The sequence below is a fragment of the Eubacterium album genome (assembly GCF_025336545.1).
GTDB lineage: Bacteria > Bacillota > Clostridia > Lachnospirales > Lachnospiraceae > Eubacterium_U > Eubacterium_U album.
Genome location: NZ_JAODBU010000006.1, coordinates 1 through 57,671, shown reverse-complemented (window position 1 = coordinate 57,671; position 57,671 = coordinate 1). Strand labels below are relative to the sequence as shown.

Annotated in this window: 52 protein-coding genes and 3 tRNA genes (1 of these 55 running past the window's edge); 25 read left to right on the top strand and 30 right to left on the bottom strand. The window is 30.3% G+C overall.

The genetic code is table 11. From position 1 onward, the window contains the following. Nucleotides 1-1,179, bottom strand: the 5' portion of a protein-coding gene (locus N5B56_RS06230; RefSeq protein WP_158574533.1) for a glycosyltransferase family 2 protein. Its footprint begins 66 nt before the window's first position; the window shows 1,179 of its 1,245 coding nt (coding positions 1-1,179); it begins with the start codon at nt 1,177-1,179; its stop codon lies beyond the left edge, outside the window. Nucleotides 1,180-1,422: 243 nt separating this feature from the next. Here N5B56_RS06230 and N5B56_RS06225 point away from each other — a divergent pair, with 243 nt between their 5' ends. Further along, nucleotides 1,423-2,532 (top strand): CapA family protein, encoded by a 1,110-nt coding sequence (locus N5B56_RS06225; RefSeq protein ID WP_260978589.1) that lies wholly within the window; start codon nt 1,423-1,425, stop codon nt 2,530-2,532. Here N5B56_RS06225 and N5B56_RS06220 read toward each other — a convergent pair. After that, on the bottom strand, nt 2,529-3,377 hold the full coding sequence (locus tag N5B56_RS06220) for an ATP-grasp domain-containing protein (protein ID WP_022088761.1): 849 nt from the start codon (nt 3,375-3,377) through the stop codon (nt 2,529-2,531). The genes N5B56_RS06225 and N5B56_RS06220 overlap by 4 nt on opposite strands. 28 nt (nt 3,378-3,405) lie before the next feature. Further along, the gene (locus N5B56_RS06215; protein ID WP_260978588.1) at nt 3,406-4,284 is read right to left on the bottom strand and encodes an ATP-grasp domain-containing protein; all 879 of its coding nucleotides are present in this window, start codon (nt 4,282-4,284) and stop codon (nt 3,406-3,408) included. Nucleotides 4,285-4,663: 379 nt separating this feature from the next. On the opposite strand from N5B56_RS06215, the gene N5B56_RS06210 reads away from it, so the two are divergent. Beyond that, nucleotides 4,664-5,392: a hypothetical protein gene (locus N5B56_RS06210; protein WP_260978587.1), complete on the top strand. Its 729-nt coding sequence runs from the start codon at nt 4,664-4,666 to the stop codon at nt 5,390-5,392. A 70-nt stretch (nt 5,393-5,462) separates the two neighbouring features. Here N5B56_RS06210 and N5B56_RS06205 read toward each other — a convergent pair whose 3' ends face one another. From N5B56_RS06205 to N5B56_RS06155, 11 genes are all read right to left on the bottom strand, one after another. Next, nucleotides 5,463-5,900, bottom strand: a complete 438-nt coding sequence (locus N5B56_RS06205; protein ID WP_260978586.1) for a GtrA family protein — start codon at nt 5,898-5,900, stop codon at nt 5,463-5,465. After that, the gene (locus N5B56_RS06200; RefSeq protein WP_260978585.1) at nt 5,875-6,828 is read right to left on the bottom strand and encodes a glycosyltransferase family 2 protein; all 954 of its coding nucleotides are present in this window, start codon (nt 6,826-6,828) and stop codon (nt 5,875-5,877) included. The genes N5B56_RS06205 and N5B56_RS06200 overlap by 26 nt, the downstream gene beginning before the upstream one ends. Next, nucleotides 6,815-7,747: an NAD-dependent epimerase/dehydratase family protein gene (locus N5B56_RS06195; protein ID WP_260978584.1), complete on the bottom strand. Its 933-nt coding sequence runs from the start codon at nt 7,745-7,747 to the stop codon at nt 6,815-6,817. Before N5B56_RS06195 ends, N5B56_RS06200 begins: the two co-directional genes overlap by 14 nt. A 15-nt stretch (nt 7,748-7,762) precedes the next feature. Beyond that, the gene (rfbH, locus tag N5B56_RS06190; RefSeq protein WP_260978583.1) at nt 7,763-9,097 is read right to left on the bottom strand and encodes a lipopolysaccharide biosynthesis protein RfbH; all 1,335 of its coding nucleotides are present in this window, start codon (nt 9,095-9,097) and stop codon (nt 7,763-7,765) included. 5 nt (nt 9,098-9,102) lie between these two features. After that, entirely contained in the window at nt 9,103-10,911 is a 1,809-nt protein-coding gene (locus N5B56_RS06185; protein WP_260978582.1) for a thiamine pyrophosphate-binding protein, read from the bottom strand. A 4-nt stretch (nt 10,912-10,915) separates the two neighbouring features. Continuing rightward, on the bottom strand, nt 10,916-11,947 hold the full coding sequence (locus N5B56_RS06180) for a beta/alpha barrel domain-containing protein (RefSeq protein ID WP_260978581.1): 1,032 nt from the start codon (nt 11,945-11,947) through the stop codon (nt 10,916-10,918). After that, nucleotides 11,937-13,007: a CDP-glucose 4,6-dehydratase gene (gene rfbG, locus N5B56_RS06175; RefSeq protein WP_260978580.1), complete on the bottom strand. Its 1,071-nt coding sequence runs from the start codon at nt 13,005-13,007 to the stop codon at nt 11,937-11,939. The genes N5B56_RS06180 and rfbG overlap by 11 nt, the downstream gene beginning before the upstream one ends. A gap of 3 nt (nt 13,008-13,010) precedes the next feature. Then, nucleotides 13,011-13,790 carry a glucose-1-phosphate cytidylyltransferase gene (gene rfbF / locus N5B56_RS06170; protein ID WP_260978579.1) on the bottom strand — a complete coding sequence of 260 codons (780 nt, stop codon included), beginning with the start codon at nt 13,788-13,790 and terminating at the stop codon, nt 13,011-13,013. A 13-nt stretch (nt 13,791-13,803) separates the two neighbouring features. Beyond that, nucleotides 13,804-15,219, bottom strand: coding sequence for a hypothetical protein (locus N5B56_RS06165; RefSeq protein ID WP_260978578.1), 1,416 nt, complete (start codon nt 15,217-15,219; stop codon nt 13,804-13,806). Between the two features lie 145 nt (nt 15,220-15,364). Next, nucleotides 15,365-15,964, bottom strand: a complete 600-nt coding sequence (gene thrH / locus N5B56_RS06160) for a bifunctional phosphoserine phosphatase/homoserine phosphotransferase ThrH (RefSeq protein WP_118565787.1) — start codon at nt 15,962-15,964, stop codon at nt 15,365-15,367. Nucleotides 15,965-16,833: 869 nt separating this feature from the next. Beyond that, nucleotides 16,834-16,906, bottom strand: a tRNA-Lys gene (locus tag N5B56_RS06155). A 157-nt stretch (nt 16,907-17,063) separates the two neighbouring features. On the opposite strand from N5B56_RS06155, the gene N5B56_RS06150 reads away from it, so the two are divergent. After that, on the top strand, nt 17,064-18,311 hold the full coding sequence (locus tag N5B56_RS06150) for an AI-2E family transporter (protein ID WP_022088765.1): 1,248 nt from the start codon (nt 17,064-17,066) through the stop codon (nt 18,309-18,311). Between the two features lie 127 nt (nt 18,312-18,438). On the opposite strand, the gene trmB is transcribed toward N5B56_RS06150, so the two are convergent. Beyond that, nucleotides 18,439-19,077, bottom strand: coding sequence for a tRNA (guanosine(46)-N7)-methyltransferase TrmB (trmB, locus tag N5B56_RS06145; protein WP_117910542.1), 639 nt, complete (start codon nt 19,075-19,077; stop codon nt 18,439-18,441). 192 nt (nt 19,078-19,269) lie between these two features. Here trmB and N5B56_RS06140 point away from each other — a divergent pair, with 192 nt between their 5' ends. The 11 genes from N5B56_RS06140 (at nt 19,270) to N5B56_RS06090 (ending at nt 30,315) form a co-directional block, all read left to right on the top strand. Then, nucleotides 19,270-19,593 carry a hypothetical protein gene (locus tag N5B56_RS06140; RefSeq protein WP_022088767.1) on the top strand — a complete coding sequence of 108 codons (324 nt, stop codon included), beginning with the start codon at nt 19,270-19,272 and terminating at the stop codon, nt 19,591-19,593. 4 nt (nt 19,594-19,597) lie between these two features. Next, nucleotides 19,598-20,650 carry a V0D/AC39 family V-type ATPase subunit gene (locus N5B56_RS06135; RefSeq protein WP_022088768.1) on the top strand — a complete coding sequence of 351 codons (1,053 nt, stop codon included), beginning with the start codon at nt 19,598-19,600 and terminating at the stop codon, nt 20,648-20,650. Further along, nucleotides 20,650-22,584 (top strand): V-type ATP synthase subunit I, encoded by a 1,935-nt coding sequence (locus N5B56_RS06130; protein WP_260978577.1) that lies wholly within the window; start codon nt 20,650-20,652, stop codon nt 22,582-22,584. The genes N5B56_RS06135 and N5B56_RS06130 overlap by 1 nt, the downstream gene beginning before the upstream one ends. 12 nt (nt 22,585-22,596) lie before the next feature. Next, the gene (locus N5B56_RS06125) at nt 22,597-23,022 is read left to right on the top strand and encodes an ATP synthase subunit C (RefSeq protein WP_022088770.1); all 426 of its coding nucleotides are present in this window, start codon (nt 22,597-22,599) and stop codon (nt 23,020-23,022) included. A 42-nt stretch (nt 23,023-23,064) separates the two neighbouring features. Beyond that, nucleotides 23,065-23,373, top strand: coding sequence for a V-type ATP synthase subunit F (locus N5B56_RS06120; protein ID WP_022088771.1), 309 nt, complete (start codon nt 23,065-23,067; stop codon nt 23,371-23,373). A 16-nt stretch (nt 23,374-23,389) separates the two neighbouring features. Further along, nucleotides 23,390-23,962 carry a V-type ATP synthase subunit E gene (locus tag N5B56_RS06115; RefSeq protein ID WP_022088772.1) on the top strand — a complete coding sequence of 191 codons (573 nt, stop codon included), beginning with the start codon at nt 23,390-23,392 and terminating at the stop codon, nt 23,960-23,962. Between the two features lie 11 nt (nt 23,963-23,973). Next, a complete protein-coding gene (locus N5B56_RS06110) occupies nt 23,974-25,740 on the top strand; it encodes a V-type ATP synthase subunit A (RefSeq protein WP_022088773.1) in 1,767 nt (588 codons plus the stop codon). Nucleotides 25,741-25,752: 12 nt separating this feature from the next. Further along, nucleotides 25,753-27,168, top strand: coding sequence for a V-type ATP synthase subunit B (locus N5B56_RS06105; protein WP_260978576.1), 1,416 nt, complete (start codon nt 25,753-25,755; stop codon nt 27,166-27,168). Nucleotides 27,169-27,191: 23 nt separating this feature from the next. Continuing rightward, nucleotides 27,192-27,812, top strand: a complete 621-nt coding sequence (locus tag N5B56_RS06100; protein WP_022088775.1) for a V-type ATP synthase subunit D — start codon at nt 27,192-27,194, stop codon at nt 27,810-27,812. A gap of 287 nt (nt 27,813-28,099) precedes the next feature. Beyond that, the gene (locus tag N5B56_RS06095; protein ID WP_022088776.1) at nt 28,100-29,548 is read left to right on the top strand and encodes a D-alanyl-D-alanine carboxypeptidase family protein; all 1,449 of its coding nucleotides are present in this window, start codon (nt 28,100-28,102) and stop codon (nt 29,546-29,548) included. Nucleotides 29,549-29,577: 29 nt separating this feature from the next. Further along, nucleotides 29,578-30,315 carry a tyrosine-type recombinase/integrase gene (locus tag N5B56_RS06090; RefSeq protein ID WP_022088777.1) on the top strand — a complete coding sequence of 246 codons (738 nt, stop codon included), beginning with the start codon at nt 29,578-29,580 and terminating at the stop codon, nt 30,313-30,315. Between the two features lie 48 nt (nt 30,316-30,363). Here the strand turns inward: N5B56_RS06090 and N5B56_RS06085 are convergent, their stop codons facing one another. The 3 genes from N5B56_RS06085 to serS all read right to left on the bottom strand — a co-directional run bounded on the left by N5B56_RS06085 (nt 30,364) and on the right by serS (nt 33,231). Continuing rightward, nucleotides 30,364-31,383, bottom strand: coding sequence for a 3'-5' exonuclease (locus N5B56_RS06085; RefSeq protein ID WP_243003075.1), 1,020 nt, complete (start codon nt 31,381-31,383; stop codon nt 30,364-30,366). Nucleotides 31,384-31,825: 442 nt separating this feature from the next. Next, nucleotides 31,826-31,899 (bottom strand) — tRNA-Arg (locus N5B56_RS06080). A gap of 45 nt (nt 31,900-31,944) precedes the next feature. Then, a complete protein-coding gene (gene serS, locus N5B56_RS06075; protein ID WP_022088779.1) occupies nt 31,945-33,231 on the bottom strand; it encodes a serine--tRNA ligase in 1,287 nt (428 codons plus the stop codon). A 336-nt stretch (nt 33,232-33,567) separates the two neighbouring features. On the opposite strand from serS, the gene N5B56_RS06070 reads away from it, so the two are divergent. Then, entirely contained in the window at nt 33,568-34,305 is a 738-nt protein-coding gene (locus N5B56_RS06070; RefSeq protein ID WP_260978575.1) for a phosphotransferase, read from the top strand. A 329-nt stretch (nt 34,306-34,634) separates the two neighbouring features. Here the strand turns inward: N5B56_RS06070 and N5B56_RS06065 are convergent, their stop codons facing one another. The 12 genes from N5B56_RS06065 to rpmH form a co-directional block, all read right to left on the bottom strand. Continuing rightward, nucleotides 34,635-35,123, bottom strand: coding sequence for a DUF4446 family protein (locus tag N5B56_RS06065; RefSeq protein WP_022088781.1), 489 nt, complete (start codon nt 35,121-35,123; stop codon nt 34,635-34,637). A 76-nt stretch (nt 35,124-35,199) separates the two neighbouring features. After that, the gene (locus N5B56_RS06060) at nt 35,200-36,141 is read right to left on the bottom strand and encodes a ParB/RepB/Spo0J family partition protein (protein WP_022088782.1); all 942 of its coding nucleotides are present in this window, start codon (nt 36,139-36,141) and stop codon (nt 35,200-35,202) included. Between the two features lie 231 nt (nt 36,142-36,372). Beyond that, nucleotides 36,373-37,143: a ParA family protein gene (locus N5B56_RS06055; protein WP_022088783.1), complete on the bottom strand. Its 771-nt coding sequence runs from the start codon at nt 37,141-37,143 to the stop codon at nt 36,373-36,375. Nucleotides 37,144-38,046: 903 nt separating this feature from the next. Continuing rightward, on the bottom strand, nt 38,047-38,376 hold the full coding sequence (locus N5B56_RS06050) for a hypothetical protein (RefSeq protein WP_022089461.1): 330 nt from the start codon (nt 38,374-38,376) through the stop codon (nt 38,047-38,049). An 80-nt stretch (nt 38,377-38,456) separates the two neighbouring features. Further along, a complete protein-coding gene (rsmG, locus tag N5B56_RS06045; RefSeq protein ID WP_260978574.1) occupies nt 38,457-39,176 on the bottom strand; it encodes a 16S rRNA (guanine(527)-N(7))-methyltransferase RsmG in 720 nt (239 codons plus the stop codon). Nucleotides 39,177-39,189: 13 nt separating this feature from the next. Then, on the bottom strand, nt 39,190-41,070 hold the full coding sequence (gene mnmG / locus N5B56_RS06040) for a tRNA uridine-5-carboxymethylaminomethyl(34) synthesis enzyme MnmG (protein WP_117910208.1): 1,881 nt from the start codon (nt 41,068-41,070) through the stop codon (nt 39,190-39,192). A gap of 29 nt (nt 41,071-41,099) precedes the next feature. Next, the gene (gene mnmE, locus N5B56_RS06035) at nt 41,100-42,479 is read right to left on the bottom strand and encodes a tRNA uridine-5-carboxymethylaminomethyl(34) synthesis GTPase MnmE (protein ID WP_260978573.1); all 1,380 of its coding nucleotides are present in this window, start codon (nt 42,477-42,479) and stop codon (nt 41,100-41,102) included. A 169-nt stretch (nt 42,480-42,648) separates the two neighbouring features. After that, entirely contained in the window at nt 42,649-43,272 is a 624-nt protein-coding gene (gene jag, locus N5B56_RS06030; RefSeq protein WP_117910210.1) for an RNA-binding cell elongation regulator Jag/EloR, read from the bottom strand. Between the two features lie 11 nt (nt 43,273-43,283). Continuing rightward, nucleotides 43,284-44,540: a YidC/Oxa1 family membrane protein insertase gene (locus N5B56_RS06025; protein ID WP_022089466.1), complete on the bottom strand. Its 1,257-nt coding sequence runs from the start codon at nt 44,538-44,540 to the stop codon at nt 43,284-43,286. Nucleotides 44,541-44,550: 10 nt separating this feature from the next. Further along, the gene (gene yidD, locus N5B56_RS06020) at nt 44,551-44,787 is read right to left on the bottom strand and encodes a membrane protein insertion efficiency factor YidD (RefSeq protein WP_022089467.1); all 237 of its coding nucleotides are present in this window, start codon (nt 44,785-44,787) and stop codon (nt 44,551-44,553) included. An 88-nt stretch (nt 44,788-44,875) separates the two neighbouring features. After that, nucleotides 44,876-45,223 (bottom strand): ribonuclease P protein component, encoded by a 348-nt coding sequence (gene rnpA, locus N5B56_RS06015; protein ID WP_022089468.1) that lies wholly within the window; start codon nt 45,221-45,223, stop codon nt 44,876-44,878. 49 nt (nt 45,224-45,272) lie between these two features. Then, nucleotides 45,273-45,416, bottom strand: a complete 144-nt coding sequence (rpmH, locus tag N5B56_RS06010; RefSeq protein ID WP_022089469.1) for a 50S ribosomal protein L34 — start codon at nt 45,414-45,416, stop codon at nt 45,273-45,275. 516 nt (nt 45,417-45,932) lie between these two features. On the opposite strand from rpmH, the gene dnaA reads away from it, so the two are divergent. From dnaA to N5B56_RS05960, 10 genes are all read left to right on the top strand, one after another. After that, nucleotides 45,933-47,315, top strand: a complete 1,383-nt coding sequence (gene dnaA, locus N5B56_RS06005; protein WP_022089470.1) for a chromosomal replication initiator protein DnaA — start codon at nt 45,933-45,935, stop codon at nt 47,313-47,315. Between the two features lie 324 nt (nt 47,316-47,639). Continuing rightward, a complete protein-coding gene (gene dnaN, locus N5B56_RS06000) occupies nt 47,640-48,752 on the top strand; it encodes a DNA polymerase III subunit beta (protein WP_022089471.1) in 1,113 nt (370 codons plus the stop codon). A gap of 17 nt (nt 48,753-48,769) precedes the next feature. Then, a complete protein-coding gene (locus tag N5B56_RS05995; RefSeq protein ID WP_022089472.1) occupies nt 48,770-48,976 on the top strand; it encodes an RNA-binding S4 domain-containing protein in 207 nt (68 codons plus the stop codon). After that, nucleotides 48,976-50,064: a DNA replication/repair protein RecF gene (gene recF, locus N5B56_RS05990; protein WP_118565927.1), complete on the top strand. Its 1,089-nt coding sequence runs from the start codon at nt 48,976-48,978 to the stop codon at nt 50,062-50,064. The genes N5B56_RS05995 and recF overlap by 1 nt, the downstream gene beginning before the upstream one ends. Before the next feature lie 16 nt (nt 50,065-50,080). Beyond that, nucleotides 50,081-52,015, top strand: coding sequence for a DNA topoisomerase (ATP-hydrolyzing) subunit B (gene gyrB / locus N5B56_RS05985; protein ID WP_118565926.1), 1,935 nt, complete (start codon nt 50,081-50,083; stop codon nt 52,013-52,015). A 16-nt stretch (nt 52,016-52,031) separates the two neighbouring features. Beyond that, nucleotides 52,032-54,581 carry a DNA gyrase subunit A gene (gene gyrA / locus N5B56_RS05980; protein ID WP_260978572.1) on the top strand — a complete coding sequence of 850 codons (2,550 nt, stop codon included), beginning with the start codon at nt 52,032-52,034 and terminating at the stop codon, nt 54,579-54,581. A gap of 154 nt (nt 54,582-54,735) precedes the next feature. Continuing rightward, a complete protein-coding gene (locus tag N5B56_RS05975) occupies nt 54,736-55,578 on the top strand; it encodes a fumarate hydratase (RefSeq protein ID WP_118565924.1) in 843 nt (280 codons plus the stop codon). A gap of 117 nt (nt 55,579-55,695) precedes the next feature. After that, nucleotides 55,696-56,253 (top strand): Fe-S-containing hydro-lyase, encoded by a 558-nt coding sequence (locus N5B56_RS05970; RefSeq protein ID WP_117910217.1) that lies wholly within the window; start codon nt 55,696-55,698, stop codon nt 56,251-56,253. Beyond that, nucleotides 56,240-56,965 (top strand): lysophospholipid acyltransferase family protein, encoded by a 726-nt coding sequence (locus N5B56_RS05965; protein ID WP_022089478.1) that lies wholly within the window; start codon nt 56,240-56,242, stop codon nt 56,963-56,965. Before N5B56_RS05970 ends, N5B56_RS05965 begins: the two co-directional genes overlap by 14 nt. A gap of 89 nt (nt 56,966-57,054) precedes the next feature. After that, nucleotides 57,055-57,142, top strand: a tRNA-Ser gene (locus N5B56_RS05960). The last annotated feature ends 529 nt before the right edge of the window (nt 57,143-57,671 follow it).

The window sequence follows — 57,671 nt, the reverse complement described above, 5'->3', positions numbered from 1 at the left end:
AAAACTCGTACTATTTTCAATTTCTGCAATTCTAGCTTTGAGTCTTGAAACCTGAGCTTTCAAATTTTCTTTTGCAATCTTTAATTTTTCATTCTTTTCCCTTAGTCTGTCATTTTTATCTTTAAGTCTGTCATTTTTCAATCTTAGCTGATATCTTGAATTCTTTAATTTTCTAACTTCATTTATTGCCCCCTGATACTCGCACACCATAAATTCTATTGCTGTACTTTCCTTCATTCTCTGATATCTGTTATAATCTTTTTCATTATAATAAAACTCTTTATCTTCAGGATAATTCCATTCCTTAAACACTTCATTTTTATACTTATTGTAAAGTACTTCATATGATTCAAATTTAGTCTGAACACTTAAAAAATAAAAGCATGCACGCATTGCCTTGTTAAGAAAACTCTGTCTTACTTTATCAAATCCTGCTTCATCTTTAATTCTATCATAAGTTTTTTTATAAGCCTCATATACACATAATGGGGTCTTAGAATTTCCACCAATAAGGCTTGTTGATAAATTAATTCTATACTGAATTACACTTTCATTAATATAGGTAAATGTGTTTGCATAAAAAAATGCTGTCATTACAAAATAATTGTCATTTGCCCTTTGTATCTGCTGAAATTCAAGATTATTATCAATAATTAATTCCCTTTTATACATTTTATTCCAAGGAACATTTGTTGAAAAATTAAATAATACATCTTCAACATCCTTCTTTAAAAATGGAGTTTTTTCAGGAATCATATCATATTTAATGTATACATTATTCTTCAAAATCTTGCTGGTTTCATTATCATAGTAATCAGCCGGGCAAATACATATATCCGCATCGTCTTCTACTATTTTGTCATACATTTTTTCCAACGCTTCCGGAAGAAAAATATCATCTGCATCCCAAAATACTAAATATTTTCCTGATGATTCTCTGAATCCGTAATTTCTTGCAGCACCTGCAAAACTGTTTTGCTGATGCAATACTTTAACTCTATCATCTGTCTTACTTATCTCTTCAAGAATCTCTCTTGTTTTGTCAGTAGAACCATCATCTACAAATATTATTTCTATATCTTTAAGAGATTGTCCTAAAATATATTCTGCAGTCTGTCTAATAAAGGCTTCTGAATTATACACCGGCACAATTACCGATACTTTAACTTCTTTTTCCATTTCGTTATCCCTCCGTTTGAAATGATTTTTATCATTCGTGATTATAGCACACAGGCTATCTTTTGTCATTAAAACGAATATTTCTTAAGGAAATGTTAAGTTGTAAAATAATATGTATTCGTTTATATTTAACGTGTAAACATAAAATTTAAAATAAAATATAATACTATCGTTTTCATTTGTTCAAAATCAAAAGATTTTAATATGTTATATTTTATTTTACACTATAAATACGGAGGATTTATGAATAAAAAGCAATTTATTTTAGGTTGTGCACTTTCAATATTAATTATTGTTGCAGTAATATCTGGCACTGTAAAATTACTGGAACCTAAGCATACAGAACCTGCTTATAGCACTGATGTTTCCAATGAACCTTCTAATAATTTAGCCGAATCTACTACTGAAGAGCCAACAACAACCAATACTTTTACAATTGATTTAAGTTTTATTGGAGATTGTCTTTGCGCAACAGATGAAAATACATATTATGCAAATTGTTTTAATGACGTTGCTGATGAAAAGAAGCCTAAATATTTTCTTTCTAAAGTCAGTAACATTTTCCTTAATGACGATTTTACAATGGCTGATTGCGAAAATGTTTATTCAGATAGCAAGAATTTAAAAGTACGTGATAAGGGACAATATGCTGACCCCGGAATGAGAGCTTTTTGGTTTAAATCTGCTGCAAAAAATGCCGCAATTCTTTCTGCCGGCGGAATTGACGGTGTTTCGATTTCAAATAATCACATTAATGACTATGGCGAGCAGGGACATTCTGATACTAAGGCCGCACTTTATGCAGCCAATGTAAAATGGGGCGAAGAAGGCTCTAATATTTATTTTTCAAAAAATGGATTTAATATTGCAATTCTTTGTGTATCTATGTACAACTCTTACGCTGTAGATTCAATTAAAGAACTGCTTACAGAAGCATCAGAAAATTCTGATTACCAGATTATATATTTTCACGGAGGAGAAGAAGCTATACATGTACCTGAATCATGGAAAAAACAGGCCTGCCACGATTTAATCAATGCCGGAGCTGATTTGATAATGGGCGACCATCCTCACGTGTTGCAGCCAATGGAAAAATATAAAGGAGTTACAATTATTTACTCTCTTGGTAATTTTATTTTCGGTGGTAACAGACATCCTGAAAACAGGACAATTATTTACACACATAAGCTTACAATAACCGATGGAGTTTTATCTAATCAGTCCGGTAAAATTATTCCCTGTTATGTATACACAGGCGACACAAATAACTGGCAGCCTGACATTATAACTAATAAGGCACAAAAGAAAAAAGTTATTAAATTTATGAAAGGAAAAGCTGATTTGCCATATTAATTTTTGGCAATGCATGACTTCTTTAATTCTTTCATCATATATTCAACCTGCATTTTTACGATATCTATATCAGATATGCTATATAACATTCTGGCGCCGGCTGCATCTTCTATTTCATTAAATGCAGCCTGCCCATTGTTAAATATAAAATCTATTGCAGCAAAATCCATTGGTAACATTTGTGTAATTGTGTCTACATATTTTCTTTCAGTCTCATTTAAATCATATAAAGAAACATTTCCGCCCAGGCTATAATTACTTTTAAAGCTTTTTTCTGAGGTTCTTAAAACTGCTGCCACCACTTTATTCCCTATTATATATACTCTTACATCTTTTCCTAAATCTGTACAGCATTGTTGTTTTACAAATTTATCATTTTCAATTTTTTTAATTGCAATCTCTTCATCGTCATTTGAATTAATCATAAATACCTGACTTCCACCATGACCACTACAACTTTTTAACACATAAGGATATGAAATCAAATTGTTATTAACATTTACACCACTTATTAACATTAGTTTTTCATATTCCGTTGGCATAAATGGTACTTTTCCCTTTAGGAATTTATATGTTAAGCCTTTATTGTTTGCAATTCTTGTTACTTCAGACGAATTGAATACCCTGATTCCGATTTTTTCATACTCTTTTGAAATTATATAATCCCTGCTTCTGTTTATTACAAAATCAGGTTTTCCTAACTCCATTTTATGTTCTTTATAAATTTTATCTGTCAGTACTAGTTTTATATCTACACCAAAATCTGCAAAGGCTTCTTTATGCATTTCAACATACATTTTATTTTTCTGTGCATCGTTTTTTTCATAAATCATGTAACCTGTCATAATTAACAACTCCAAACCAGACTTTGTATTATAATTTGCACTTATCTATAACATATTCAATAATTGTATCAGCAACATTTATGCCTGTGCAATCACATATATTCTTAAAGTGTGCATTGGAATTCACTTCGCAAAAAATCGGTTCATCATTTTCTCCAAACATCAAATCAACTCCTGCAAAATCTAATCCCAGTGCCCTGCACACGTTTAATGCCATATCCTGTTGTTTTTGTGTTGGATTATACTGTTCCATTTTTCCACCATTGGTTATATTCGCTCTAAAATCATCCTCGTTTAAACGCTTCATTGTCGCGACTACTTTATTTCCAACTACATTTAATCTCAAATCCTTACCTACTGAACTTTTTACAAATTCCTGCATTATGAATTCATTTCCATCTATTTTTTTTATTGTATCTATGGCTTCCTGATGATTGTTAACTTTATACACCTGTGCTCCAAACGAGCCTTTATTTGCTTTTATTATGAACGGAAATCCTAGGCTTCCTTCAACCTGCATTAAAAATGCATAATCTGAATGTTCTTTTTCAAATGTCATTGGTGACATGAATGTTTTTGGCATCTTTATCTCTTCATTTTTTAAAGCAATAAATGTTAATGCTTTATCGTCGCAAACCTCAATTGCCCTTGCATTATTGAATACTTTTAATCCTGTTTTTTCCAATAATCTTGCTAATTTGTAATCCTTATCCCAAAATATTACAAAATCCGGCTTGTTATTCCAATCTACTTTCCCACTTTCTATTCCAAGAATTGATAGCAACCTGTCATTAGTCATTATTTTCAATTCACAATTCTGTTTTTTTGCTGCAATTACAAGCCATTGGTATATTTCATTAAATTTATCACTATTTAAATATCCGTTAACTACAAGCCATCCCTTCATTTTGTCCACCACCTCTTAATTATAATTTTGTACTATTATATCTTTTTTCTTATAAACGTAAAGAACGGTTAGGGCCCCCTTGCCTTAACCGTTCCGGACTGAAAAATATGTTAGTATACTTATGAACCCTAGGAGTGGTTCTATTTTACGATTCTTCGTAAAATCAAGTATTAGGTACTACGTGTTAAATTATATCAAATTTCTAAAATATATAAAGTATATTTTCAATGTTTTTATTGATATTTATTAATATTTTTCTTTTATTAAGCGATTTTATGTATATTTTTGTAAATAATCATATGAGATATTAATTTTCTATTGTGATTTTTTAATTTATTTACTATTATTAAAATAGATTTTTTTACTTAAGGAGGGTTTTATGTCCGATAATAATAACAACGATAATAAATATTCAGATGTTTCATCTGACAATATTTCAACAAACAATTCTAACAATAACACTTCTTCTAACAAGCATATTGCTGAAATTATTACTATTGCACTTTTAGCTATAGTTTTAATTTTCTTTGTTGTTCAATGTTCCCGAAATAAAAACGAGTCATCATCAACTTCAGGAACAATCGCTGCAAGTTCAAGTTACTCCGGCACTACTGTTCCACCTGTTGTTGTTCAGAATGAAAGCGGTGACCAGACAGAAATTGCGGATTCAGAAATTAATTTTAGAAACATTAGTTTTGCATCATCCATGGATGAAATCAAAGCATTAGAGAGTAAGTCCGATGATACTTTAGATAATCCAGATGATTCATCATCAGTTGATGGATATACTTATCTTACATATTCATTTAATGGTAAAAATGACCCTACAGCATTCGGAACTGTAGCTAATGTTTCCGACGCTTCCGCATCTTTAGTTTATGTATTTAAAGATAACAAACTTATAGAAGTTCGCTGGCAATATGGAAAGTTAGATGCTTCAGCTTATGATTCAATTATCGCTGATGCTTCTTCCCAATTTGGTCCTGCTACTTACAGCAGAGAATATTCAAATGGATACAAAGAATCCTGGTGGAGAACTAAAGATGTATTAATTTCATTTTTGTATCAGGACTCAGGAATTTCAATTTATTATAAAACTTTGAAATAAATATTATGTTATCATATTAAAGCAAAATAAATCCCATCAGCATTAAATACGATGGGATTTATTTTAGTTATTATTTTTTAAAAGCCCAAACTTTGTTTACGACAAAATTAACAGGAACCGTAATTATCAAATTTATAATTGGTGCAATATACTTAGATAGTTGTACTATATCAATCCACAAAATTAACATTGCACTACTTAACACTAAACCTGTTCCCGCATATGAAATAAACGTTTTAATTAAAGCTTTTAATTTTTGCTTAGTATCGGCATTATTCAAATCAAACACATATCTGCTGTTCCAATAAAACGAATTCAATACACTTACAACAAATCCTATCAAATTACTCAGCAAGAAATTAACTCCAAGCCAAACCAACACAGCATATGTACAATATGATATTAAGGTATTACTAATACCCACTATTCCAAATTTTATAAATTGAATAAGTGTTGAATATATTTTCTTTTCCTTCAAATCTTTATTTACATTCATCCGTATTTTCAAAATTAATGCGCTCCTCTTCGATTACTAAAGGTCTTTTCATCATTCTCTTATTTATACTAAGTACATATTCTCCAAGAAATCCTATAAAAAATAACTGTACTGATCCCAAAACGCATACACATAACAAAACCGGAGTCATTCCTGCAACAAATCTATCCCAATATATAAGCTTCATTATCAAATATACTACTGCAATTACCATACTAATTGCTGACATAAGAAACCCTATAATTGTAGCTGCACGCAATCCCGCTTTCGTATATGAAGTAAAGCTTAGCATAGCTGCATCATATAACGTATAAAAATTGTTATGAGTTTTTCCTGCCTTTCTCTCCTGCTGTTCATACTCAATATCTTTTCTTTTATATCCTAATTCTGCAACTATTCCCCTAAGAAAAGGAGTTGAATCGTCTAAATTTCTTAAAACTTCAATAAACTTTTTGTCATACAATCCAAATCCGGTAAAATGTTCAATTTGATCCACATCGGATAATTTTTTTATAAGTTTATAATAACTCGTTCTCAAAAATCTTATAAATTTATTTTCTTTGCTTGAAGTTTTTATTGCACATACTATTTTATATCCATTTTCCCACTCTTTTACAAGTTTTGGTATCATTTCAACAGGATCTTGAAAATCGCAACACATCGCAATTGTACAATCGCCTGTTGTTTGGCATAACCCATAATAAGGAGAATTAAATTGGCCAAAATTCTTTGCATTAAAAATAGCCTTAATATTTTTATTGTCATTACACATTTTTCTTAAATATTCTCTAGTTCTATCCTGAGAATCGTTATCTATAAATAATAACTCATATTCATACTTAGGGAGTTTTCCCTCTATTTCACTTATTACAGCATCTGCAATTTCTCTTACATTTTCCTCTTCGTTATAACAAGGAATCATTACACTAATCTTCGGCATTTCTCTTTTCCCCTTTTATCCAATTTATAGTTTCTTTTATTCCATCAGAGAATTTAACTTTTGGTTCAAATCCTGTGTCTTCCGTTAATTCAGAAATATCTGCACATAAATTCATAACCTGATTATTACTATATTCTATTTTTCCAAATCCTAATTCCACTTGAGGATTAATTACTTTTCCTATCTCTAGAATATATTCTTTTAAAGGCTTGGCTTCTCCACTTCCTATGCAATATATTTTTCCATCTATGCCTTTTTCCCCTAGTAAATACAATGCATTTGCAGCATCTTTACAATAAAGATAATCCCACCTTTGTTCTCCTTTAGTTAATGCCGGGCTTTTATTCTCTAATAAACTTGATATCAATGAAGATATCATAGAATTTTTTCCGTCATATGGGCCATATACACTCAGTATTCTTGTCCAAATATGTTTTATTTTTCTCCTGCTACACTCTATGCGTGACATTTGTCCTGCACATAATTTCGCCATTCCGTATCCATTTTCAGGAAACGTCGGTGTTTCTCCGTTTAATTTTTCATCCGTTCTTCCATATTCAGCCTGTGAACCGGCACCTACAAATACTTTGCATCCCATTCTATACGCTAAATTTACGGCATCTAGCGCATACTCAATATTTTGAATTTGGGCCTCCATATTATTTCTGCCTTCACCAGTTGTATTACTCCATGCAAGATGATAAAATACGTCAAACTTCTCTTCATTTTTTAGATTAAAATTGCCATAATCAGACATGTCGCATTCATTCACATGAACTAATGGACTTTTAGGAATGCTTTCTATTCTCTGTGAATTTTTATGGCATAATACAAGTACATCCATACCTTCTTCAACTAGTTTTTCTATTAATGCAATTCCTATAGTTCCTGTAGCCCCCGTAATAATTGCTCTATTCATTAGTTTCTTCCCCATTTACTCTTTAACTGATTCTTTCAATTTTTCTATCATATAATCTAATTTTTCATCAGTCATTCCCGGATATACACCAATCCAAAAGGTATTGTTCATTATTCTGTCAGTTTCTTTTAATTCACCTATAATTCTATACCCTTTATTTTCTTTCTTCATTTCCGTAAAGCATGGTTGTTTTGTCATATTTCCACCAAATAGCATTCTTGTCTGAACTCCATTATTTTCAAGAAATTGCACAACTTTATTTTTATCAACGCCATCTTTACATGTTATCAGAAAACCGAACCAACTTGGATCTGAATTAGGACATTTTTCAGGTAAAATAAATTTATCCTGCACACCTTCCAAGCCTTTTCTTATATAATTAAAGTTATACTTTCTTCTAGCTGTGAACTCAGGCATCTTTTCGAGTTGAGCACATCCTATTGCTGCCTGCATATCTGTTGCCTTTAAATTATATCCAAAGTGTGAATATACATATTTATGATCATATCCTATTGGTAATTCTCCATATTGTTTATCAAATCTGTGACCACACATATTATCCTGTCCTGGTGCACAAGAACAATCTCTTCCCCAATCTCGAAGGGATTTTACAATTTTATTTAACAAAGAATTATTTGTGTAAACCGCTCCACCTTCACCCATTGTCATATGATGTGGAGGATAAAAACTTGATGTTCCAATATCGCCTATAGTTCCTGTAAATTTAACTTCTCCATCAATTTCATATGTAGACCCAAGTGCATCACAATTATCTTCAATAAGCCATAAATTATGTTTTTGACAAAATTCCTTAACGGCCTTTAAATCAAAAGGATTTCCTAGTGTGTGCGCAAGCATTACAGCTTTTGTTTTTTCTGAAACTGCTTCTTCTAAATATGATATTTCTATATTGTACTGTGGAATATTCATATCAACAAATACCGGAACCGCACCATACTGTATAATCGCCGCAATTGTTGTTGGGAAACCTGCAGCTACTGTAATAACTTCATCACCACGATTTATTTTTCTATCACCTAACAATGGAGATGTCAGTGCCATAAATGCAATTAAATTTGCCGATGAACCGGAATTAACTAATGAACAATATTTAACATTTAAATATTTGGCAAAATTCTTCTCAAATACATCTGTATACTTTCCTGCTGTAAGCCAAAATTCTAGTGCTGAATCAACTAGGTTACACATTTCATGATAATCATATACTCTTGATGCATATGGAATATAATCGTTTCTATCATTTTTATGATTATGAAATGTATCACAATATTCTTTAACACTATCTAAAATTTGTTTTCGTGCTTCCTTTTCTGTTTTATTTTCAAACATGTTTTCTATCCTCTCTCATACATTGTAACAATCATATTTTCTATCATTTCATCATCACTTAATTGTGGGTTCATAAACTCTAAAGGTAGAGACTCCATCTGTCCATCTTTTCTCTTGTATGACACTTGTTTTGGTTGTGCTGACAAATCTATTGGCACAAATACCTCACAGATTACCGGACCATTCATTTCTAAAACCTGTTTCACTTTTGTTTTTAGTTCTGAATTATTATATATTTGAACTGTATTCAACCCAAATCCCTTTGCTACGTTTGAAATATTTGGTATTGACAAATGAGAATCTTCATCACAAGCCACGAAATGTCCTCCAAAAACATTTGTTTGCGTTGTATGTATTTGTGCATATCCCGAATTGCTAAGCACAAATATTTTTATAGGTAGTTGTAATCGATGTAATGTTTCTAATTCTTGAATATTCATCATAAAACCTCCATCACCATTTACGCATACCGTTCTTTTCTTTCCTGATGCAAGACATGCTCCTATGGTAGCAGGTAATCCAAATCCCATAGATGCTAATCCTTTTGTACTAAATACTCGTTGTCCTTTTTTCACACGAAAAGTCTGCATAGACACATCCAGGCAAGTCCCTGAACTTCCTGATACATATACATCATCTTTTGTCATTTGTTCAGTTATTGTATCTAAAAGTGCATATGTATTTACATTCTCCTTTTGATTCCAATATTTTTTTAAAACAATCGGATATTTTTCTTTCATTCTATTTGAATATTCCAACCAATCTGAAATATTTTTTTTATGTATTTTATTTTTATTTTTTAATATTAATTGTATAAATTTCTTTGCATCTGCACAAATTGGAATATCTGGTCTCACATTTATTTTATGCAATTCATTTTTATCTATATCTATCATTATTTTAACAGCTTCTCTTGCAAATCCATCAAAATTATATCCTGTTTGTAGCAAATTCATTCTTGCACCTATCGACATAAAAAAATCTGAATTTTGTTGGATAAAATTAGCGTATCTTTGCCCCATCCCTCCTGGTCTTCCAAAAAATAATGGGTTATTATCTTCAATTAAATCTATTCCATTCCATGTAGTTAAAACTGGAATCTGCAAAACCTCTACTAATTCATCAAATTCCTTTTGTGCATTTGAAAGACGAATTCCATTTCCTGCCAGCAATACTGGTCTTTCCGAATTATTAAATTTGTCAATTACATCTAAAACTTTTTTTTCTAATTCAATATCTGATAGTTGATTTTCGATTTCATCCGGATTAAATCCGTATAATTCATTTTCATCTACCATATATGCCTGAACATCTAATGGCACATCAATCCATACCGGCCCTTTTCTTCCATGTGTAGCCTCATATATTGCTTTCTCCAAATGATATCTTATGCTTAACGGATCTGTAACCATTACTGCATACTTTGTAACAGGCTTAGCCATAGATACAATGTCTATTTCCTGCATTCCTTGCTGTCTAATTCCCTGATTTCTTACCTGATCCAATCTCTTAACCTGTCCGGATAAAACCAACACTGGTGTTGACTCAACATACGCTGCTGCTATTCCTGTTAAAGCGTTTGTGCCACCTGGCCCTGTAGTAACCATAACAACACCTATTTTATTATTTACTCTAGCATAAGCTTCTGCTGCAATAGCATTTGCTTGTTCATGTAAACACACTACATAATCTAATTTTTTCGATTTTCCCAATGAATCATTTAAATGCATAGCTCCCCCTCCCGGAAGCATAAACACATGATTTATCTCTAGTTGTTCTAATTTTTTTATTATATAATCTGAAACTTTTATCATTTTTTTACCTTTTATCTTTTTCTTTTATATATTCCTGATATTTATTTTCCAAAATTCCATAGTCATATTTTACTCTGTCAGATGCATTCATACTTGCTAAAACTTTATACATGTCTTTAGGTTTTATGTTATGTTTATCTTTTAAATAAGATATATTATTTACATGTGTACAAAACGTTCCCGAAATAAAATATGATGTTGAATATCCCCATTCATATTTTTCTTTAAAGTCTTTGATATAGTCTTCTATTGTATCCAATATTATTCCCATATCATACTTTCCTTCATATTTTTTATTTATATAATTAGCCAATAACTCTGTTGTAGTATTTCCTGCTCCTCGGCCTATACCACATAAACTCGAATCAACTATGCAATCCCTTTCATTACTTTGCATTAGTTCCATAAATACAATTGAAAGTGCAAATGAAAGTTGTTGATTGTTATGTGAATGAAATCCTAATTTAATATTTTTGCTTAATTTACTATTTAAAATCTGAGAAATTCTAATTAAATCATCAAAATACATTGCTCCAAATGTATCAACAATTGATAATCCTTCCGCTCCACTTTCATTTACCATTTTTGCAAGATTTTCTAAATCACTGTCCGGATATGACAATGTATTTGCAGCCTGATAAAAAACTTTATACCCTTTTTTTATTATTTTTTTTCCAACTTCTATACCCTCACAAAAATGTTCATATGGGAATACAACTCGTATTGCGTCTATTGAATTACCATCACAATAAGGCAAATATTCTAAGTCATACCTGTCCCAGTCAATCATTAAAACATACGTTATATTATTATTCTTTTTAGTAATGTATTTTTCCAAATCATAAGGTTTATGAAAAAAAGATGTTCCCAATTCATGTTCATCATTTTTTAACCATCCACACTCAATTATGTCTACTAATGCATTATCTAAATTCTCGATTATCCCTTTTACTGTAGCTGTTCCAAATTTAGAATTTACTATATATGCTCCATCTCTAAGAGTACAATCTAATAATTGTATTTTACTATTGTTCATTACTGCCCTTACCTTCTTCATATGAATTTATTTGCTCAAGCATAATCTTTGATATATTTCCGCCTTTTATATATTCCTTACTCCATTCAACTGTTTTATCTAAAGCTTCTGACACATTCCATCTTGGTTTCCATCCAAACGTTTTCTTTAACTTAGAGCAATCTAACTTTAAAAACTGCGCTTCGTGGGGTCCTCCATCGTAACGATTTATCCATTTTAAATTATTTCCCCATTTATTACAAAACTGTTCTACAAGCTCACCTGTAGTAATACAATCTATATCATTTGGTCCTACATTATAACTGCCTTGTACATTTGCGTCATTAAACTGACGTTCTGCTATCATTAAATATGTCATTACCGATTCTAATACATGTTGATAAGGTCTTATTGAATACGGATTCCTAACTATTATATCTGTTTTATTTTCAACTGCTCTTACGCAATCAGGTATAATTCTATTTTCTGCAAAATCACCACCACCAATAACATTTCCGGCACGTGCTGTAGAAATTGCAACTTGTCCGTCTTCAAAAAAAGATTTTTTATAACAACTTGTTATCAGTTCAGAACAGGATTTTGAGTTTGAATATGGGTCATACCCATTCAAATTTTCATTTTCTCTATATCCCCATTCCCACTCTTTATTTTCATAAACTTTGTCTGTTGTAACATTTAAAAAAGACTTAACCGAATCCGTAAAACGAATGCTCTCTAACACATTAACTGTCCCCATTACATTTGTTTCATATGTTCCAACCGGATTTTTATATCCTTCCTTTACTATCGGCTGTGCTGCCATATGTATAACAATGTCTGGTTTTTCCTGTTTCATTATTTCTTTTAATTTATCACAATCCCTTACATCGCCCTTAATTGTTTTCACATACTTACCAATACCAGAAAGTTCATATAAATTTATTTTGGTTGGAGGTTCAAGTGAGTATCCCACAACTTCAGCCCCTGCATCTAAAAGTGCGTAACTCATCCAGGTGCCTTTAAAACCGGTATTTCCTGTAATTAATACCTTCTTTTTTCCAAAAAATTGTTTATTAATCATTTATTAGTCCTCCCATGTTTTCCATGGTGCCTGATTCTCAGACCACATTTTTTCTAATAAATCCTTTTCTCTTTTTGTATCCATACATTGCCAAAAACCATCGTGAAAATATGCCATTAACTGCTCATCTTTAGTCAGATTTTCTAAAGGTTTATTTTCAAAAACTGTATTATCATTCTCCAAATAATCAAAAATTTGTGGGTTTAAAACCATATATCCAACATTAATTCTCTCGCCATCTTCATCTGCCTTCTCACGAAACATATTTACCTTTCCGTCATCCTCAATATTAAGTACTCCGAATCGTTGACTCAATTTAATTGTTGTAATTGTTGCAATTTTCCCATGACTTTCATGAAACTTAAGAAGTTCTTTTAAGTTAATATCAGACACTCCATCACCATAAGTAAGCATAAATGGCTCGTTTCCGATATATTTTTGTATTCTTTTTATCCTTCCGCCTGTCATTGTCTTAAGTCCGGTATCTACTATTGTTACTTTCCATGGTTCCGCTACGTTGTTGTGCACTGTCATACTATTTTCAGATGTAAAATCAAAAGTAATATCGCTATTATGTAAATAATAATTTGCGAAATACTCTTTTATTATATGTTGTTTATAACCTGCACAAATGATAAATTCATTAAAACCATAATGTGAATATTCCTTCATAATGTGCCACAAAATTGGCTTACCACCAATTTCAATCATTGGTTTTGGTCTTAAATGACTCTCCTCACTAATACGTGTCCCTAATCCGCCTGCTAGAATAACTACTTTCATCTGTCTCCCCCTTCTATTTTGCTAAATACTTATAAAATAAACTCTCATTTACAGGTCCTGAAAAATTATTTCCTTTTAAAATTTCTTCTTCAATTGACCATATTCGTTCTGTCGGTGATTCACCTTTACTAACTGCTTTTACAGTTTGTACAATTGTTCTATTTATCTCATGCATTGGTGTACATGCTCCTAAACTTAGACATATTACAAGACACACAAACAAAGTTTTATTTTTTTCCTTATATAATTTTGGTAATTCTTCTATACATAAAATCATTAAAATAAATAATGCGGGAATGGAAACTCTCATACAAAAATCTTGAGCATCTCCAACTCTTATTAATGGGCATGCTACTAATACAATTAAAAGTAAATAATAAAATTTATTTTTCTTATTATTTCTCCATAAAATCATCATATAAAAGCCAAACTCTATAATACAAAACAGTACATACATTATCATTCTAATACTCGTATCTATATCATTTTCAAAAGTATTAACCTTTCCAGCTGAAATATTTCCTATTAGATATAAAAATGTTATTCCTCCACACACACATACACCTACAATATTTTGTAAAGAAAATATCTCTTTAAAATTTTGTATTTTTAATTTTCTAAACAGAAAATATAACGAAAACGGAATTAATCCCACAAACGGAAATGTTGAAGCAAGCATAATAGAACCTAAAATAAATAATATATTCTTTCTATTTTTTCCTACTACAATTAGTGTTGTTGCTACCCATGCCGGTATTGCCTGATTAAACACCCAAAATAATTGTGTTGTATTTGATGAATACTGAAAAAAAGCACTCCAATATTCTAGATGTTTAGTAAATTTAAAAATCACTCCTTGTGGCCATGAGCCTACAATATCAAGACCACTAAATAAAATTACTATAATTAATGGCCAAATTGAAACTTTCTTTCTTAAAACACAAATCAACAAATATACAATAAATATACCTATAGCTGCCCATACCATTTGAAATTTATATCCAATTTCAAATCCAAATAACTTTCCAATCACAGCTGATGGTAACCAATATCCTATATAATATATTAGTCCATAATTTCCTTTATTTGAAATAACCGGCCAATCATAATCAACAAGTGCCTTATACATTGCCGTCCTTGCTCCATGATCTGAATTTTGAAACATTACACCACCAATTCCTGAAAGTGTAACCCATAAAGCAATAAGTATAATCGCTATAACTATTTTTGAAATATTTTGTTTTAAAAAGATTTTTTCATATTCTATATTATCGCTGTTTATAGAAATAATAGTTGATATTAAAATAGATATTCCAAAAAGAAATGCCCAATACCACTTAAGCCAACCTACTACAAAAATAAATATTGGCAATGTCAAATACATATATACAATTGCCGACATTATTTTATTACATTTGTTTATTTTCATATTTTTCTCCAATACATTAATTTTTCATAATTATTTTAATTTACTCCCACGTATATATTATACTCGTGCTCCCAATTTATGTAAAGAAATTTACTAAACATATAAAGCCCTACCGTTGGTAGGGCTTTATATGTTTATACACTATTTATAATGCCTTCTTAATTGCATCCATTAATTCATCATATGTTTCAAATGCAGGAAGTTCAGGATATTCTTTCTTTATTTCTTCTGTACTTCTAAATAAAAATCCCGCTTTACTTGCTTTAATCATTCCAAGGTCGTTGTGACTATCACCGCTGGCAATTGTCTGATATCCAATTGACTGTAACGCTTTAACTGTTGTAAGTTTTGAATTTTCAATTCTCATCTTAAATCCTGTGATTTCACCATCTTCAGCAACTTCTAATGAATTACAGAAAATTGTAGGATATCCTAATTTTTTCATTAATGGACCTGCAAACTGTGTAAATGTATCACTTATAATAATTACCTGAGTCATTGCTCTAAGTTCATCTAAAAATTCCTTAGCACCTGGCATAGGATCAATCTTTGCAATTGTATCCTGTATTTCTTTAAGACCTAATCCATGTTCTTTAAGAATGTTAATTCTATATTTCATAAGCTTATCGTAATCAGGCTCATCTCTTGTTGTTCTCTTAAGTTCAGGAATTCCTGTCTCCTCTGCAAATGCAATCCATATTTCAGGAACTAAAACTCCCTCTAAATCCAAACAAACAATGTTCATATCCATATTTTTATCCTCCAATTATTTTACTCAATTTTTTATTATAACAAATTCAACTTCAATTGTACATTTTGAAGTTATTTTTTTATTTAAACCCTCCCATAACTTAATTGACATGCCATTTTTGCAGTATTATCATATAAATTTATTTAAATATTATATATTTTAATATACATATAAATTTATGAAACGTATAAAAATAGTGTTTTAGAAAGTGATTTTTACCCTTATGACAAAAAAAATCTTACACACTACCTTAAATTAAAGTATCTCTGCTCTAGAACAGGAACGTCAATTTTTAGAAGTTCTTTGCAGAGACTATACTTCTGTGTATTACGCTGATTTATTAAATACGGATACGGATTAGGACTTTCTATTGGTAAGGAATTAGTTAATCTAATGAATGGAAGTATTGATGTCAGAATGAATGATTATATGTCTAAACCGATTGCTATCAATAAATTGCTGGGTATTCTTGCTAAGTATAGGAGAATCTGATGCGGCATTCGCTTCTTTTCTAACGCAATGAGTCCACATACAGTTCGATTCCGCTTCGCTACATCTCACTGATGCGGCATTCGTCTCTTCTTAATCGCAATGAGTCCACATACAGTTCCATTCCGCTTCGCTACATCTCACTGATGCGGCATTCGCCTCTTCTTAATCGCAATGAGTCCACATACAGTTCCATTCCGCTTCGCTACATCTCACTGATGCGGCATTCGCCGCATCACCAAAAAAGGAACAGGTTCTTTCTGAAAGCAAGCTTTCTCTAGAACCTGTTCCTTTTTTGGTGTATGTGGACTCATTGCTTACGCACAAAAAAAGCACCATCCCCGTAGTTGCACTACAGAAACGGTACCCGCAAATGCGCGATCAGGGGCTCGAACCCTGGACACCCTGATTAAGAGTCAGGTGCTCTTCCAACTGAGCTAATCGCGCTTAGTATTTTTGACAACGATGATATTATAATTCATGATTATACAAAAATCAACCCCTTTTTTTTATTTTTTTATTATTATCTTCTTGTATTGATTATTTGTTACTGTTATACTTCAATTAATTGTTATTTTCAGTTTAAATATATGGAGGTTTTCCTATGAATCAAAATAAATTTCAACCCGACAAAAAATTATTTACCCTATGCATCTATGCTCTTATTACTACAGTTGTAGCAGTATTTTTTATAAGATGTATTTGGAACTGGTCAGAAACTAAAAGTCTTCTTTTGGGTCTTTTATCCAGCCTCTCTCCATTTTTACTTGGTTTCTTTATTGCATACATAATGGGTAACCTTTCATCAAAGTTGGAGAATCGTTTTTTTACAAACACAATTCATATATCTAATGTTAAGGTACGTAAAATGGTTGCTTTAATATCCTCATACGTTATTGTTTTTGGTATGTTGATTTTAGCACTATTCTTTATTATACCTTCATTTATACAAAGTATTTCTGATATTGCTGGAAATATTTCTACAATATATCAGAATTTTATTAATTATATAGAAGAAATAAGTTCGAAATATCCTAACTCAACTGTCGAATATGTTCAGGCTGCAATTCAGGATGCCATGCCTAGCTACTTAGAAACATTTAAATCATGGGCTGCCAATTTAGCTCCTTCAATTGCCAATGCTTCCATTTCAATTGTTAGATGGGTATTAAATTTTATTGTTGCAATTATTGTTTCTATTTATATGTTACTTGATAAGGATATTCTTTCAAGAAGCTTTAAACGTATTGTTTATTCAATTTTTAGAAAAGAACGTGCAATCTATGTATGGAGCACTTTTAAGCATGCAAATGACATTTTCAGTGGATTTATTATTGGTAAAACTATTGATTCATTAATCATTGGTATAATATGCCTTTTAGGTATGAAGTTGTTTAATATTGGTTCATCATATGCAGTTATTGTTAGTATATTTGTCGGTCTTACAAATATGATTCCATATTTTGGTCCATTTATTGGTGCTATACCTAGCATTTTAGTGATATCCTTATCAGTGTCACCTAAGCAGGGACTCGCTTTCTTAATTTTTGTTATAATTTTACAACAGTTTGACGGAAATATTCTTGGTCCAAAGATTTTAGGTGACAAAACTGGTCTTCGCCCTATTTGGATTATTTTTGCAATTACAGTCGGAGGATGGATTGGTGGAATTGTCGGAATGTTTTTAGGCGTTCCTTGTGTTGCTGTTATTTCAAGCATTCTTGACGATATTGTTGAGCACAACTTAGAAAAGCAAAATGTTAATCTTCCTAAAATAAAGCATGAATCTAATTCAAAGAGTTTTACTGATTATTTAAAAATTATTTCGGACTTTATGAAGGTAAAAAAATAAGCACTTAATAACTTTTTAAATATTAAATCTTTAGCAAACTAATTTAAAAAGCTAAGCATTTTATAATGTATTTATACATAATCTAATTTTATTAAATACATTATTGACGCTTAGCTTTTTATTTTTATTATCTGTTTGCAATTAATTTATTAATATTATTACCCATTTTTGAAAATCTTTCTTCATACTCGGTCATAATATTTCCTTCATTCATTTTTTCATTGTTGTGTAAATCTCTTGTATATTCCACTATATTCCATCCTGCTTCAGGAATCTGTTCCAATGAAAAATCAAACAAATCATTATTATCTGTCTTAAATTCAACTACTCCATCTTTTTTTAATATATTGTCATATCTTTTGAAAAATTCTTTTGATGTAAGTCTTCTTTTTGCATGTCTGTCTTTTGGCCATGGATCGGAAAAATTTAAGTAAATTTTATCAATTTCTTCCTTATTAAATGTGTCTTCGATTTTTTCAGCATCCATTCTTATAAATTTTAAATTTGTAAGTTCTAATTCTTCCATTTTTTCTATTGCACGAATTAAAACACTTGAGAACTTTTCTATTCCAATGTAATTAATATCTGGATTCTGCTGCGCTAATGTTGTAATGAATTTACCTTTTCCCATTCCTATTTCAATTCTTATAGGATTATCATTTCCAAAAATTTCTTTCCATTTTCCTTTATTTAATTCTGGTTCATTAATTGTATATTCACTTTCTGCAATTGCTTCTCGTGAACCCGGTACATTTCTTAATCGCATTTTATCCTCCGAAAATTTAATTTTATAATTTACTTTTTCACTTAACTTATAATATTTTATAATAAAATGTTTATAAAATAAATAAACATTTTTCTTTTCTTAAGAATTTTTCTTTTTGTTGCATTTTATTTAAAAAGTGGTAGTCTATTTATGAGAATTTTATACATACTAATTAAACAAAGGAGGCTGCATATGGTAAATGATATTAATTCAATCATATCGGATTTAACTAAAATCGACAAAGCTTCTTCTCAGATTATGGAGAGCACCCGTAAGGAAAAAGAAGCTTACGCAAGCATGATTAAGCAAAAGACTAAAGAATTCGATGAACAACTTTCCAGCAGCATCGACAAGCAGGTAAACCAATTAAAAGAATCTTTACTTGTTGAAAATGAGCACGCTATTGATGACTTCAAGAAGGAAACAGAAGCCTCATTAAAAACTTTAGATTCTATGTACACTGCTAACAAAGATTTATGGATTGAGTCCATATTTAACCATATTGTAAAGGAGTGATTCTATGACAGGTGGAAATTTATTAGCTTACAGTGCTTTGACAACTAAAATCAAAGCCATGCATAGTAAATTACTAACAAACGAACAATACGAAGAACTTGCTCACTTTACTACTGTGGCAGATGCATTTGCATATCTGCAAAAGCTTCCTTATTATGAAGAACTTTTTGCAGATATTGACCCTTCTACAATTCACCGTGGACAGATTGAATGGTTACTTAATTTTTCAACATATTCTGATTTTTCTAAGATTTATTGTTTTGCTCAGAAAAGGCAGCGTAAATATCTCAATCTTTATTTTATGAGATATGAAATTCAGACGCTTAAAAGATATATGAGGGCAATGCTTGATCCTAGACAATCTACTTCTATTTCTGTAATCGAGAATGATTTTGAGAAGCATTCAAAGATTGACACTCAGAAGCTTTCCCAGACTACAACTATGGAAGAATTTATAAATTGTTTAAAGGGTACTATTTATTATGCACCACTTCTTAAGGTCAGCACTTTAGATAACGCTGCACTATTTGACTATGAAATGGGATTGGATTTATTCTATTTTGCTTCTATATGGAAAGCAAAAGATTCCTATTCTAAAAAAGAATGTGCATATATTACCGAATCATACGGTTCACGTATTGATCTTCTGAATATGTTATGGATTTACAGATGCAAATCTTACTATTCAGTTTCATCAGCTTCAATTTATACTTTTTTAATTCCTGTAAATTATAAATTAAAAAAATCAGAAATAAAAAATATAGTTGAAGCACCAACTATTGAGGATACTATTTCTTTAATATCAAAAACCAGATATGGAAAACACTTTGATTTCACAAGCAAAATGCCTTTTGAAGAGCAGTGTAATCATATTATGGATGAAATAATTTTTAAAGATTTTAAAGAATCTCCTTATTCATTAGCTGCAATAAACGGATATTTTCATATGAAAAACTCTGAATCAGCTAAAATTATTACTGCTCTTGAATGTATTCGTTATCAATACAGTCCGGAGAAGACATTACAATATATAAATGGAAAGGGGAGTGGTATCTAGTGATTGTACAAATGAGTTTTGTAACTCTTGCCGGACCTAAATCAGATATCGACAGAGTTATTGATACGTATTTATCAAAATACGAGATACAACTTGAAAATGCATTAGTAGAACTTAACTCATCAGGAAATTTACTTCCATACGTTGAAGCTAATCCATACAAAGATATTTTAGATAAGAGTCACGCTTTACTTGAATTAATGGATGAAAGCATTGCTAATTCTCCATTAACCGATATGAGTGTTGAAGAAGCTACTAATGTAATAAATAACATCGATGACCAAATCAAAGATTTAAAAGAAGAAATTAATACTCTCAATATAAGAAAAGATAAATTAAATGAAGATTATGATTGTATTTCTCCTTTTAAAAATTTAGAGTACGACTTAAAACAGGTTTTGGGAATGAATTACATCAAATACCGTTTTGGTCGTGTTCCTAGAGATATGTGGGACAGTTTCCAAACATTTATTAATCCTGATCTTGACGCTGTTTTTATTGATTGTCTTGTTGACAATGATTTTATATGGGGTGTTTATTTTGCTCCTGAAATATCAATAAAAAAAGTTGATGAATCATTTGAAGCTTTACATTTTGAACAGGTTAAAATTCCTGATAATTATTCAGGTACTCCTGCTCAGGCATGTATGAATATTGCAAAGTCAATTTCAGAAATTGATGAAAAAATAAGAACTGTAGAAAGTAGAATTTCAACTTTAGTTCAGGTAAATAAATCTCATGTTTTATCTGCCTGCAACAGAATAGAAATTGCATATGGAAATTTTGATGTAAGAAAACTTGCAGCATGTACACGTGATTCTAACATAGTTTTCCATATTCTTTGTGGATGGATGGCAACAAAGGATGCTCTTTCACTTCAGGCCGAGACAGAAAATGATCCTAATGTTGTTTGTATGATTGATAATAAAACTGATGAATCAAAGGTTCCACCTACAAAATTAAAAAATCCTAAATTTGCAAAACCATTTGAAATGTACGTTAAAATGTACGGTTTACCAAAATACGGCGAATTTGATCCTACTATTTTTGTAGCAATAACTTATTCACTTCTTTTTGGTGCAATGTTTGGTGATTTAGGACAGGGATTATGCATATTTGCCATAGGCTTAATTGTATACCTGCTAAAGAAGATTCCTTTAGCCGCTATTTTATCAGCAGCAGGATTTACTTCCGCCATATTTGGATTATTATACGGAAGTGTATTTGGATTTGAGGGTGTAATTCCTCAAATATGGGTTAATCCAAGAACAAGTAAAATGAATTTGCCTATAGTTGGTTCATTTAACACAGTTTTTGTAGCTGCCATATTATTTGGTGTATTCTTAATACTCATAACAATGATTATTAATATGGTAAATGCTTTCAAAAATAAAAAATATGCAGATTTACTTATAGGACCTAACGGTCTTACAGGTCTTATATTTTATGCATCGTTAATGGCTGTAGTTATTTTATACATGTCAGGACATTCTCTTCCAGGAACTATCGTTCTTGTAATAATGTTCGTCATTCCATTAATTCTAATTGCATTAAAGGCACCTATAGTAAATCTTGTACAAAAGAACAAAAAGTTATTTCCTGAATCAGCAGCAATGTATTTTGTTGAAGGATTCTTTGAACTTTTTGAGATGTTGTTAAACTATTTTTCAAATACATTATCATTCCTTCGTGTCGGTGCATTTGCAATCAGCCACGGTGCCATGATGGAAGTAGTTTTAACATTAGCAGGAGCTACAGACGGAGGTTCACCAAATATCTTAGTTTTAATTCTTGGTAACATTTTCGTATGTGGTATGGAAGGCCTTGTTGTAGCAATTCAGGGATTGCGTCTTGAATACTATGAATTATTTGGCCGTTTTTATTCAGGTTCCGGTAAGGAATTTAAACCTTATTCAAAAAATATTAAACACTAGGAGGACAAAAATATGTTATTAAAAGTCACATTATTTATCGCATTAACTTTATCAATTATCGTACCTATGGTAGCTTACTTTGTTGGTGAAAAGAGCAGAGGCCGCTTTAAAAAATCATTAGCAATAAACGTTGTTGGATTTTTCGGTTTATTAGTTTTATCAACTGTTGTTATGTTTGCTCAGACAGCAAGTGCTGCTGAAACAACTACTGCCGGCTTATCATTAGGTTCAGGTCTTGGATACATCGCAGCTGCATTAGCAGTTGGTAGCTCAGGTATTGGTGGTGGTATCGCAGTAGCAAGTGCATCAAGTGCTGCTCTTGGAGCAATTAGTGAAGATGGAAGCGTATTTGGTAAAGCACTTATCTTTGCAGGTCTTGCAGAAGGTATTGCTCTTTACGGATTAATTATCGCATTCATGATTTTAGGTGCATTATAAATCATACAACTTTAACACTTACACAGATAGGAGGAACAAATTATGAGAATGTTTCTCATTAGTGATAACGTGGACACTCTTACAGGAATGCGTCTTGCAGGAATTGATGGAGTTGTTGTTCACGAAAAGCAGGAAATTAAGCAGGCTTTAGACGAAGTTCTTTCTCAAAAAGATATTGGAATTATCTTAATGACAGAAAAGCTTGGAAAAGAAATTCCTGAGATTGTTGATGATATTAAATTAAACCGTACGTTTCCTTTGTTGCTGGAAATTCCTGACCGCCACGGTTCAGGCCGTCGTCCGGATTTCATTACAGCATATATTAATGAAGCTATCGGAATAAAAATATAGAAAGTGTGGGCTTAGCATGACAATAGAAGAAAAAATGGAACATTTTAAAAATGTCTCCCTGGATAATGCATCCGCTAAAAGTAATGATATACTAACAGCTTACAAACAGTCTCTTGATGAACAGTTTGAAAAACATAAAGAAACAGCACTTTTAGAATCTAAGTCCGTTGAAAGCGCAAAACTAAATGCGGTGAGACTTGAAGTTAAAAGAGAACTTTCAAAAGTTCAGGCTGAAGTTCGTAGAACTGTTACATTACACCAAAACAAGCTGAAATCTCAAATTTTTTCAGCAGTTGTTGAAAAATTGAACGCTTATAAGAAAACAGAAGAATATAAAAAGGAACTTATATCACAAATCAACAAAATATCTTCAGATTTTAATGATACTACAGTAGAATTTTATATTGATTCAAGTGACGAATCTTTATTATCTGATTTACAAAGTCATACAGGTGCCGATATTAAAATAAGCACTGTTCCTTTTATTGGTGGTTGTAAAGCTATTATTTCAGATAAAAATATGTTAGTTGACAATTCTTTTAAAACAAAGCTTGCTGAGGAGCAGGAAAAGTTTACGATTTCAATTTAGGAGGCAGCCAGATGGTAAAAACAGGAAAGATATACGGTATTAACGGTCCTGTAGTTTATATAAAAGGAAAGACCGATTTTCAGATGGGTGAAATGGTTTACGTAAGCGAAGAAAAACTTGTTGGCGAAATCATTGGTCTTACATCTGAAATGACTACCGTTCAGGTATACGAAGAAACTAGTGGTCTTAAACCGGGCGAATTAGTTTATGGAACTGGAACTGCAATCTTTGTTACTCTTGCACCAGGAATCTTAAACAATATTTTTGATGGTATTGAAAGACCTTTAAGTAAAATCAGAGAAAAATCAGGCGCATTCATCAGCCGTGGTGTTAGTGTTGATTCTCTTGATACAACAAAAAAATGGGATGTTCACGTTACAATTAAACCGGGTGATTATGTATCCGGTGGTACAGTTATAGCAGAAGTTCAGGAAACAAAAGCCATTTTACATAAATCAATGGTACCCCCTTATATTTCTGGAACAGTTATTAGCGTTGTAGATGATGGTCCTTATACAATAAACGAAACTATAGCAGTAATAAAGAAAGACAATGGTGAAGAATTAGAATTGACTCTTACTCAGAAATGGCCAATTCGTACACCTCGTCCTATTAATAAACGTTATCCTGCCAGCCAGCCACTTGTAACAGGTCAGAGAATTCTTGATACTCTCTTCCCTATTGCCAAAGGTGGTACAGCCGCTATTCCGGGTGGTTTTGGTACAGGAAAAACAATGACTCAGCATCAGATTGCAAAATGGGCAAATGCCGACATTATTATTTACATCGGATGTGGTGAACGTGGAAACGAAATGACACAGGTTCTTGATGAATTCTCAGAATTAGTAGATCCTCGTTCAGGAAATCCATTGATGGACAGAACAACATTAATTGCAAATACATCTAACATGCCTGTTGCTGCCAGAGAAGCTAGTATTTACACTGGTTTAACTCTTGCGGAATACTACAGAGATATGGGTTACGATGTTGCTATAATGGCCGATTCTACATCTAGATGGGCTGAAGCCTTAAGAGAACTTTCAGGCCGTTTGGAAGAAATGCCTGCAGAAGAAGGTTTCCCTGCATATCTTGCAAGCCGACTTTCAGCATTCTATGAAAGAGCGGGTTATATGGAAAACCTTAACGGAACAGAAGGTTCTGTTTCAATTATTGGAGCTGTTTCTCCTCAGGGTGGTGACTTCTCAGAACCTGTAACACAGAATACAAAACGTTTCGTTAGATGTTTCTGGGGACTTGATAAATCATTAGCTTATGCAAGGCACTTCCCTGCTATTCACTGGCTTACAAGTTATAGTGAATATGTAAATGATCTTGCAGACTGGTACAACACAAATGTAGGTCCTGATTTTGTAAACTGCAGAAACAGAATTTTAGCTATTTTAAATAAAGAAAGCGAATTGATGGAAATTGTAAAACTTATTGGTAGTGACGTACTTCCGGATGACCAAAAGCTTATTCTTGAAATAGCCAGAGTTATACGTTTAGGATTTTTACAGCAGAACGCATTCCATGCTGAAGATACATGTGTACCTCTTGAGAAGCAGTTAAAAATGATGCAACTTATCCTTTATTTGAATGATAAGGCTTTTGAGATTATTAATCTTGGAATTCCTGTATCAGTATTAAAGGAAAACAATATGTTTGAAAAAATTATTTCTATCAAATATGATGTTGCAAATAATGAACTTGAAAAATTTGATGATTATAAACATGAAATTGATGATTACTATGCATCAATCATGGCTAGGCATGCATAAGGAGGTACCAAAATGGCAATAGAATATTTAGGTTTAAGTGAAATTAATGGTCCTCTTATTGCACTTGAAGGTGTAAAAGATGCGGCTTACGATGAAATAGTAGAATTTTCAATGAATGACGGTGCCGAGAAACGTCTCGGTCGTATTATTGAAATTTACAAAGATAAAGCAGTTATACAGGTATTTGAAGGTTCAGAAGGAATGTCCCTTTCAAATACACATACAAAATTAACAGGACACCCTATGGAAATAGCCTTATCACCTGATATTTTAGGAAGAACTTTCAACGGAATTGGCCAGCCTATTGATGGTCTTGGTCCAATCGTTGCTGAAGAAAAGAGAGATGTAAACGGAAAACCACTTAATCCGGTTTCCCGTGAATATCCAAGAAACTATATTAGAACAGGTATTTCAGCTATTGACGGTTTAACAACATTGATTAGAGGACAGAAACTTCCTATATTCTCCGGAAATGGTTTACCTCATGATCAGTTAGCTGCTCAGATTGTTAATCAGTCATCTCTTGGTGATGATGTTGATGAAGAATTTGCAGTTGTCTTTGCTGCAATGGGTGTAAAACATGATGTTGCTGAATTTTTCCAGAAAACATTTGAAGAAAGCGGAGCTTCTGAACACGTTGTAATGTTCTTAAATTTGGCAAATGACCCTGTTGTAGAACGTTTGATAACCCCAAAGGTTGCTTTAACTGTTGCAGAATATCTTGCATACGAAAAAAATATGCATATCTTAGTTGTTTTAACTGATATGACATCATTTGCAGAAGCTATGCGTGAAGTTTCATCTTCAAAGGGTGAGATTCCTTCAAGAAAAGGTTATCCCGGATACTTATACAGTGAACTCGCAACTATATATGAAAGGGCAGGTATTGTTGAAGGAGCAAAAGGTAGCGTAACTCAAATTCCTATTCTTACAATGCCTAACGATGACATAACACATCCTATACCTGACTTAACAGGTTACATTACAGAAGGTCAGATAGTTTTAGACCGTTCATTAAACGGACAGTCACTCTACCCTCCAATTAATGTATTACCTTCCCTTTCACGTTTGATGAAGGATGGTATCGGTAAAGGATTTACAAGAGAAGATCATCAGGATGTTGCTAACCAGTTATTCTCATCTTACGCAAAAGTTGGTGATGCCAGAGCTCTAGCATCAGTAATTGGTGAAGATGAATTATCACCTACAGATAAAAAATATCTTGAATTTGGTAAAGCTTTCGAGCAGCAATTTGTTGGTCAGGGACCAAATGTAAATAGAACTATTGAAGAAACACTAGATTTAGGTTGGAAGTTATTACATCTTCTTCCTAAGAAAGAACTTGATAGAATTGATACAAAGATTCTTGAGAAATATTACGATAGTGTATCTTTAAATAATGACGAAGAAGATTCTGATTCACTTTAATTTTTCAAACAAGGAGGTTTTTTATGGATTTAAATGCAGTACCAACCAAAGGTAACTTAATAGCCGCAAAAAATTCTCTTGCTCTTGCGAAACAGGGCTTTGAACTAATGGACAAAAAACGTAATATTCTTGTTCGTGAAATTATGGATTTAAATGCTAAAGCTAAAGACATTCAGGACGATATCGATAAAACATTTACTGAAGCTTACACAGCTTTGGAAAGAGCAAATATCGAACTTGGAATCCAAAATGTTGAAATATTTGCATTTAATGTTCCTCTTGAACATGATGTAAAAATAAAAAGTCGAAGTATCATGGGAACTGAAATTCCTCTTGTTACTAATAACGAATCTGTTCATAATCCTGTTTACTCTTTTTATGGAACTACAGAGTCTCTAGACAAGGCAAAAACTTGTTTTGAAAAAGTAAAGGATTTAACAATCAGACTTTCGATGATTGAAAATTCAGCTTACCGACTTGCTTATAATATTAAGAAAACGCAAAAAAGAGCAAATGCTCTAAAGAATATAACAATTCCAACATATGAAGGACTTGTTAAAACAATTTCTAATGCGCTTGAAGAAAAAGAGCGAGAAGAATTTACAAGGCTTAAAGTAATAAAAGCTAGAGCTGACGCAAAATAAAAATTAATATTCATACATTAACACGTGAAAATAGGATATTTTCTATTTCCACGTGTTAATTATTTATAAGTTAGTTTTCACATTTAATTAATACTTTTTTCACATTTATAAATTAGAATTTACAATATAGGACATTTTATATTTATTAAGTTTTAATGAATTTTTTGTCTTTTATATTCATTTATTTTGCTGTATACTATATTATGATATTTAGGTTAATTAAACTAATTTTCCATTTATTAAACTATTATAGATTATAACCAACATCAAAATATAGGAGATTAAGAATGAAACGTATATTATCTATGGTCATGATGATTGTTATTACGGTAACATCATTTGGCTTTTGTTCATATAATAGTAACTCTGTTGTAAGTGCAGACACTGTTTCCTGGCCTAGTGGACCGGGATTAGTTGCCGAAACTGCCGTAATGATTGATGCCTCTACCGGTTCAGTACTTTTTGATAAAAAATGCCATCAGAAAATGTATCCAGCCAGTATCACTAAAATCATGACAGCATTACTTACCATTGAAAATTGTAATCTTGATGATACTGTTACATTTTCACAGAGCGCTATTGACACTCTTGAACCTGAAGCAGCCAATATTGGAGCTGTCGTTGGTGAAGAAATGAGTGTTAAAGATTGTTTATATGCATTAATGTTGCAATCCGCTAATGAAGTAGCCTCTGCTTTAGCAGAACATGTTAGCGGAAGTATTGAAGAATTTGCCAAATTAATGAATAAACGAGCTAAACAGGCTGGTGCAAATGATGCTCATTTTGCAAATGCATGTGGACTTTTTAATAAAAAACATTATGTAACCGCTTACGATATGGCAAAGATTATGCAGGCAGCATTACAATATCCGGTATTTAGAGAAATTATTAATTCCTCAAGTTATACACTACCTACAGATAACAAGCGAAAAGAACCTCTTACTATAAGTCAGCGTCATCAGATGGTTCAGCCATGGAATTCCTTCCATTATGACGGAATCATTGGTGGTAAGACCGGTTTTGTAAATGAATCCGGAACAACTTTAGTAACAAGTGCTCAAAGAGACGGCATGACTCTTATTACTGTTGTTCTTAATTCGCCTGGTACAAATTCCTATGTGGATACAACAGCTTTATTAGACTTTGGATTTAAGAATTTTAAATTGACAAATGTATCTGAAAATGATACTAGATTTGAAAACAAATCAACATTTACTAACAATTTTGATTCTATATTTAAAACTAAGCTTCACAGATTATCATTATCTAAAGATGCTGTAGTTGTACTTCCAAAAGATGCTAATTTTGCTGATACAACTTCTACTATTACTTTAAACGAGGATAGTTCTGACGACAACAATACCGTTGCTACGATTTCTTACTCATATGGAAATCATACAATTGGAACTGCTCCTGTTTTGTATAGTGAAGTGTCAAATAAAATAAGTGTTAATGCCACTGTTACTCCTGAAGAATCGACTACAGTTGACACAGAAACTTCTGTAGATTCTGAAAATTCAAATAATTCTTCAAAAGTTTCTGACAAAGACACAACTAAAAAGACAACTAAAAAAGAAACTGTATCAAAGTCTCACTTTAAATTTAGTTCAGCTATATTTAAAATTATAATTATTGCAGTAATTTTAGTTATTTTAGCAGTAATTATTATCTTCTTTAAGAAGAAAATGGACCATTTAAATGCAGTAAGAGCTTCAAAAAGAAGACGTAACCGTTAAAAATCAATGAATTGAAAGGATGGGTTTATATGAATTGGGTTGCACCTATTAAGGATTCTGAAACATTATCAAAATTTAAAGAGGCATTGAAAAACACAGACTATAAATATTACATTATGTTTGAAATTGGAGTTGGAACAGGTTTACAACTTCAGGACATTTTAAATTTCAAAAACAAAGATGTTACTGACAAAGATGAAATCACAGTTGAAATTGGAACAAAGAACATCAAAAATACTTTCAAAATTCCAGAAGATTTGAAGGCAATTATTAAAGATTATACTAAGGGAAAAAATCCTGAAGCATTCTTAATTAGAGGACATGCTTCATCTGATAAACCGGTTTCAAGAGAACAGGCTTATCGAGTTTTAAGATCTGTTGGTCACAAGATTGGCTTAACTTCAATCGGAGCACAGACAATGAGAAAAACTTTTGCTTGGAATTATTATCATGAAACAGGTGATATTTACTACTTACAGAACTTATTTAACCATGCATCACCTTCAATTACATATAGATATATTGGTGAAAAGCCAAATATCGAGATTGTATTGAAGAAAATGACACCACAGGAAAATGAACGTAGCAGATATTTCTTATATCTTAACGGAAGTGGTAAGAACAGATTAAATAATATTATTGATGCTCTTACAAATATTAGAGATAATTTTGATTCTCCTACAAATAACGATGCCTTCTACGGTAAAGTTGATTGCTTATTAAATGAACTTGATTCATTGATGGAGAATTACAACAATACAAAATAATAATAATAAAAAGGACATGTTAACGTTCCCGTCTACATGTCCTTTTTATTATTTGTCATCCAATTCTGATTTTATTTCATCTTCATCCCATATTTCTTCGATGACAATCTCACTATCTAACGATTTTTGTCTTCTCTCTCGTCTTTTTTCCCTAATGCTTTCCTGTTTTTCTCTAATACTTTCTGCTCCCTCTTCATCAGTACTCCTCATGATTTTAACAACAAAGAAACTATCTTCTTCCCGAGGTTTAACTTTTATTTTTCCTCGAACATATCCATGTTCCTGACACTCACCCAAACAATAATACATTTTTCCACTGTCTGAGAACCAATCTATAAGAACTTTTAATGGTTTATCACACACATTACATTTCATACTGCTTACATCCCTGTCAAAAAACATCTCATCTTTACTTAAAAATTCCCTTGAAATATATTTTGTATAAGTAGGAAATCTAACAAATACTTCTTCTTCCTTAATTCTAGGAGAATAAAAAGTATCAATTGAAAGCATTTCTTTTACTTTATCAAAATCCATTGCTTTCATTACTTTAGCAGTATACTCTGCATCACATATAGCTCTATGGAATTGTTCATCTTCTTTGATATTCAATTCTTCAACTGCATATGACAAAGTTCTCTTTATATGACCATCTTCATAACACAAACTATACATTTTTTGCAAATCAACATAAAATAATGGAAATTCTAATATTCTTTCCATCCCATAATGTTTCATGTTCTTCTGCAATTCTGTCAAATCCATTGATCCCCATGTACAAAAGATATAGTCATCTCCGCACCAATTTAGAAAATTTCTTATCACTTTTCTAAAATCTTCACCCGAATTTAACTCTTCCATTGTCAAATGAGTAATTTCCTGGATTTTATAATGCAATCTTTTATAAACTCTAGGTTTTACAACCTGCTGAAATTCATCTACAACTTCTAAATCATCGTTTACTTTAACTGCACCTATTTCTATTATTTCAAATGGTATGTCAGGATGATTATTGTTTTTACCATAAGGATTCTGATTCCATTCCAAATCCATTACAATATAATCCATAATCTCGGTTTTATAACCTTTCCTTTAAATATCGTACTTTACAATTGTATTATAACAATTGTAACATTTGAGTAATAGGGTATTACACGTACTTTACAATTATCTTATTATTTTAATTACTTGTCAATATGTATTACATTTATATTTTATTTATCTATTTGATTTAATTGTTTATTTTATTCTTAAAAAGTAATAATCTCCATTTTATAGTTTATTTGTTTCTTAATTTTATCCCATGTTTGACAAAGAGACTTTCTTAAATATTTATTTAAAAATTTAATATTTATTTAAAAATTTATTTTCTTAAAATTTTGTGTTACCATCATTCCTGACAAATAATCAAATTCTGTTTTATTTAAATATTTATTTCCATAAACAATATATTATCCTAAAATAAAAAACCGAAAACTTTGACTACAAAGTTTTCGGTATAACATCCAGGCGTCGCTAAGAGGAGTCGAACCTCCGGCCTACCGCTTAGGAGGCGGTCGCTCTATCCAACTGAGCTATAGCGACATTTATAAAATTTTTCTGAATTTATCTTGTTTTTAAATATTTTAACTATTTCTTAGGAACAATTTTTTCCATTCCACCCATATATGGTCTTAAAACTTCAGGAATATTTACGCTTCCATCTGCATTAAGGTTATTTTCCAAAAATGCAATAAGCATACGAGGTGGTGCAACTACTGTATTGTTAAGAGTATGAGCAAAATAGTTTCCTTCTTTTCCTCTAATTCTTATAGAAAGTCTTCTTGCCTGAGCATCTCCTAAGTTAGAGCAACTACCAACTTCAAAATATTTCTTCTGTCTTGGTGACCAAGCTTCAACGTCAACTGATTTAACCTTAAGGTCTGCTAAATCTCCTGAGCAACACTCCAAAGTACGAACCGGAATATCCATGCTTCTAAATAAATCTACTGTGTTCTTCCAAAGTTTGTCATACCACATCATGCTATCTTCCGGCTTACAAATAACGATCATTTCCTGTTTTTCAAACTGATGAATTCTGTAAACACCTCTCTCTTCGATACCGTGAGCACCTTTTTCTTTACGGAAACATGGTGAATAACTTGTAAGTGTGTAAGGAAGATCTTCTTCATTTGTATGTGTTCCAATAAATTTACCAATCATTGAATGTTCACTTGTACCGATTAAGTAAAGATCCTCTCCTTCAATCTTGTACATCATCTGATCCATTTCATCAAAACTCATAACACCTGTTACAACATTACTTCTAATCATAAAAGGAGGTACGCAATAAGTAAATCCTCTATCAATCATAAAGTCTCTTGCATATGAAATAACTGCTGAATGAAGTCTTGCAATGTCTCCCATAAGATAATAGAATCCATTTCCTGCAACCTTTCTTGCAGCGTCTAAATCAATACCATTAAATTTTTCCATGATATCTGTATGATATGGAACTTCAAAATCAGGAACTACTGGTTCACCAAATCTTTCAATCTCAACATTTTCACTATCATCTTTTCCGATAGGAACTGATTTATCAATAATATTTGGAATAACCATCATTCTCTTCTTGATTTCTTCTTCTGTTGTTTTCTCTTCGTCTGTAAGTTCATCAATTCTTGCATTACCTGCAGCAACTTTAGCTTTAATTTCTTCAGCTTCATCTTTCTTTCCGTCTTTCATTAATCCACCAATTAATTTTGAAAGACTATTCTTTTCAGCACGAAGTGCTTCAACTTCCTGCTTTATTTTACGATTCTTTTCGTCTAATTCAATAACTTCGTCTACTAATGGAAGTTTATGATCCTGAAATTTATTTTTAATATTCTGTTTTACAACTTCCGGGTTGTCTCTGACAAATTTAATATCTAACATTTCTTTTCTCCCTTTGCATAAAAATTTTTACTTTTACACGCCATTTCGATTATAACCCCAACACCCTATTTTTGCAAGTTTTCTGTACAATTCGTCGATTTTTCTTTTACTTTTTTATACCTATTTGTTATGCTTATATTATAGTTATTTTAGACAATATATTATGTTACTTCTAGTAAATTTTTATGCATTATGGTATAATAACCTTCAAATAAATAATTTAATTTTTTATTAAATATGAAATCGAATGAACTTTATTTATTTTCTATAAATGTTTCTGACGATTAATCACTATCCAGACATTTTAGTAATACATTTTATATGAGGAGATTTATTATGGAATTACAATTGATGAATGAAAGACGTCATAATAAAATATACAACGACGAAAGTTATACATACAAAATTTTTAATATTGATTACGACAAGAAAGATGTTTTTCAAGAAGCATTTATTACTTCTAAGGTTGAAGAACTTGATGCACACGCTCCTTTAATTGACTCTGTTTATAAAAAAGACAGACAGTGGTGTATCAAATTTGATTTAATTAAAGGTGAATCTCTTTTTTCACTTATTAATAATAATCCTGAAAATATTAAAGAATATATTAATAAATTAGTTACTATACAGACTTCTATTCATACTAATTTTTGTACTGCTATTCCAAGACAAAAAGCAAAATTACAATATGGAATTAAGAATTCAGGTTTAGATGAATCAACTCAATTTGATTTACTAGAAATGCTTGATTCATCACCAAAGCATAAAAAATTGTGCCATGGAAATCTTACTCCACACAATATTATTATCTCAGGTGATGATTATTGCGTTTTAGATTGGAATCATGCATCTCAGGGAAACGCCAGTGCTGATATTGCGCGTACTTATATTTGGTTTAAAATAAATATGCCTGAATATGCTGAATTATATTTAGATTCATTTTGTAATATGACAGGAACAACTAAACGTTATGTAAACCAATGGCTTCCAATTGTTGCAACTGCAAGAATTTATAAAGATAATCCTGAAGAATTTGATATTTTAAAATCAATGATAAAAGTAAATGAATATTAATATAAGTACGAGTATTAATTTAATTATTAATAGTTTTTATTAATATAAGCATTGTATTTATTAATAATTATTTACTTTTCGTGTTATTTATTAATTACTCTTAGATTTTTATCCATAATTATTAATAAACATATTACCAATATTCTTATATTAACCACAATTGATGTTGAATTTTTTATTAAATTCAATTTCATAAATAGGGTCATGCCCTAAAAAAAATGAGATTAGTCTATATTTTAACTAATCTCATTTTTATTATTTTTTATTATTTTTGATTATTATATTTATCTAACTTACTCTCTAATATTAAACTATGATGTTAACCTTTATTATGAATTCATTGCTTTTTCTAATGCTTCTTTTTCTTCTTCTCCTAATGTAGCGTAAGCTTCACCTTTAATTATTTCTTTGATATATGTGTAACTTCCTTCTCTTCCATGCATTGTATTTAAAATAAATCCGGTATTTTCACTATCTAGCATACATAATGCAAAGCTTAAGTTTCCGCCCATTTCTTTAAATGCATTATATTTTACAATTCCTAACTTCTGGAACACTGAATTTATTCTATGAACAGATTCTTCTACTTTAATCATTGTCTTTTGATGTTCTACATTTATTTTTTCAATCTGTTTAAAACTCTCTCTTATTGCTCCATCAAGATTTTCTGCATTTTTTCCTTTCATAAACTTATCATATTTTTTCATTAACTTATTTAATTTCATACTTTGCTTAATGTATAAAATAAGAAAAATCAAAAACATTACTACAACTGTAATAATATATGTATATGCACTGCTAAATATTTCCTGTATCATTTTCTTTCTCCTTTATTTTTCATTTTTACATTATAAGACTGTTTTATTAATTTGTATATATTAATATTTTGCAAATTTACTCATGAATTCCACTGAATAATTCTATCAGTCTTTCTAATTCTTCACTTGAATAGTATTCTATTTCAATTTTTCCTTTACCATTCTTTTTTGGATTAATTGAAACTTTAGTTCCCATTACTTCTTTTAATCTATCCTGAATCTGATCATAAACAGCCTTATCAACAGGTGGAATTTCCATTCTTATTTGCTTTGGTTTAAGTATATTTTTTACCAATTTTTCTGTTTCTCTTACACTTAATCCCTTTTCAATTACAGTTTTTGCTGTATCTATCTGCAATTCTTCATGTTCAATTGCAAGTAATGCTCTTGCATGTCCCATAGACAACTCCTGATTAATAATCATCTCTTGGACATCTTCTGCTAATTTTAATAAGCGCATTGAATTTGCAATTGCAGCTCTACTTTTTGACATCTTTTTAGCAAGTTCATCCTGTTTTAAGTTATATTCGTTAACAAGACTCTTATATGCAATTGCTTCTTCTATTGGATTTAAATCTTTACGCTGTATATTTTCTATTAAAGCAATTTCCATCACTTCCTGAGGTGTATATTCTTTTATTACAACCGGTAATTCCTTTAAACCAGCTATTTTAGCTGCTCTCCATCTTCTTTCACCAGCTATAATTTCATAATAATCTTCTTTTTTCTGAACAATTATTGGTTGAATAAGTCCATGAATCTTTATAGATTCAGCTAATTCCTCTAATGCATCTTTATCAAAATTTTTTCTTGGCTGTTCTCTATTTGGTTCAATATCATTAATATTAACTAACGTATCCTGAGGTACCTTTACCTCTTTTACAACTTCCTTTACAACCTCTTTTACCACAACTTCTTTTTCTTTATCTTCATTTTTCTTTGGTTTGATGGCTGCACCATAATTGGGTATCATTGATTCTAATCCATTTCCCAATCCGCCTTTTTTTGGTCTTGGCATAATATTCTCCTTTATACTTCTTATTTATATTTAGTTTACATAACTTTTTTAGTTTATTTTATATATGAAAATTTAATAATTATTTTTTTAAATGCATATTTTTAACTTGTTTTTTCTAAAATCCCTGCATATCCATATATAAATATGTATTTTTTTTTATTATTTATACTATTTTACAAGTCATACGTCATTTATTTAAGCAATTATAAATTTTTAATTTTTATTTACTACTTATCTATTTTTATTATTTTTAATTACTTCTTTTGCTAAATTCATATAGGCTACAGATCCTGCTGATTTGGCATCATACATATGTATAGGAAGCCCATAACTAGGTGCTTCTGCCAATCTTACATTTCTCGGAATAATTGTTTTATATATATTTAAATGCATATTTTCTTTTACATTATCTACAACCTGGTTAGATAAATTTGTTCTAGCATCATACATCGTAAATACTATACCTTCAATTTCTAATACCGGGTTAATTCTTTCCTGAATTAAATTTATAGTATAGATTAACTGTGAAAGTCCTTCTAAAGCATAATATTCACATTGGATTGGAACTATAACCGAATCAGCTGCAACTAAAGCATTAACTGTTAATACATTTAATGATGGAGGACAATCTATAATTATATAATCATATAAGTCTTTTACTCCTTCTAATGCTTTTTTTAGTATAAATTCTCTTTCATCCACTCCTATTAAGTCTATTTCTGCTCCTGATAGGTTTACATTTGATGGCAAAACATTTAAATTATCTACAATACTACTTGTCAAGCACTCTGATAACCTACATTCTCCAATAAACATATCGTAAACTGTCTTTTCTAGTTCCTGTTTTATAATACCGACCCCACTTGTAGCATTTCCCTGTGGATCAATATCAACTAAAAGTACTTTTTTACCTCTTTCTGCTATACATGCAGACAAATTTATAGCTGTAGTTGTCTTACCAACTCCACCTTTTTGGTTTGCAATTGCAATTATTTTTCCCATTTCAATACCTTTCTATATTTCAAGTAATTTAATTCATGTTTTTAACAAATATTATTGTATCATAGTTCCTTTTTCAAATCTATATTAATGTTTCACGTGAAATATTAATTTTTTATTAAACTTTCTGAATTTCTGAACTATTTATAAATACATAATATTGTTTTAGATATTTCATTTCTATTTTATTTAATTATTTTATTGCTAATAATAAAAATTAGCAGATATATACTACAAATAATATAACTATTTTTTATTATTACTATTACATAAGTAATATATATTCTATATTACTTATAAAACGATTAATTTTACAAATATAATTATTTAATTTATAAGATTTAATGTATTCTATTTATTTATATAGTTTATTTTAAATATGTAATTTATTCTATTTATGTAATTAATTTTATTTACTGAAGTTAATGTACTTTATCTATTTTTATTTTTATAATTTAATGTAGTTTATCTATTTATATTAAATTATATATATTTTATCTATTTATTAAATGTATAGTAAAAATTTTTGTTTCTACTTAACTTTATATAATTAACTTATTATTAATTATATAATTTTAATATATTCACTTAGAAACTATAATTGTTTCACGTGAAACAACTATAAATAAATATATATATATTTATATTTATTTACTTTTATTTTTATCTTATATGAATTATGTTATTAATATTTTACTAATGTTTCACGTGAAACATTACTTAATTACTAAATTAATATTTGTTTTAATAATGATATTCTATAATTACATAAAAGCAAGCACTTATATAGGTAAATATATATTGTTTTTAATTATTTTCAATTTATAATTAATTGATTATTTAAGTTAATTTATCTAGTTTTCAATAAAAAGAGGAATGTTTCACGTGAAACATTCCTTCTTTTAACTACTTACTTATTTCTTTTAAACAAACATTTATTTCTGATATTTCTTTATCTATTTTTTTTATATTTTCAGCTAATTCATTGTTAATTTGTGCTATAGTAACAATCTTGGTTCCTAATTCCTTTATTTCATGCTGATTAAATGTATTTGTTTCTCTAAATTTAGGTGAAAATATTTCTAAAGCTTCATCTGATATACTTTTCATTCTCTCTATAATAATATTTGTCTCTATTATTTTCTGCCTATTACTATTATATTTAGAAACGCATTTTTTTCTCTCATCTGTCAGCTTTTTAATTCTGTTTTCTAAATATTCTTTAGTTTTTTTCATATTTTACTCCTAACAACTAAATAATTAGCCTATATCTGTATTTGTAATTACATAGATACATTTAACCAATATACATAAACTTATATTATAGGTTCTTTTGAAGGTAACCCTGGTTTTCTAGGATATTTTTTAGGTGTGTTTTTTATTTTCTTGATATTAATAATTTTTCTCTTTATATCTGTATCAGGTAAATTAAAATCAACAATTTCCTCTATTTCTCCACCTAATACTTTAATTGCATTTTTTCCAATATTAATTTCATTCATGCATCCATCAGCTTTGTAACAAATAAAGTAGCCATTTAATTTAATGAATGGAATACAATATTCTGAAAGTGTTGATATATTAGCTACTGCTCTTGATACACATAAATCATATTTTTCTCTGTAATTAGAATTTTTTCCTAAATCTTCAGCTCTACCATGAACCAATTCAATTTTATCCAATCCAAGTTTATTTGTTACTTCATTCAAAAAGAGAAGTCTTTTATTTAAAGAGTCCATTAGAGTAATTTTCAAATTTGGAAACATAATTTTAATAGGTATTCCGGGAAATCCTGCACCGGTTCCAACATCAATCAGACTTTCATCTCCATTTAATTTAATACTTTTAACTAAAGATAAACTATCAACAAAATGCTTTTCAATAACCTCTTCAAACTCTGTAATGCCTGTTAAATTCATTACCTTATTTTTTTCAACCAACATTTCATAATATTTAAGAAATTGACAACATTGTTCTTCACTAATATTTATATCTAATTTTTCAATATGATTTCTTATAAATTCAATTTTATCCATATATACCTACTTTTTATTTATTTTTATGCTGTTCCATATATATAAGAAGAACTGAAATATCAGCTGGTGAAACACCTGATATTCTAGACGCCTGTCCTATGTTTATAGGTTTATACAATGTAAGTTTCTGAACTGCTTCTTTTCTTAAGCTTGATACCAATGTATAGTCAAAATTTTCAGGTATTTTTTTATTTTCCAACTTTTTAAATTGAGCAACCTGCTTCATTTGTCTTGAAATATAACCATCATATTTAATATTTATATTTATTTGTTCAACAATATCTTCAGGTAAGTCTTTCTTTTCATCGTCAAAATGACTTATTTTTTGATAATCCAATTCAGGTCTTCTTATTAATTCAGCTAATGTTGTTCCTGTCTTAAGTGGAGTACTGCCAACAGATACTAAAAATTCCTGAACTTTTTTGTTAGCACCTATCGCATATTTATTTAATCTCTCTATTTCTTCTTTAATTACTTTCTCTTTATAGCAAACATAATCATATCTTTCTTTTGAAATCAATCCAATTTCATATCCAATCTTTGATAATCTAAGATCGGCATTATCCTGTCTTAATAATAATCTGTATTCTGCTCTTGAAGTCATCATTCTATAAGGTTCGTGACTTTCCTTTGTAACTAAATCATCAATTAATACTCCAATATATGCTTGTGATCTATCAAGAACCAGCATTTCTTTTCCCTGAACTTTTCTTGCAGCATTAATTCCGGCAATTATTCCTTGTGCTGCAGCTTCTTCATATCCTGAACTTCCATTAAACTGACCTGCACTAAATAATCCTGAAATATTCTTAAACTCAAGACTTGGCAATAATTGTCCATATTCTATACAATCATATTCTATTGCATATGCATTACGTACAATTTTAACATTTTCAAGTCCCGGAACTGTTTTGTACATAGCATACTGAACATCCTCAGGTAATGATGATGACATTCCACCCAAGTACATTTCATTTGTATACATTCCTTCCGGTTCTATAAAAACCTGATGTCTGTTTTTATCTGCAAATTTTACAACTTTATCTTCTATTGAAGGGCAATATCTAGGTCCCGTACCTTCAATCATTCCTGAAAATAATGGGGATCTGTTAATATTATCCCTTATAATCTTATGAGTTTCTTCATTTGTATATGTTAGCCAGCATGAAATCTGTTCTTTTTGTACACTTTCAGAATCTGTTTCGAATGAAAAAGGAACTACCTTTTTATCACCAAACTGTTCTTCCATTTTACTAAAATCTATAGAACGTTTATCTACTCTTGCCGGAGTACCTGTTTTAAATCTACGCATTTTTATGCCATTCTTAATTAAAGAATCAGTTAATAAATTTGCAGCCATAAGACCGTTTGGTCCTGTATATTGGCAAATATCTCCGTATATACATTTTGCTTTTAAATAAACTCCTGTAGCCAAAACAACTGCTTTTGCATAATAAACTGCACCTGATGCTGTTTTTACTCCTGTTATTTTTCCATCTTCAACTAAAATTTCTGCAACTTCAGCCTGTCTTATTGTTAAATTATCTGTATTTTCAAGAGTTTTTCTCATTTCTCTTGTATATTCCTGTTTATCAGCCTGCGCTCTTAATGAATGAACTGCAGGTCCTTTGGATTTATTTAACATCTTAGATTGGATAAATGTTTTATCTATATTTTTTCCCATTTCTCCACCAAGAGCATCTATTTCTCTTACTAAATGTCCTTTAGAAGTTCCACCTATATTAGGGTTACATGGCATTAAAGCTATGCTATCTACGCTTACTGTAAATACAATAGTATTATTTCCTAATCTTGCAGACGCAAGTGCCGCCTCGCATCCTGCATGTCCCGCTCCTATAATTACTACATCATATTTTTCTTCTACATGTGCCATTTTATTTTCCTCTCCAAATAGAACTTTTATTATTTTCCCATACAAAACTTACTAAATATCTCATTTACAAGGTCATCTTCTACGCTCTCACCAATAATTTGTCCTAAATATGTGTATGCATCCATTAAATCAATAGAATAAAAATCTTCAGGCATATCATTCTCTACTGATTTTATAACCTCTTCAATACTATTCTTTGCATTAATAAGTGATTCTTTTTGTCTTGCATTTGTAATATACAATTCATCATTATATTTAACTTTTCCTTCATAAAATAAATCTCTTATTTTATTTTCTAATTCATCTAACCCATCTCCTGTTTTTGCAGAAAATGTAATTACAGGTTTATTGTCAAATTCAGAAACATTCTTTTCGTTTATAATTGTTCCTAAATCAGATTTATTAAGTAAAACAATTGCCTGTTTATCTTTTATCAAATTAATAATTTCTTTATCATTTTCATCTAATTCTTTCGATGCATCTGCTACAAATATAACTAAATCACTTTTTTCAGCAAGTTCTTTTGCCTTATTTACACCGATTTGCTCAACTACATCTTCAGAATCTCTAATGCCCGCAGTATCAATTAAATTAAGAAAGACACCATTTAAATTAATGCTTTCTTCTAGAGTATCTCTTGTAGTTCCTTCTATATCAGTAACAATTGCTCTTTCTTCCCCAAGAAGTAAGTTCAATAAAGAAGATTTTCCTGCATTTGGCTTGCCTAAAATTACAGTCTTAACTCCTTCTTTAACAATTCTTCCATTATCAAAATTGTTAATTAATCTTGAAAGTTCACCATTAACCTCTTCAAGAATCTTACTTAATTTATCTGAATATCCATCAATGCTTATATGCTCAGGGTCATCAAGTGCTGATTCTATAAAAGCTATATTATAAATAATTTTTTTTCTTAAGCTTTTGATTTTTTCAGAAACTCTTCCATTTAACTGCTCTATTGAACTTGATAAAGCAAATTCATTTTTTGCATTTATTACATCCATGACTGCCTCTGCCTGAGACAAATCCATTCTTCCGTTTAAGAAAGCTCTTTTTGTAAATTCACCCGGCTCAGCTGTTCTTGCACCATTTTTTAATACAATTTCCAATATCTTTCTAATAACTATCATTCCACCATGACAATTAATTTCAACTACATCTTCTCCTGTATATGAATGTGGTCCATTCATAACTGAAACCAGTACTTCATCAATTACTTTATCATTATCAACTATATGCCCATAGTTAATTGTATGTGATTTTACATTAACTAATTTTTTATCACTATTTACTGATTTAAATATTTTATCTACAATTTCAATTGCTTCATCACCACTTACTCTTATTATTCCTATTCCGGAATTACCTGATGCTGTTGCAATTGCTGCTATTGTATCAACCACTTTCATCTCATTACCAAGCCTTTCAAATTAATCAACTTTTTGTCATTAATTTTTCTTTACTCAAGATGTGCAAATTAACTCCACATAATAAGCCATAATAATTTAGTATAACACATATTTTTCAAAAAGAAAACGTAGCAGTTATAACTGCTACGTTTACCTATGTTATATTTTATTATCTTTTTAAGATTACAACAACATGTCTGTATGGTTCTTCACCTTCACTCTTTGTTGTAACATATTTATCATTCTGTAATGCTGAATGAATAATTCTTCTTTCATATGGATTCATTGGCTCAAGAGATACCGGTTTCTTAATTCTCTTAACCTTAAATGCAATGTTTTTAGCAAGATTTTCAAGAGTAGCTTTTCTACGTTCTCTGTAGTTTTCTGTATCTAATTTTACTCTTAAATATTTTTCGCTTTCTTTATTAATAACGAGACTTACAAGATACTGTAATGAATCAAGAGTCTGCCCTCTTTTTCCAATAAGTATTCCCATATCATCTCCTACTAAATCAATATTTACAACACCATCTTCTTCGTTGATATCCATATTAATTTTTACAGTTAATTCCATTGCTTCAAAAACTTTTCCTAAAAATTCTCTTGCAATGTCTTCAATTGACTGATTTTTTCTAGCTTTAATGACTGCAGGCTTACTTCCTATTCCTAAGATTCCGTTACTGCCTTTGCTAATAACTTCATACTCTAACTTATCAGTTGTTGTTCCTAAATCAACACATGCATTAGTTAAAGCATCATCGATATTCTTTCCTGTATATTCCTTAAAATCCAACACTTTCACCTCTATTTTTTGTTTCTTTCATTAAAGTCATTTACCATATTTACTCTAGAACCAATGCTACCGTTCTTTTTCTTCATATTTTTCATTTTAGCTTCTTCAATTATCTTTTCTTTTTCTGCAAAAGATTTAGTTGAATTCGCTTTGCTTGAAACTGACTTTGTATTTGTAGATGCAGCCTTTAATACCTGTTCTCTATAAACACCGTTTTTCTCATTTCTAGCAATTCTCTTCTGTTCAGCTTTTTCCTTATTCTTTTCAATAATTTCGTTAACATCCATTTTCTTTAAATGCATATTAATAAATATCTGCTGAATCATCATAGCTGCTGAACTTGTTACCCAATAAATACCAATACCTGATGCAAACATATAACACATATAAACTGACATCAATGGCATCATAATATTCATCATTTTCATTGAACCGGCCATTGGATTATCCTGTGTATTTGTTGCTGCACTATTTAATTTCATTGATAATGTAACACTTAAGAACTGAGTTAAACCAGCTAATACAGGAATTAACAATACTAAAATAATAGGTAATCCTGCTTTAAGCATCTGTGATGGTGAATCACTTAAGTTATAACAAAAGAAATTGTTAATATTATGAATATGATCATAAGCTTTATCAACTACTGAACTATCAATAGTATCAACTAATTTACTTAAACTAAATCCATCAACTTTTAATGTTGCTCTGTTGTATCCTGACATAACATCAATACAATTATTAACCTGCTGTGTTGTTAAATCAGAAAATGAATCTACTTTATAAGTAAAGAATTCTTTAATCTGACTTCCATTCATATTTTGTAATATTGTCAAATAATAATCTTTAACAGAACTTACATATGCCGGAATATTCATAATAACTCTATATAAAGCTAAGATAATAGGCATTTGAATAAGTAACTGTAAACAACTTCCTGTAGGTGAAACACCATACTTATCATATACAGCCTTAATTTCTTCCTGCTGTGCAAGCTGTGATGCCTGATCAACTTTATTTTTATATTTTTTCTGAATTGCCTGAATTTCCGGATTCATTACTGAATTCAATTTTGAAAATTTCTGTTGCTTAATTGTACTTGGAAGCATTAACATTCTAATTACTACTGTAAAAACAATAATACATAATCCAATACTTTCAATTCCTATAGAAGAAAAAATAAAGTAAATTGCTTCAAGTATTTTTCCTAATATCCAAGCAAATGGCATTAATATACCACTCTGCTGTGTAGCTAATAATAATTCCAATTATTCCTCCTTAAGGCACAGGATCATAGCCCCCTTTAGAGAAATGGTTACACCTTAAAATTCTCTTTATGGCTAAAAACGATCCTTTTAAAGGTCCATATTTCTGTAAAGCTTCTATGGCATACTGAGAGCATGATGGTATAAATCTGCAACAAGGCGTAATTTTCATAGGTGAAATAAATTTTCTATAAAATTTTATACATCCTATAAGAATAAAATTTATACCTTTAGATAATTTCTTTATCATCTTCATATACCCTCCCATAAATGTACCATATAGAAGTTTTTTTCATTTTCAAGTTACAAACATATTCTAAAATGATAAAAAAGCTTATTTACATGCTTTTTTCATTTAGAATTCCATTGATTTTTCCTAAATGCAACAATGCACTTTCAATTTCTTTATATTTTCTGTCCTTTGCACTTTCACGTGCAATTACGACAATGTCCAAACCACTATTGAACATTTCTTTATTTAGTCTGTAGCTTTCCCTTATTAGACGTGTCAGATGATGTCTTATTACACTATTTCCTACTTTTTTACTTACTGATATTCCTAATCTGTTACTATCTAATTGGTTTTCAAGTACATACATAACTAAATATTTATTTGCCTTTGATTTTCCATTTTTATAAACATTTTGAAAATCTCTATTCTTTTTTAGCGAGTCATAACTATTCATTACAATACCTCTTTAAAATAAGAAAAGAAAAAGGCCACAAAACTGCGGCCTATGCTGACAATACTTTTCTTCCTTTTGCTCTTCTAGCTGCAAGAACTTTTCTTCCGCCTGCTGTGCTCATTCTTGATCTAAAACCATGAACTTTTGATCTCTGTCTCTTTTTTGGCTGATATGTCATTTTACCCTTATGCATTCCGATACACCTCCTTACGCACTATAATAAAACATCATTTCAATTATAATGGCAAGTTAATTTTACGTCAAGCATTTTATTTTTTGTTAATTTTTATTATTTTTTTGATTTACTTTACATAACATTTGCGGGTAATTAACACCAGTTATCAACATTTTATTAATAAAAAGTTAATAACTCACATTATTTTTTCCTTTTACCTCCCATTTATTCACACTTTTATAAGTTATTAACATTAATAACTTTTTTTATTAATAAAATTATTGTTATTTTTTGTCGAATTATTTGTAAACCTATTTTTTATTTTATGTAAACTTATTACAAAAATTTTTCGTTATTTTTCCACAAAATCTTTTTTCTCTATTTTACATCAAAATTTTTACACGTTTATTAGTTTCTTCTTTATTATATATAAGTTGAAAACATTTTTGTTTTTTGCTATTATAATTATGTGTGTAATTTTGCGCATTTTTTTACTTTTAGAAGTTTATTTTATAAAAAATAGGAGAATTATTTATGTATTCTACATTGATTGAAAAATGGCCTGAGATTCTCAATACGTTTAAACAGGATTACGATATTTCTGATGTTTCCTTCAAAACATGGATAAAACCATTGCAGGTTAAATCTTTTGAAGACAATGTCGTAACTTTAGTTTATCAGGGTGAAACTGAGATGCTTGGTCTTCAATATATAAAGAAAAAATACCAGATTCCATTAAAAGTAACTATTGAAGAAATTATGAAAATGGAACTTGAACTTCAGTTTGTTTTACCATCTGACATTAAAGATGAACCAAGTGAAACCGAAGAACATATTACAATTAATGAATCAGCTTCACTTACAAGCAGAATTGCTGAAGCTAATTTAAATAGTAAATATACTTTTGATACATTTGTTGTAGGCTCTAACAATATTTTAGCCCACGACACATCTCTTGCAGTTGCTGAGTCTCCAGGTGGAATCTACAATCCTTTATTTATCTATGGAGGTGTAGGTCTTGGTAAAACCCACCTTATGCAATCAATTGGTCATTTTGTATTAAATAAAAATCCTAACGCTAAGGTTTTATATACTACAAGTGAATCTTTTACTAATGAACTTATTGAAACACTACGTAATAAAAGCGGTAATCAACAGGAAATGTCTGATTTTAGAGCAAAATATCGAAATGTAGATGTTTTACTTATTGATGATATACAGTTTCTTCAGAAAAAGGAAAGTACTCAGGAAGAATTTTTCCATACTTTCCAGTATTTGTATATGCATAAAAAAGCCATTGTTATTAGTTCAGATAGAAAGCCTAAGGACTTAGAAGGACTTGAAGACAGATTGGTTAACAGGTTTGAATCTGGATTAACAGTAGATATCCAAAGTCCTAATTATGAAACAAGAATGGCAATTTTGAAAAAGAAAGTTGAAGTTGAAGGTATAGATATACCTAATGACGTATTAGATTACATTTCAACAAATGTTATTTTCAATATTCGTGAACTTGAAGGCTCATTAACTAAGATTATTGCTTTTAGTAAAATCAGCAATCAGACTATTGATTTAGATTTTGCTAAAGATGTTCTTAAGGATTATATTTCACCTGAAGAAGATAACACAATAACATGTAAAAAAATTATCGAAGTAGTTGCTGATCATTTTGGAATTTCACCTAATGATTTAGCTTCTAAGAAGCGTTCTAAAGAAATAGCATATGCCAGACAGGTATGCATGTACATTTGTAAAACGCTTACCGATGAGACAAATAAGAAAATTGGATTAGCTCTTCATAAAGACAATCCATCTACCGTAATATATGGAGTTAATCAGATAAAAGAAGAAATGGCAAGAGACATAAATACTAAAAATATGGTGGAAGTTATTATTAAAAAGCTTAATACGAAGTGAAGTTATTAACATTTTTGTATTAATAACTACTATTTTGATGTTAATAACTATATTTTCAGTATTAAAATGTTATTAATATATTGTTAATATCCTACTTTTATATTTTTAAGCTATTAACATTTTTTATTAACAATATCCTCAAAATGTTAATAGTTTTTAAAATTATTCATTTGTTATTAATGCAGCCTTTTCTTTTATACATGGGGCTTAGAACTAGTTTTTAACTTATTAACATCCCCTATATACTACTGCTACTAATTATTATTTATTTATTTATATAAATTTATACATTTTTCAACACTTACACATAAAGGAGATTTTACAATGAAACTTATTTGCAAAAAAAATGATTTACTTTCAGGAGTTAACATTACTATGAAAGCCGTATCCTCAAAAACTACTATGTCTATATTAGAATGTTTTCTTATTGACGCTACTGAGGGAAAAATTAAAATGACTGCTAATGATATGGAACTTGGCATTGAAACGGTTGTCCAAGGTGAAATTATTGAACCGGGTAGTGTAGCTATAGAAGCTAAATTATTTTCAGAAATTATAAGAAAACTTCCTGATAATGATGTAGTTATTGATGTTGATAATGAATATAAAGCAAACATTACATGTGAAAATGCCAAATTTAACATTATAGGTAGAGATGGAGATGATTTTTCTTATTTACCTGAAATAAAAAAGGAAAAAAGTATTAGTATTTCACAGTTTTCATTAAAAGAAGTTATAAGACAGACAATATTCTCAATTGATGACAAAAATAATAATAAACTTATGACAGGAGAACTTTTTGAAATATCAGGTAATAATTTAAAAGTTGTTGCATTGGATGGTCATAGAATAGCTATAAGAAATATTGAATTAAATGCTGAATATGAAGATATTAAAGTTGTTGTTCCTGGAAAAACTTTAAATGAAATAAGCAAAATTTTAAATGGTGGAGTTGATGATATTGTTAATATTTATTTCACAACAAACCATATATTATTTGAATTTGATAATACACTTGTTGTTTCAAGATTAATTGAAGGCGAATATTTTAAGATAAATCAGATGCTTTCAAGTGATTATGAAACTAAGGTTGTAATTAATAAAAGAGAAATGCTTGATTGTATTGATAGAGCAACACTTCTTATTAAAGAAGGCGATAAGAAACCTATTATTATTACAATTAAGGATGGAGTAATGGAATTTAAGATTAATTCTTTCATTGGTTCTATGGATGAAGAAATTTACATTCAAAAAGAAGGAAAAGATATGATGATTGGTTTTAATCCAAGATTCTTAATAGATACATTAAAGGTTATAGATGAAGAACAGATAAATATATATTATGTAAACCCTAAATCACCATGTTTTATAAGAGATGATGAAGGAAAATATATTTACTTAATTCTTCCTGTTAACTTTTCAGTAGCAAATAATTAGTTTAGGAATAGAAAAAAATGGAAAAAATAAAAATAAAAGATGATTATATTAAGTTAGGTCAGGCATTAAAATTAGCAGGACTTGTTAGTTCAGGTATTGATGCAAAGTTTGTTGTTCAGGATGGACAAGTAAAGGTAAATGGAGAAGTTGATACCAGAAGAGGAAAGAAACTTGTACCTGGAGATACTTTTGAATTTGATGGTACAATTGTAGAAGTAGAATAATGGTTATTGAAAAATTAAATCTTTGTAATTATAGAAACTATGAAACATTAGATTTAAACGTTGATTCTAAAACTAATATTTTATATGGTGACAACGCACAGGGAAAAACAAATATTCTTGAAGCTATATATATATGTAGCACAACGAAATCTCACAGAGGTGGGAAAGATAAAGAAGTTATAAAATTTGGATGTGATGATGCACATATAAAAATATATATTAACAAAAAGAATAAAGAATATCGAATTGATATTCATTTGAAAAAAAATAAGTCTAAAGGAATTGCTATAAATGGAATTCCTATAAAAAAAGCAAGTGAATTATTTGGGATATTTAATGTTGTATTCTTTTCACCGGAGGATTTAAATATTATTAAAAATGGTCCATCCGAGAGAAGAAGGTTTATAGATTTGGAGTTATGTCAACTAGATAAATTATATGTTTATAATTTGCTAAATTACAATAAGATATTAAATCAAAGAAATAAACTATTAAAGGATTTATATTTTAAGCCTGATTTAGAGGAAACTTTGGACGTATGGGATTTACAACTTGCTAAATATGGAAGTGAAGTTATTAAACGTCGAAGTGAATTTGTAAAAAAAATAAACGAAATAATAAATCCAATTCACAAAAAAATTACAGATAACAAAGAAAATATAATAGTTAAATATGATAAAAACTGCGATGAATTAGAGTTATATAATCAACTTGTTTTAACAAGAGAAAAAGATAAAAAGTATAAGACTACAAATGTTGGACCACATAGGGATGACTTAAGTTTTTATTATGATGATATGAATGTAAGAATTTACGGAAGTCAGGGACAACAAAGAACTGCAGCTTTATCTTTAAAACTGGCTGAAATTGAAATAGTAAAAAGCATAATACATGATACACCGGTATTGTTGTTAGACGATGTATTATCGGAATTAGATTCAAAAAGGCAGAATGAGTTATTAAATAGTTTAGAAAACGTACAGACAATTATAACTTGTACGGGTTTAGATGAATTTATAGAAAACAGATTTAAAATTAACAAAATATTTAAAGTAAAAGAAGGAAAAGTTTTTGAAAAAACTATTTAACTGAAAGGAGTTACTAATGGGTAACAATACAAATGTAGAAAATGAATATGGTGCAGACCAAATACAGATTCTTGAAGGACTTGAAGCGGTACGTAAAAGACCTGGTATGTATATTGGAACAACATCAACAAGAGGTCTTCATCATTTAGTTTATGAAATAGTTGATAATGCTGTTGATGAAGCTTTAGCAGGTTATTGTAGTGAAATTGATGTACAGATTAACAAAGATAATTCTATTACAGTAAAGGATAATGGACGAGGAATTCCTGTTGGAATTAATGAAAAAACAGGTTTGCCTGCAGTACAGGTTGTATTTACAGTACTTCATGCCGGAGGAAAATTTGGTGGTGGAGGATACAAAGTATCCGGTGGATTACATGGTGTAGGTGCATCTGTAGTTAACGCCTTATCACAGTGGTTAGAAGTTAAAGTATGTAGAGAAGGAAAAATCCATTATCAGAAATATGAATATGGACATGTTGTAAGTGAATTAAAAGTTATAGGTGAATGTGATTCTGATTTTACAGGAACAGAAGTTACATTCTTACCGGATAATACAATTTTTGAAGATACTGTTTATCAGTTTAAGGTGTTAGAGGAAAGATTAAGAGAGACAGCTTTCCTTACTAAGAATTTAAAAATTATTTTAAGAGATGTAAGAGAAGAAGAACCAAAAGAAGAAATATTCCATTATGAAGGTGGTATAAAAGAATTTGTAAGTTATCTTAATGAAGGAAAGACTGCTTTATATGATGACATTTTATATTGTGAAGGAGCAGTAAATAATGTTTATGTTGAAGTTGCTCTTCAGCATAACGATGGATATAACGAAAATACAATAAGTTTTGTTAATAACATTAACACTCCTGAAGGTGGAACACAGGTTGAAGGCTTTAAAAGAGCACTTACAAAAACTTTTAATAGTTATGCAAGAACTAAAAAAGTATTAAAAGATAATGAAGAAAATCTTTCAGGTGAAGATATAAGAGAAGGTCTTACTGCTATAATTAGTGTTAAAATCGAGGATCCACAGTTTGAAGGACAGACAAAACAAAAATTAGGAAATAGTGAAGCACGTGCTGCTGTGGAAAATGTTATGAGTGAACAGTTAACATATTTCCTTGAACAGAATCCAAATGTAGGAAAGATTATATGCGAAAAGGCTGTTTTAGCACAAAGAGCAAGATTTGCAGCAAGAAATGCAAGAGAAGCTACAAGAAGAAAAACAGCTTTAGATGTAGCTGCTTTACCGGGAAAATTAGCTGATTGTTCAGATAAAGATCCAAAGAAATGTGAAATTTTCATAGTCGAAGGAGATTCCGCCGGTGGTTCAGCTAAAAAAGCAAGAACAAGAGCAACACAGGCTATTCTTCCTTTAAGAGGAAAGATTTTAAATGTAGAAAAAGCCAGAATAGATAAAATTATGGCAAATGCAGAAATAAGAGCAATGATAACAGCGTTTGGAACAGGAATTCAGGATGATTTTGATATATCAAAATTGAGATATGATAAAATTATTATCATGACTGATGCCGATGTTGACGGAGCTCATATTGATACACTTATGCTTACATTTTTCTATAGATTTATGCCTGAGTTAATAAAAGATGGACATGTATATTTAGCAATGCCACCACTTTATCAGGTAACAAGAAACAAAAAAAATTATTATGCCTATAATGATGATGAGTTAAATAAAATACTTACAGAAATAGGTCGTGATAATCAGAATAAAATTCAGCGTTATAAAGGTCTTGGTGAAATGGATGCGAGCCAGTTATGGGAAACAACAATGGATCCTAACACAAGAATATTGAAACAGGTTAAAATTGACGATGAAACAATAACTGAAATAGATAAGACATTTACAACTCTTATGGGTGATGAAGTAGAACCAAGAAGAGAGTTCATAGAAGCAAATGCAAAATTTGTTCAGAACTTAGATGTATAGGAGGATGCTATAAATAATGGATGACAAGATATTTGACAGAATACATGAAGTAGATTTAAAAAGTACAATGGAGACCTCTTATATTGATTATGCCATGAGCGTAATTGCAGCAAGAGCATTACCGGATGTAAGAGATGGACTTAAGCCGGTACAAAGAAGAGTTCTTTATTCAATGGTTGAATTAAATAATGGACCTGATAAGCCACATAGAAAATGTGCCCGTATTGTTGGTGATACAATGGGTAAATTCCATCCACACGGCGATAGCTCAATTTATGGAGCTTTAGTAAACATGGCCCAGGAATGGAATACAAGATATCCATTAGTTGATGGACATGGAAACTTTGGCTCAGAAGATGGTGATGGCGCAGCTGCAATGCGTTATACAGAAGCACGTTTAAGCAAAATATCTACAGAAATGATAGCAGATATTAACAAAGACACAGTAGAATTTGTACCAAACTTTGATGAAACAGAAAAAGAACCTACAGTTTTACCATCAAGATATCCTAACTTATTAGTAAATGGTACAAGCGGTATTGCAGTAGGTATGGCTACAAATATACCACCACACAATCTTGGTGAATCGATTGATGCAATTGTAAAAATAATTGACAATCAGGTAGAAGAAAATAGAGCAACAGATTTGGATGAAATCATGGAAATTATAAAAGGACCTGATTTCCCAACTGGAGCAAATATACTTGGAACTAAAGGAATAAGTGAAGCATATCGTACAGGTAGAGGAAAAATAAAGGTAAGAGCAACTACAGAAATTGAGACTTTGGATAATGGAAAAAGCAGAATTATAGTTACTGAGCTTCCATATATGGTAAACAAAGCAAAATTAGTAGAAAAAATAGCTGAATTACATAAAGAAAAAAGAATAGAAGGAATTTCTGACTTAAGAGATGAATCTGACCAGGATGGTACAAGAGTAGTAATCGAAGTTAAGAGAGATGCTAATGCAAATGTAATATTAAATCAGTTATATAAACATACACAAATGCAGGATACATTTGGTGTTATCATGCTTGCTTTAGTAAATGGCGAACCAAAAGTCTTAAATTTATTAGAGGTATTAACATGCTACTTAGATCATCAGAAAGATGTAGTTACAAGAAGAACACGTTATGAACTTAATAAAGCTGAAGAAAGAGCTCACATAATTAAAGGTTTATTCATTGCATTAGATAATATTGATGAAGTAATTAAAATAATAAGAGCTTCAAGAAATACAGCAGAAGCAAAGAAAGCATTAATGGAAAGATTTACATTGTCTGAAGCACAGTCACAGGCAATTGTAGATATGAGACTTCGTCAGTTAACAGGTTTAGCAAGAGAAGATTTACAGGCTGAATATGATGATTTAATGGCAAAAATTGCATTCTACAAAGGAATTCTTGAAGACGAAAATAAATTATTAGGAGTAATCAAGGATGAAATCTTAGTAATAAAAGAAAAATATGCTGATGAAAGAAGAACAACAATTGGAATAGACTTAGAAGATTTGTCAGATGAAGACTTAATTCCAAGACGTGATACTGTTGTAACCATAACAAATTTAGGATACATCAAACGTATGACAACGGATAACTTCAAAGCACAAAACCGTGGCGGAAAAGGAATAAAGGGTATGAATACCATAGATAATGACTTTATAAAGAATTTATTTATGACAAATACTCACCATTATATTATGTTCTTTACAAATACAGGACGAGTATACAAATTAAAATGTTATGAAATTCCGGAAGCAAGTAGAACAGCAAGAGGAATGGCAATAATTAATTTACTACAGCTTCAGCCAGGTGAAAAAGTAACAACAATGGTTCATTTTGATGATTTTGATGAAGATAGAAATCTCATTATGGCAACAAAGAAGGGAACAATTAAGAAGACACCGTTAAGTGCATATATGAATATAAGAAAAACAGGTATTCAGGCAATAACACTTAGAGACGATGATGAATTAATTGAAGTAAAAGTATCTGATTGTGAACAAAATGTATTAATGTTAACAAAGAAAGGTCAGGCAATAAAATTTGCTGAAAAGGATATAAGAGAAACAGGAAGATCAGCAATGGGTGTAAAAGGTATTACACTTAGAAATGGAGATGAAGTTGTAGCAATGCAGCTTGAAACACAGGGCGAATATATAACTTTCGTTTCAGCAAATGGATATGGTAAGAGAAACAGATTTACAGACTTTAAACTACAGAACCGTGGTGGAAAAGGTGTAAAATGTTATAACATTACTGATAAGACAGGAGAAGTAGTGGGCGTAAAAGCAGTCAATGATGGAAATGAAATTATGCTTATTACAAATCAGGGAATTATAATAAGAATAAAAGTTGATGACATTTCAGTACTAGGAAGAGTTACATCAGGTGTTAAATTAATGAACACAGGTGAAAAAGAAGATATAATTGTTGCAAGTATAACAAAAGTAAAAGAAAGTGTTACTTTAGCAGATGAAGAAGCAAGAAGATTAGAAGAATTGCAGGAAGATAATGAAATCGATGAAATAGAATCTGAAGGCATAGATGAAGAAACACAGGAATAATAAAGAACAGTGTGATTGACAGGTGAGAGAAACTAGGTTTTTCTCACCTGTATTAACAATAACTAAAAATACTAATACAAATTAACACAGTAAAGATTGATAAAACACATAAATTATTAATAAGTTTTAAAATAAACAGGGAGGTTATTAATAAATGAGAGAAATAGATGCTCAGTTACTGACAAAAAATATTAAGGAAATGTGTATAGAAGCAAATCATTACCTATCAGATGATATGAAAAAGGTATTTGACAATGCCCGTAATAATGAAAAATCACCATTAGGAAAACAAATATTAGAGCAGTTAGATGAAAATTTAAAAATAGCAAGAGAAGATATGATACCAATTTGTCAGGACACAGGGATGGCAGTCGTATTTGTTAAAATTGGACAAGATGTACATATAACAGGAGCAAATATAGAAGATGCAATAAATGAAGGCGTTCGTCAGGGCTATGTAGAAGGGTATCTAAGAAAATCAGTTGTTAATGACCCAATAATAAGAAAAAATACAAAAGATAATACACCGGCTGTAATTCATTATGAAATCGTTCCGGGAGAAAATATAACAATAACAGTTGCACCAAAAGGATTTGGAAGCGAAAATATGAGCAGAGTATTTATGCTTAAACCAGCTGATGGAATAGAAGGAGTAAAGAATGCAGTGTTAACTGCAGTAAGGGATGCAGGACCAAATGCATGCCCACCTATGGTAGTTGGTGTAGGTATAGGTGGTACATTCGAAAAATGTGCATATCTTGCAAAAAAGGCATTGGCAAGAGAAGCAGATAGTAGTTCAGATATAGAATATGTAAGCAAATTAGAAAATGAATTATTAGACAAAATAAATAAAATGGGAATTGGACCTGGAGGTTTGGGAGGAACACAGACAGCATTAGCAGTAAATGTGGAGACATACCCAACCCATATAGCAGGATTACCTGTAGCTATAAATATATGTTGTCATGTAAACAGACACGTAACAAGAACAATCTAAAATTAAAAGACTAAATAAAAAGATAATTGTTACACATCACGGTCTAGTTTATCTTTATTTACGCCATTGTAGCACTTATTTATTACTAAAATAAATTTATTGTATTAGGAGAAAAACATGGATAGAAAAATAACAGCCCCATTTGATAAAAAAATATCACAGGAATTAAAAGCAGGAGATTATGTTTATATTACAGGAACTATATATACAGCCAGAGATGCAGCACATAAAAGAATGGATGAAGCATTAAAAAAGGGAGAAAAACTTCCGTTTGATGTAGAAAATAATGTTATTTATTATATGGGACCATCTCCAGCAAGAGAAGGACGACCAATTGGATCAGCAGGACCAACTACAGCAAGCAGAATGGATAAATATGCACCAAAACTTTTAGACAAAGGTTTAATTGGAATGATTGGTAAAGGTAAACGAACAGAAGAAGTAAAAGAAGCAATTGTAAGAAATAAAGCAGTATATTTTGCAGCAATAGGTGGTGCAGGAGCTCTTTTATCAAAATGCATAAAGAAAAGTGAAGTTATAGCATATGATGATTTAGGCACAGAATCTATAAGAAAACTTGAAGTAGAAAATTTGCCGGTTATAGTTGTAATTGACTGTGAAGGAAATAATTTATATGAAATAGCAATAAAGGAGTATTGTAGTGAAGATAAATAGAATTGCATATATGGTTATGAGAAGATTTTATTATATACCTTCAATGATGCATGACATAGTATCAGCAGAAAATAGTAAAAAATACACATTTGAAGAAAGATATAATAAAGTAAGAAATGTAATCAAAAATGTAAACAAATTTGGTCATGTAAAAATAAGATGTACAGGAACTGAAAATATACCTAAAGAAAATGGCTATATATTATTTCCAAACCATCAAGGATTATTTGACTTCTTATTAATAGTAGAAACACATGACAATCCAGTGTCAGTTGTAATGAGAAGTAATTTAGAAAATGTAATATTGTTAAAACAGGTTAGAAAAGCATTAGATGGCAAATTAATTGACAGAGATGATGTAAGACAGGCAATTGGAATAATAAATGAGATGAAAGATGAGGTTTCTAAAGGTAAAAATTTTGTTATATTCCCAGAGGGAACAAGAAGTAAAGATGGAAACAATCCGGGACCGTTTAAAGGAGGAACTTTTAAAAGTGCAATGAAAGCAAAAGCTCCAATAGTACCTGTAGCATTAATAGATTCGTTTAAACCATTTGATACTCCTGGAACAAGTGAAGTATGTGTTCAAATTCATTACTTAAAGCCAATAAAATATGAAGAATACAAAGATATGAATACAACTCAGGTAGCTGATATGGTTAGAACAAGAATAATAGAAAAAATAAAGAAAGAAGAAAAAGTAAAATTCTAGAAAGTATTTGACAAATAAAAGATGCTATACTATAATAAATTTTGCACTGCTAAATTGTGCAAATTAAATAACTGATATGAATCAGGCAAGGAGAAGTACTCAAGTGGCTGAAGAGGTGCCCCTGCTAAGGGTATAGGCCGTTTACGCGGCGCGAGGGTTCAAATCCCTCCTTCTCCGGTAAAAAAGAATCTGTTAATGATTCTTTTTTTTTGCAAATTATTAATTGCTATATTTAATAAAGTTTAATGCCAATCTATCTATATTATATATTTACCTATATTGAAATTAAATGTATTAACTATATTAACCTATGTTTAAATCAGTTATAAACATAATATAGATAAAATGGTAAATAGAGTAAAATAAATAGGATTTGTACATTGCGTATAATAACTTGGAAAATGTAAATACCGAAATATACGTTCAAAATTTTATTTAGATTTATTAAAAAATGTGTTGACATTACTTAATAAAAGTGTTAATATAATTTTCGCCCGCTAAAAGGCGGGCAAATAAAAATAAAAAAATACTTGACAAGTGATGATTATTAATGATAGAATTAAGAAACTGTCACTTATGATAGTAATAAAACAAGAACATTGATAATTGAACAGCAACCATCCCTGAAAATGAATAAAAGATTTTCAGTGAACGTCATCAGAAATGATGAATTCCAAAACAACAGTAATTGATGGAAGAATGGCTA

Coding starts and splice junctions, on each gene's coding strand:
- N5B56_RS06085 (WP_243003075.1), bottom strand. CDS start 31,383: ATGGATTATATTGTAATGGATTTGGAATGGAATCAGAATCCTTATGGT.
- N5B56_RS06050 (WP_022089461.1), bottom strand. CDS start 38,376: ATGAAAAAAACTAAAGAATATTTAGAAAACAGAATTAAAAAGCTGACA.
- N5B56_RS06060 (WP_022088782.1), bottom strand. CDS start 36,141: ATGCCAAGACCAAAAAAAGGCGGATTGGGAAATGGATTAGAATCAATG.
- N5B56_RS06135 (WP_022088768.1), top strand. CDS start 19,598: ATGACAGGTGGAAATTTATTAGCTTACAGTGCTTTGACAACTAAAATC.
- N5B56_RS06220 (WP_022088761.1), bottom strand. CDS start 3,377: ATGACAGGTTACATGATTTATGAAAAAAACGATGCACAGAAAAATAAA.
- N5B56_RS06185 (WP_260978582.1), bottom strand. CDS start 10,911: ATGATAAAAGTTTCAGATTATATAATAAAAAAATTAGAACAACTAGAG.
- dnaN (WP_022089471.1), top strand. CDS start 47,640: ATGAAACTTATTTGCAAAAAAAATGATTTACTTTCAGGAGTTAACATT.
- yidD (WP_022089467.1), bottom strand. CDS start 44,787: ATGATAAAGAAATTATCTAAAGGTATAAATTTTATTCTTATAGGATGT.
- rfbH (WP_260978583.1), bottom strand. CDS start 9,097: ATGTTTGAAAATAAAACAGAAAAGGAAGCACGAAAACAAATTTTAGAT.
- rfbF (WP_260978579.1), bottom strand. CDS start 13,790: ATGAAAGTAGTTATTCTAGCAGGCGGATTAGGGACACGTATTAGTGAG.
- N5B56_RS05975 (WP_118565924.1), top strand. CDS start 54,736: ATGAGAGAAATAGATGCTCAGTTACTGACAAAAAATATTAAGGAAATG.
- rpmH (WP_022089469.1), bottom strand. CDS start 45,416: ATGCATAAGGGTAAAATGACATATCAGCCAAAAAAGAGACAGAGATCA.
- N5B56_RS06150 (WP_022088765.1), top strand. CDS start 17,064: ATGAATCAAAATAAATTTCAACCCGACAAAAAATTATTTACCCTATGC.
- rnpA (WP_022089468.1), bottom strand. CDS start 45,223: ATGAATAGTTATGACTCGCTAAAAAAGAATAGAGATTTTCAAAATGTT.
- trmB (WP_117910542.1), bottom strand. CDS start 19,077: ATGCGATTAAGAAATGTACCGGGTTCACGAGAAGCAATTGCAGAAAGT.
- rsmG (WP_260978574.1), bottom strand. CDS start 39,176: ATGGATAAAATTGAATTTATAAGAAATCATATTGAAAAATTAGATATA.
- N5B56_RS06200 (WP_260978585.1), bottom strand. CDS start 6,828: ATGCCGAAGATTAGTGTAATGATTCCTTGTTATAACGAAGAGGAAAAT.
- N5B56_RS06225 (WP_260978589.1), top strand. CDS start 1,423: ATGAATAAAAAGCAATTTATTTTAGGTTGTGCACTTTCAATATTAATT.
- N5B56_RS06065 (WP_022088781.1), bottom strand. CDS start 35,123: ATGATACAGGAAATATTTAGCAGTGCATATACATATATTATTACAGTT.
- N5B56_RS06070 (WP_260978575.1), top strand. CDS start 33,568: ATGGAATTACAATTGATGAATGAAAGACGTCATAATAAAATATACAAC.
- mnmG (WP_117910208.1), bottom strand. CDS start 41,070: ATGGCACATGTAGAAGAAAAATATGATGTAGTAATTATAGGAGCGGGA.
- mnmE (WP_260978573.1), bottom strand. CDS start 42,479: ATGAAAGTGGTTGATACAATAGCAGCAATTGCAACAGCATCAGGTAAT.
- N5B56_RS06215 (WP_260978588.1), bottom strand. CDS start 4,284: ATGAAGGGATGGCTTGTAGTTAACGGATATTTAAATAGTGATAAATTT.
- dnaA (WP_022089470.1), top strand. CDS start 45,933: ATGTATTCTACATTGATTGAAAAATGGCCTGAGATTCTCAATACGTTT.
- N5B56_RS05995 (WP_022089472.1), top strand. CDS start 48,770: ATGGAAAAAATAAAAATAAAAGATGATTATATTAAGTTAGGTCAGGCA.
- N5B56_RS06195 (WP_260978584.1), bottom strand. CDS start 7,747: ATGAATAGAGCAATTATTACGGGGGCTACAGGAACTATAGGAATTGCA.
- N5B56_RS06210 (WP_260978587.1), top strand. CDS start 4,664: ATGTCCGATAATAATAACAACGATAATAAATATTCAGATGTTTCATCT.
- recF (WP_118565927.1), top strand. CDS start 48,976: ATGGTTATTGAAAAATTAAATCTTTGTAATTATAGAAACTATGAAACA.
- gyrB (WP_118565926.1), top strand. CDS start 50,081: ATGGGTAACAATACAAATGTAGAAAATGAATATGGTGCAGACCAAATA.
- N5B56_RS06125 (WP_022088770.1), top strand. CDS start 22,597: ATGTTATTAAAAGTCACATTATTTATCGCATTAACTTTATCAATTATC.
- thrH (WP_118565787.1), bottom strand. CDS start 15,964: ATGAACATTGTTTGTTTGGATTTAGAGGGAGTTTTAGTTCCTGAAATA.
- N5B56_RS06090 (WP_022088777.1), top strand. CDS start 29,578: ATGAATTGGGTTGCACCTATTAAGGATTCTGAAACATTATCAAAATTT.
- N5B56_RS06055 (WP_022088783.1), bottom strand. CDS start 37,143: ATGGGAAAAATAATTGCAATTGCAAACCAAAAAGGTGGAGTTGGTAAG.
- N5B56_RS06165 (WP_260978578.1), bottom strand. CDS start 15,219: ATGAAAATAAACAAATGTAATAAAATAATGTCGGCAATTGTATATATG.
- N5B56_RS06100 (WP_022088775.1), top strand. CDS start 27,192: ATGGATTTAAATGCAGTACCAACCAAAGGTAACTTAATAGCCGCAAAA.
- N5B56_RS06095 (WP_022088776.1), top strand. CDS start 28,100: ATGAAACGTATATTATCTATGGTCATGATGATTGTTATTACGGTAACA.
- N5B56_RS06180 (WP_260978581.1), bottom strand. CDS start 11,947: ATGAACAATAGTAAAATACAATTATTAGATTGTACTCTTAGAGATGGA.
- N5B56_RS06120 (WP_022088771.1), top strand. CDS start 23,065: ATGAGAATGTTTCTCATTAGTGATAACGTGGACACTCTTACAGGAATG.
- gyrA (WP_260978572.1), top strand. CDS start 52,032: ATGGATGACAAGATATTTGACAGAATACATGAAGTAGATTTAAAAAGT.
- rfbG (WP_260978580.1), bottom strand. CDS start 13,007: ATGATTAATAAACAATTTTTTGGAAAAAAGAAGGTATTAATTACAGGA.
- N5B56_RS06115 (WP_022088772.1), top strand. CDS start 23,390: ATGACAATAGAAGAAAAAATGGAACATTTTAAAAATGTCTCCCTGGAT.
- serS (WP_022088779.1), bottom strand. CDS start 33,231: ATGTTAGATATTAAATTTGTCAGAGACAACCCGGAAGTTGTAAAACAG.
- N5B56_RS05970 (WP_117910217.1), top strand. CDS start 55,696: ATGGATAGAAAAATAACAGCCCCATTTGATAAAAAAATATCACAGGAA.
- N5B56_RS06105 (WP_260978576.1), top strand. CDS start 25,753: ATGGCAATAGAATATTTAGGTTTAAGTGAAATTAATGGTCCTCTTATT.
- N5B56_RS06110 (WP_022088773.1), top strand. CDS start 23,974: ATGGTAAAAACAGGAAAGATATACGGTATTAACGGTCCTGTAGTTTAT.
- N5B56_RS06140 (WP_022088767.1), top strand. CDS start 19,270: ATGGTAAATGATATTAATTCAATCATATCGGATTTAACTAAAATCGAC.